Consider the following 57,427-nt stretch of genomic DNA (forward strand, 5'->3'; position numbering starts at 1 on the left):
CCGTGTGAAAGTAGGTCATCGTCAGGCTCTTACAGCCTAAACGCCCCAGCCTCCAAAAGGTTGGGGCGTTTTTATTTGCGCGACCGATTTGTGAATGAATGTCTTCGGGTTGCGAAATAAAAAAGGCCGGCGAGATCACTCGCCGGCCTTTGACGTTCTGAATGCAGTGGCTTACTTGGCCGTCGGCATCACGAATTCAGCGCCCTTGCCGATGCTCTCGGGCCAGCGCTGCATGATGGACTTCTGCTTGGTGTAGAAGCGCACGCCTTCTTCGCCATAAGCGTGCATGTCGCCGAACAGGCTCTTCTTCCAGCCGCCGAAGCCATGCCAAGCCATGGGCACCGGGATCGGCACGTTGATGCCGACCATGCCGACCTGGATGCGGCGCGCGAACTCGCGCGCCACGTTGCCATCGCGCGTGAAGCAGGCCGTGCCGTTGCCGAACTCGTGCTTGTTGATGAGGTCGACGGCAGCCGCGAGGTCGGGCACGCGCACACAGGCCAGCACCGGGCCGAAGATCTCTTCCTTGTAGATCTTCATTTCGGGCGTGACCTTGTCGAACAGCGTGCCGCCCGTGAAGAAGCCCTGTTCGTGGCCGGCCACCTTGAAGTTGCGGCCGTCCACCAGCAGTTCGGCGCCTTCTTGCACGCCGGTGGCGATGTAGCCCTCGATGCGCTCCAGCGCCTGCTTGGTGACGATGGGGCCCATTTCGGCGTCCAGCTCCATGCCGTTCTTGACGACCAGGGCCTTGGCGCGCTCGGCCAGCTTGGGGATCAGCTTGTCGGCCGCATCGCCGACCAGCACCGCCACCGAGATCGCCATGCAACGCTCGCCTGCCGAGCCGTAACCGGCGCCGACCAGCGCGTCCACGGCCTGGTCGATGTCGGCATCGGGCATCACCACCATGTGGTTCTTGGCGCCGCCCAGGGCTTGCACGCGCTTGCCATGGCGGGCGCCGGTCTCGTAGATGTACTGGGCGATCGGGGTGGAGCCGACGAAGCTGATGGCCTTGACGTCCGGATGCTCGAGCAGCGCGTCCACGGCCAGCTTGTCGCCCTGCACCACGTTGAACACGCCGTCGGGCAGGCCGGCTTCCTTCAGGAGCTTGGCGATGAACAACGAGGGCGAGGGATCACGCTCGCTGGGCTTGAGCACGAAGGTGTTGCCCGCCGCAATGGCGACCGGGAACATCCACATCGGCACCATCACCGGGAAATTGAACGGCGTGATGCCGGCGACCACGCCCAGCGGCTGGCGCAGCGTCCAGTTGTCGATGCCGGTGGAGACCTGGTCGGTGAAGTCGCCCTTGAGCAACTGCGGCACGCCGCAGGCGAACTCGATGATGTCGATGCCGCGCGAAACCTCGCCCTGCGCGTCGGTGAACACCTTGCCGTGCTCTGCCGTGATCATGGCGGCCAGCGCGTCCTTGTGCTGGTTGACCAGCTCGAGGAACTTGAGCAACACGCGCGCACGGCGGATCGGCGGCGTGTCGGCCCAGGCCGGGAAGGCCGCCTGGGCTGCAGCCACGGCGGCGTCCACGTCCGGCTTGGCGGCCAGGCGCAGCCGCCGCGCCTCCGTCCCCAGGGCCGGATTGAACACGGCCTGCGTGCGCTCGCCCACGCCCTGGACGGGCTGGCCGGCGATGAAGTGCGCCACTTCGGCGCTGTCGGTGTAGGCGGGGGTGGCGGGCAGGTCGCGCTTCATGGAATGTCTCGCTGAAAAGGAAGAGAGGCCGCAAGTCTAGGAAGCGCCGTGGCCCATGTACAGGCAATCCGGCTGAACTGATTGTTCGTCGTAGTGAACAATAAGCCCCATGTCTTCCGAAAAAACCGACCAGCTCTGGAGCGCGCTGCACGCACTCGCGGTGCTCGGCGAGCACGGCAGCTTCACGGCGGCGGCCGCGCGCCTGTCCATCAGCAAGGCGGCCATGAGCCAGCGCATCGCCGAGCTCGAGCGCGCGGCGGGCGTGCCGCTGGTCCAGCGCACCACGCGCAGCGTGCGGTTGACCGAGGCCGGGCAGCGCCTGGGCGACGGCACGCGCGGCGCCTTTGCGCAGATCCAGCAGAGCTTCGCCGCGGTGCGCGACCTGGCCGAGGCGCCGCAGGGCCTGTTGCGCGTGACCGCGCCCGTGGCCTTCGCACGCCAGCAACTGGTGCCGCGCTTGCCCGAGTTCCTGCGCGCGCACCCGCAGGTGCGGCTGGAGCTGGACCTGTCCGACCGTTTGCGCCCGCTTGCGGTGGAGGGTTTCGACCTGGCCGTTCGCCACAGCGCCGCGCCGCCCGAGACCCATGTGGCCTGGCTGCTGGCGCACACGCGCTCATTGCTCGTGGCCAGCCGGGCCTACTTGCGCAAACGCGGTGCCCCGGCCGACCCGCAGGCGCTGCACATGCACGACTGCCTGCACTATCCGCGCGCTGGACAGCTCGCGGGCTGGACCCTGCTGCGCGGCGACCAACGCGTCGTCGTGCCCGTGGCCGGCGCTTTTTCCGCCAACAACAGCGAGGCGCTGCGCGATGCGGCGCTGGCCGGCCTGGGCATCGCCCTGGTACCGGACTTCAGTGCCCAGGCCGCGCTGCGCAGCGGCCAGCTGCAGCAGGTGCTGCCCGAGTGGAAGGTCGAGGGCCAGTTCAGCGAGACGCTCCATGCGATCCGGCCCTACGCGCCTTACGTGCCGCGCGCGGTCGAGGCCTTCGTCGCTTATTTGCGTCAGGCCTTCGCCGGGGGCTTCGGCGCCTGAGGTCTGTGTTTTCTCTCAGGTGGCGACGGACGGAGAACTGTGTCACCCTAAGCATCAAACACAGAAACCGCAGCTGCACTGCGGCCTGAACCGCAACACTCCGCTCCGTCTTCTTGACATCGGACGCCCATGCCGGCGGCGCTGCAGCCTCCAGAGCCACCTTCCGCTGACGCGGCGGGCCGGCCTGCCATCACCGCGCTGGACTGGGGTGCTGCGGCCGTTCCCGCCCTGTACAAATGCCTGCGCCCCGGGCGCGATGCCGCTGCGGCGCTGCGCAACGAAGCGCGCATCCTTGGCCTGCTCGAAGGCATCCAAGACGTGCCGCGGTTGTTGGAGGTGGACGATGCAGGCGCGTGGCTGGTCCACACGCGCCTGACCGGCACGCCGCTGGCGCAGGCGGTCGCCGAGCACCGTGGCGATCTCGGCTGGGTCTTGCGCCTTCTGCTGGGCCTGCTGGCGACACTGGAGCAGGTGCACGCGCGCGGCGTGGTGCATGGCCATCTCGGTCCGGCCAAGCTGTTGCTGCTGCAGGACGGCAACGTGGGCCTGCTCGACTTCAGCCGCGCCGTGGTGCAGCAGCACATCGATGCCGGCCTGCCGCCCCGCGGCGATGCCCTGCCGCGCCCCTTTGGCGCGCCGGAGCAGACCGGCCGCATGGCGCGCAGCGTCGACTACCGGGCCGACTACTACGCGCTGGGGGCCGTCGGCTACTGGCTGCTGAGCGGCCAGCCGCCCTTCGTCGAGACCGCGCCGCTGGCCCTGCTGCATGCCGTGCTCACGCGGCCGCCGCCGCCCGTGCACCAGATCGCACCGTGGGTGCCGCCGTCCGTGTCGGCGCTCCTGGACAAGCTGCTGGCCAAGAACCCCGAGGCGCGCTTCCAGTCGGCGCACGGCCTGCGCCAGGACCTGCAGCGCTGCCTGGCCGGTCAGCGCGACTTCACGCCCGGCGCGGACGACCGCCGCGTCCAGCCCACCCGGCCTGCACGCCTGTACGGACGCGAGCAGGCCCTGGCGCAGTTGCGCGCCGCGCTGGCCGACGAGGCCGGCGACGGCCGCGTGGTCTTCGTGCACGGCTACGCGGGTGCCGGCAAATCGACGCTGGTGCGGGCCCTGCAGCCCGACGTCGGCGCGCGGCGCGGCGTGCTGGCTGCCGGCCGGTTCACGCCGGGACGCCACCGCCCGCCCTACGGCGGCCTGGCCGAGGCGCTGGCCGAAGTGGCGGAACATTGGCGCGCCGAGCCCCCGCAGTGGCTGGACCGCATGCGACTGCGCCTGCTCGGGCGCCTGCAGCGCCATGCGGCCCTGCTCGCGCGCACGGTGCCGGCCTTCGCCACGCTGCTGTGGCCCGACAGCCCGCCGCCGGCCGACCCGCCCAGCGACGTGCCCTTGCGCGTGCGCATGGTGCAGGCGCTGGGCGCGCTGTGCGCCACCTTGCACGATGCAGGCACCCCCTGCGTGCTGTTTGTCGACGACCTGCAATGGGCCGATGCCGACGCGCTGGCGGCGCTGGAAGCCATCGCCTGCGAGCACAGCCGCGGTCCCTTGTTGCTGGTATGCGCCTGGCGCGACCACGGCCTGGACCCAGCGCACCCGCTGCCGCCCATGCTGGCGCGCCTGGCCCAGACCGACACCGCCTGCGTGGATCTCGCACTGGGCGGCCTGGCCACTGACGATCTGGCCGCTCTGCTGGCCGACGTGCTCGATGCGGCACCGCAGGCCTTGGCGCCACTGGCCGCCGTGCTGCAGGCCCGGACCGGTGGCAACCCCTTCTTCGTGCTCGACTACCTGCGGCGTCTGTTCGACACCGGCGCGCTGCGCCGCGTGCAGGGCGATTGGCAATGGGACACGCGGGCCGTGCAGGCCCTGCCCAGCTCCGACAACCTCGTCGCGGGCCTGATCGAAGAACTGCACCGCATGCCCGCGGCGGCCCAGGCGCTGGCGGGCGGCTGTGCCTGCCTCGACGGAGCCATCGACACCGCGGTGCTCGCGGCCGCATCCGGCATGCCGCACGCCGCGCTGGAGCAGCAGTTGCTGCCACTGCTGCGCCAGGCCATTGTGTGCAGTCCATCGGGCGCCCGCGGCGATCTGCGTTTCTGCCACGACCGCATGCAAGAAGCTGCGCGGGCCCTGTTGGCACCGGCCGAGCGCGCGCAGTGGCACCTGGCCCTCGCGCGCGCGCTCGCCGGCAGCGATGCAGACGCGGCCGCCCGCCACTACCTCGAGGTGCTGGACGGCCCGCTCGCCGCGGCGCCGCCCGACGAATGGGCGCTGGCCGCCAGCCTGATGTTCCACGCCGGCCGCGGGGCGCTGGGCCAGGGCGCCCATGCGCAGGCGCAGGCCTTGCTGCAGGGCGCGCAGCAGCTCGACACGAGGCTGCCAGCCGACCCGCAGCGCACGCGCGACATCGCCATCGCGCTGCACGCGGCGCTGTTCGCCCAGGCCCGCTACGAGGCGATGGACCCCTTGTTCGACGCCATCGTGCAGCACCTGCAGGCCGAACCGATGGCCGTGCACGCGGCCGTGCTGCTGCACACGCGCGCGCTGTACCTGCGCGGCCGCAATGCCGAATCCATCGCGCTGGCCTTGCACGCGGCCGGCCTGCTGGGGCTGCCGGCACCGGCCGCGCACGCGCGGGCCGCCGCACTCGAGGCCGAGCTCGCCGCGCTGCACGCGCGCATGCAGGCCGAAGGCGATGCGCTGTTCGAAGGCTTGCTGCCGATGGACGACGTGCCGCTGGAGGCCGCCGCCGCGCTGCTGATCGCGGCCCAGCTCAACCCCGTCGACGACGGCCACCAGACCGGGGCCTGGTGCTGCCTGCGGCTGATCCGGCTGGGCTGGGAGCATGGCGCTTTCCTCGGACTGCCCGAAGCCCTGACGGGCGCCTTCACGCCGCTGGCCACCCTGCGCGGCGACTATGCGCTGGGCTGCCGGCTGGGCCGCATCGGCCTGCGGCTGGCGCCCGGCATGTCCGACGAGCGCAGTGCCAGCCGCACGCTGTACCGCTGGGCCAACGTGGTCGCCACCTTCTGCGATCCCCTGCCGGCGCGCTTCGCCCACTACCGGCGCATCGAACAGCTGGCCGAGGCCGTGGGCGACCACGGCACGCGCACTGAGAACCTGGTCTGGGAGCTGTCGGCCACCTTCGACACCGCGCCCGCGCTCGCGCAGATGGACGCGCCGCTGGAGCGCGCCTGGCGGCTGGCGCGCCGGCTGGACGACCGCATGACGTTGGGCAGCTTCGGGCTCTTCGCCTGGCTGCTGGCCCGCGTGCGCGGCGAGACCGATGCGGCGCAGCCCGACGCGCCGGTGCGCGCGCAGATCGCGTCGAGCCCCTATGCGCGCCTGCACGACAGGGTCTACCGCGCAGTGGCCGCGGCGCTGGACGGCGCCTGGGACCAGGTGCTGCAGGAGACGGTGCTCGACGCGCCGCGGCGCATGCTGCCCAACACCTATTTCTACGTGCTCCACCACTGGCTGGGCGGCCTGGCGCTGGGCCGGGCCATGGCCTGTGGCCTCACCGTCCCGGCCGATGCGCCGGCCGAGCTGCAGGCGCGCGCCTGCTGGTTCGACGCGCGCGCCGCCGAGGCGCCCGACAACTTCGCCCACATGGCGCAGCTGCTGCGCGCCGTCCAGGCCTGGGCGCTCGGCGATGTCGCGCAGGCGGTGCGCGGCTTCGAAGCCGCCATCGACGGCGCCGCCCACCGCCCCTGGCACCAGGCCGTGGCCTGCGAACTCGCGGCCGCCTGCAGCCAGGCCCAGGGCCTGGCGCGCGCGGCCGGGCTGTACCAGGCGCTGGCGCGCGAGACCTACGCACGCTGGGGCGCGGCAGCACCGGTGCTGCGGCTGCAGGACGCGCGGGCACCACTGGCCGCGCCGGCGCCGGCGCGCGCGGACGAGGATGGCGGCCTGCAGCGGCTCGACGCCCAGGCCCTGGTGGCGGCCAGCCAGGCGCTGATCGCCGAGCGCGAGCCCGCCACCCTGCTGCGCGTGCTGCTGCGGCTGCTGCGGCAGTACGCCGCGGCCGAGTACGGCGCGCTGACCTGGCGTGAGGACGGGCGCTGGCTGCAGCTGGCCGCCTTCGGCCCGCTGTCCGAAACCGTGGCCGACGCGGGCTGCGCCGCCGATGCCATGGCCTTCGAGCTGCGCATGCCGGCCGCCGTGCAGCGCTACCTCGTGCGCAGCGGCCAGCCGCTGCTGCTGCCCGAGGTGCGCCAGCACCCGCGCCTGGCGCACGATGCCGAGCTGGCCGCGCACGGGGCCCAGGCCATCGCGGCGCTGCCCGTCGTGCTGCGTGGCGAGGTGGCCGGCCTGCTGTACCTGGAGAACCGCGCCGCCGCGGCCACGCTGCGCGAGGACCAGCTGGAGACGCTCGGCCTGCTCTGCGCGCAGTTCGCCGCCGCCTACGACAACGCGCGCTTCTACAGCCGGCTGGAGGCCATGGTCGCCGCGCGCACCGACGAGCTGCGCCAGAGCCAGGCCACGCTGGGCGCGATCCTGCACAACGCGCCCATGCCCATCTTCGTGAAGGACCGCGAGGGCCGCTGCGTCATGCACAACCCCTGCTACGTCACCATGCTGGGGCGGCCCGGCGAGTCGCTGGCAGGCCAGTACTTCAACGACTTCCTGCCCTCCAGCCGCGGCGATCCCAAGGTGCTGGAAAGCGACCGCCGCATCTTCGCCGGCGGCAGCCTGCCGGCCTATGAGATGCATGTTCCCACGCCGGACGGGTCGCGCTATTTCGAGATCCACAAGTTCGGCCTGCCCGACGCCAGCGGCGCCGTGCACGCCGTGTGCGGCATGTCCATCGAAGTCACCGTGCGCAAGGCGGCCGAGGAGCAGCTGCGCCAGGCCAAGGTGGCGGCCGACGCGGCCAACGCGGCCAAGAGCGCCTTCCTGGCCAACATGAGCCACGAGATCCGCACGCCCATGAACGCGGTGATCGGCCTGTCGCACCTGGCGCTCAAGACCGACCTGGATGCGCGCCAGCGCGACTACCTGCACAAGATCCACCGCTCCGGCCAGCACCTGCTGGGCATCCTCAACGACATCCTGGACTTCTCCAAGGTCGAGGCCGGCAAGATGGACATCGAGCAAGGCCCGTTCGAGCTCGACGAGCTGCTGGCCGGCGCCATCAACCTGGTCGCCGACAAGGCCCAGGCCCGGGGCCTGGAACTGGTCTGCGAGCTGCCGGCCGAGCTGCCGCTGAGCCTCACGGGCGATGCGCTGCGGCTGTCGCAGGTGCTCGTCAACTACGCCAACAACGCCGTCAAGTTCACCGAGCGCGGCGAGATCGCGATGTTCGTGCAGGTGCAGGAGCGGCAGGCAGACGCGCTGCTGCTGCGCTTTTCGGTGCGCGACACCGGCATCGGCCTCACGCCCGAGCAGATCGGCCGACTGTTCCAGAGCTTCGAGCAGGCCGACAGCTCCACCACGCGCCAGTACGGCGGCACCGGCCTGGGCCTGGCCATCTGCAAGCGCCTGGCCGAGCTGATGGGCGGCAGCGTCGGCGTGGAGAGCCACAGCGGCCAGGGCTCGACCTTCTGGTTCACGGCCCGCGTCGGCCTGCGCGCACAGCGGCCCGTGGCGCCACCGCACCTGGACCTGCGCGGGCGCCGCGTGCTCGTGGCCGACGACAACGCCTGCGCGGCGCAGCAGCTGCTGCGGCTGCTGCAGCACGAGGGCTTCGCGGCCGAGGCGGTCGACGGCGGCCAGGCCGCCGTGCAGGCCGTGGCCGCCGCGCATGCCGCGGGCCGGCCTTACGACGCCGTGCTGCTGGATGCGCAGATGCCCGGCGTGGATGGCCTGCAGGCTGCCGCGGGCATCGCGGCGCTCGGGCTGCCGGCCATGCCGCGCCTGGCCCTCGCCAGCGCCCAGGGCGGCGATGCCACGGCCGCGGTGCAGCGCGCCGGCATCGGTGTGGTGCTGGGCAAGCCGGTCGCTGCCGCAGCGCTGCGCGCGGCGATGTTGCGCCTGTTCGGCCATGCCGCGCCCGGCGAGGCGGCCGGCGCGGCCCAGGCCGACACCGCCATGGCGGCGCTGGCGCCGGTGCGCGGCGCCCGCATCCTGCTCGTGGAAGACAACGCGCTGAACCAGCAGGTCGCCACCGAGCTGTTGCAGCAGGCCGGCTTCGCGGTGGACGTGGCCGGCGACGGTGCGGTCGGCGTGGCCATGGCCGAGCGCGCGCAGGAGGCCGGCCAGCCTTACGACCTGGTGCTGATGGACATGCAGATGCCCGTCATGGACGGCGTGGCGGCCAGCCGTGCGCTGCGCAGCCGCGACGCGCACGACGCGACACCCATCCTCGCCATGACGGCCAACGCCATGCAGGTGGACCGCGAGCGCTGCGCCGCGGCCGGCATGAACGACTTCGTCGCCAAGCCCATCGAGCCCGAGCAGCTCTGGCAGGCCCTGGCGCGCTGGATCCGGCCGCGGCCCGGACTGCCGGTGGCGCGCGCCGCGCCGGTGCCGGTGCCGGCATCGCCCGGGTCCGGCCTGCCACCGGCCCTGGCCGCCATTGCCGGCCTGGACACGGCCGCGGGCTTGCGCCGCGTCATGGGCCGCGCGCCGCTGTATCTGGAGCTGCTGGGCAAGTTCGCGCGTACGCAGGACCGCGTGCCGGCGCAGATCCGCGCGGCGCTGCAAGCCGGCGACGCCGAACTGGCCCGGCGCCTGGCCCACACGCTGCGCGGACTGGCCGGCAACCTGGGCGCAGAGGCGCTGCAGGCGCTGGCCGCCGAGCTGGAAGGCGCCATCGCCGAAGGTGGCGGCCTGCCGGCGCTGGCGGCTGGACTCGACGCGCTCGCGCGCCTGCTCAACCCACTGGTCGCGGCGCTGCGGACCGCCTTGCCCCAACCCGCGGCCGTCGCTGCGCCCGCAGCGCAGGCCCATGGACGCGACCGGGCGGCCGCCGTGGCCATCGCCACGCAGCTGCAGGTCTTGCTGGAGCAGGGCGACGGCGAGGCCGCGTCGTACTTCGGCGCACACCGCGGCACGCTGGAGGCGGCCATCGGGGCAGCCTGCGCGCCGATCGCGGCAGCGATCGAGGCCTACGACTTCGACGCGGCGGCGCAGGCGCTGGCCGCAGCGCTGCCGCGCTGAGCCTTCAGTCCAGCCAGGTGCGCAGGGCCCGGGTGACCTGAGCGGGCTGCTCCAGCGTGCTCAGGTGGCCGCAATCGGCGAACACTTCGAGCCGCGCACCGGGCACCAGGGCCGCCATCTCCTCGTGCAATGCGGGCGGTGTCAGCAGGTCCTGGGCGCCGCAGGCGATCAAGATCGGGCAGGCCACCTGCGCCAGCGCGGCGCGCGCATCTGGGCGGCCGATGATGGCCTCCTGCTGCCGCGCGAAGGCGTCCACGCCCACGTTCCAGGCCATGCTGCGCACCTGGGCGCGCAGCGCTGCATGCTGCGCCGCCTGCGGCCACACCAGGCGCGGCAGCAGCGCGTCGGCCACCGCGCCCATGCCCTCGGCGCGGCTGCGCACCACCAGTTCGCGGCGCGCGGCGCTGGCGGCGGGCGCATCGGCCAGCGCATTGGTGTCCAGCAAGGCCAGGCGCGTCACGCGCTGCGGTGCCTGGCGCTGCATGGCCATGGCGATGTAGCCGCCCATGGACAGGCCGGCCAGCGCGAAGTGCGCGAACGGGCAGTCCGCCAGGATGGCGCGGGCCAGTGCCTCGATGCTGTCGTGCTGCGTGGGCGCGGGCACCCAGGCGTCGGCGATGCCTGCCAGGCCCGCGATCTGCGGCGCCCAAAGTTGGGCGTCGCAGAGCAGGCCGGGCACGAGGACCAGGGGGAGGGGCGTGGTGGTGGCGTTCATCGCAGCAGTATCGCGCGCTGCACCACCAGGCGCCTCACCCCAGCGTCGGCCGCTGGCGGTGTTGCGTGGCGCTCTCGTAGGCATACGCGTAGGCGAGCAGTTCCGCTTCGCTCCAGAGCTGGCCGACGAACAGCAGGCCGAACGGCGCGCCCGAAGCGTAGTAGCCGGCCGGCACCGTCACGGCAGGCATGCCCGCGATGTTGATCTCGCCGACGGTCGTCTCCTGGATGGTGCCGGTCCGGATGCGGGGCAGTTCCTCCCGCATCTGCGGGAACACCAAGCCGTCGAGCCGGTGCGCGGCGAACACCGTGTCGACGATGCGCAGGTAGGCCGCCTTCAGCGCGATGAAATCCGACAGGTCCGGCGGTGTGGTCGGCGCCGCAAGGCAGGCCTTGAACTGCGGCAGGTTGTGCAGGTAGCTCAACACGCCACCAGGGCCGAAGGCCGACTGCGCGGCCGTGGCCTCGGCGAAGTCCGCGAAGCTCCTGAGCGCCGCGTCCGGGCCCAGGCGCTCCAGGTACTTGTGCAGGTCGTAAGGCACGGACTCCATACCGCGCGCGTCGAAGTTGGGCAGCGGCGTGGTGGGCTGGCGCAGCGCCGCGAAGCCGGTGCCCTGGAACGGGTCTTCCACGAGGATGGCGCCCAGGGACCGCAGTTCGCGCGCTGCGCGGTCGTAGAGTTCCTGCGCCTCGGTGGACAGCGGTTGTGCCCGCCAGCCCGGCCCGTACAGGCCCAGCCGCACGCCCTGCAGCGCGTCCTTGTGCAGCTTGGCGGTGTAGCCCTTCGGCGGGGTCCTGCCCACGCCGGCCAGCGTTTTCGGGTCTTCGGCCGAGTAGCCCGCCAGCACGTCCAGGCACAGCGCGGCATCGCGCACGCAACGTGCAATGGGCCCGACCACGTCGCGGTTGGCCGACAGCGGCATCACGCCCGCGTTGGGTACCAGGCCGATGGTCGGCTTGATGCCCACCAGGTCCTGCGCCGAAGCGGGGTTCTGGATCGAGCCGCCGGTCTCCTCGGCCAGGCCCAGCACCGCCATGCTGGCCCCCACGGCCGCCGCCGTGCCGGCGCTGCTGCCGCCCGGCACGCGGTCGGGCAGCACCACGTTCCGCGTCGGGCCGGCCCAGCTGTCGTCGGCGTGGGTGCCCGTATGGCTCAGCACCGGCACGTTGGTCTTGCCCAGGATCACGGCACCGGCGGCCCGCATGCGCGCGACCACGGGCGCGTCCGTCGCAGGCATCAGGTCCACGCCGCCGCTCTTGCTGTGCAGCAGCGACCAGCCGGCCGTGGTCGGAAAGCCCACCATGTCCATCGGATCCTTCACGACCACGGGCACGCCGGCGAGCGGGCCGAGGGCTTCACCGGCTGCGCGGCGCCGGTCGATGGCGCGGGCGTCGTCCAGCGCCTTGTCGTTCACGAAGACGATGGCGTTGTAGCGTGGGTTGTGGGTCTCGATCTGGCGCAGGCAGGCCTGCGCCAGGCGCTCGGCGGTGAAGGCGCCGGTGCGCAAACCGTCCTGCACCTGTTCCACGGTCAAGGTGGTGAGGTCGATGGCGGTGGCTTGCGATGCGGTCGTGCTCATGGGAACTCCTGGTTGAAGACAATCTCGCCCTTCGCGCGTGCGGCGCCAGGGCGTGGGGTGGGAAATGGCAAGGAAGCTGCGGTTCAGAAGGCCATGTGCCGGTCGACCACCGCATCGGTCAGCGCCGCGATGGGGCCGCTCTCGACGATGGTTCCCTTCTCGAACATCGCGAAGTGGCTGGCCACGCGGCGGGCGAAGTCGATGTTCTGTTCGACCAGCACCATGGTCAGGCCGAACTCGCGGTTCAGCCGCGTGATGGCGGCCTCGATCTCCTCGACCACCGAGGGCTGGATGCCCTCGTTCGGCTCGTCGAGCAGCATCACCTTGGGCTGGGCCGTCAGCGCGCGGGCCAGCGCCAGCTGCTGCTGTTGCCCACCCGACAGCACGCCGCCGGGCCGCTGCAAGTTGGCCGCGAGGTAGGGGAACAGCTCCAGCGCCAGCGGCGGGATCGCGCGCGGGCCGCGGCCCGCGAAGGCGCCCATCAGGATGTTCTGCTGCACGCTGAAGTCCGCGATGATCTCGCGCCCCTGCGGCACGTAGGCGATGCCGGCGCGCGCACGCTGGTGCGTGGGCAGGCCGTCGATGCGCCGGCCCTCCAGCTCAATCGCGCCGGTGGACTGCACCATGCTGCCCATCAGCGTGCGCAGCAGCGTGGTCTTGCCCATGCCGTTGCGTCCGAGGATGGCGGTGACCTGGCCGGCCGGGATGTGCAGGCTCACGTCCTGCAGCGCGTGGCTGCGGCCGTAGTAGCTGTCGACGTGGGTGAGCTTCAGCATGGTGCGGCGATTCCGTGGGAGCCGAGGTACGCCTGGCGCACCTTGGGGTCGCGTTCGATCTCGGCGACGCTGCCTTCGGCCAGCACCTTGCCCAGGTGCAGCACCGTGATGCGCTCGGCGATGTCGCGCACGAAGGCCATGTCGTGTTCCACCACAAGGATGGTCTGGCGCCCGCGCAGGGCCATGAGGATCTGCGCGGTCTTGCGGGTTTCGGCCTGCGTCATGCCGGCCGTTGGCTCGTCGAGCAGGATCACCTGGGGCTTCTGCGCGGTCAGCAGGCCCAGCTCCAGCCATTGCGTCTGGCCGTGGCTGAGGTCGGCGGCCTGGCGGTGCTGCAGGTCTTGCAGGCCCACCAGCGCGAGGATCTCGTCCACGCCGCTTTGCTCCGCACGGCCGAAGCCCCAGCGCAGGTTGCGCAGGATGGAGGGCTCGCGCGTGGCTGCGACGCAGAGGTTCTGCCGCACCGTGAGTTCGCGGAACACGCTGGGGATCTGGAACTTGCGGCCGATGCCCGCACGCGCCACGCGGTACTCCGGCCAATTCGTGATGTCCTTGCCGCGCAGCAGCACCTGGCCCTGCGTGCTGCGCGTCTTGCCCGAGATGAGGTCCATCAGCGTGGTCTTGCCGGCGCCGTTGGCGCCCAGCAGCACGCGCAGCTCGCCCTCGGTGACCTGCAGCGAGACACCGTCCACGGCCCGGAAGCCGCCGAAGCGCACGCCCAGGTTCTTGAGCTCCAAGGCGATCGCCGTCATTGCGCCGCCTCCGTCGCATGGCCACGCCGCTCGAGCAGCCCGTGCACCCAGCCGCCGATGCCCTTGGGCAGGTACAGCACCACGAGCACGAAGGCCAGGCCCACGATCACGCGCCAGGCCTCGACCAGCGCCTGCGTCTCGCTGGCCGTCGATTCCAGCATGTTGATGAGGATGGCGCCCACGCAGGCCCCCAGCAGCGAGCCCCGCCCGCCCACCGCGGCCCACACCACCATGGCGATCGAGAAGGCCAGGTCCATGAAGGTGGGCGAGGCGAACTCGGCCACCAGCACGTAGAGCATGCCGGCCAGGGCCGCGATGCCGGCCGACAGCGCGAAGAAGAAGGTCTGGTAGTGCGCCACGTCGAAGCCCAGGTAGCGCGCGCGCTGCGGGTCGCCCGCCGTGGCGCGCAGGATCAGCCCCGCGCGCGTGGCCAGCAGCAGCCGTGCACCGACCAGCACCAGCGCCAGCGCCGCCGCGATCAGGTAGTAGGTCGCCACGCCGTAGGGGTCGAACGCGAAGCCTCCGACCGTCAGCCAGGCCAGGTCCGACAGGCCGTTGAAGCCGTTCGTGAGCGGCTGCGCATCGACCAGCAGCAGGCGCACCAGCAGCACCAGCGCGAGCGTGATGATGGAGACGAACACGCCCGCGATGCGCTTGCGGAACACCACCAGGCCCAGCAGGAAGGCCACCAGCACCGGCAGCAGCACGCCCATCAGCACGCCGAAGGCCTGGTGGCGGAACGGCGACCACAGGAAGGCCGCGGGGTTGATGCAGCACAGGTCGATCACCGCACCCGGCTCCGCGTTGGACAGCATGAAGTCGGGCACCGGCCCGTTGCCTCCGTGCTGCAGGCTCGCCGGGCTGGCCATCTTCAGCGACATGGCCAGCATGTAGGCGCCGATGCCGAAGAACAGGCCCTGGCCCAGGTTCAAGATGCCGGCATAGCCCCAGCACATGGCGATGGCCACGCCCAGCATGCCGTAGACCAGGTACTTGGCGAGGCGGTTGAGCCAGAAGCCGTCGAGCACCAGCGGCGCCAGCGCCACGAGCGCGAGGAAGAGGGCGTAGGCGGCGACGGTCGCGCGCCGGTCCAGAGTGGAATGCATGGCTCAGCGCCCCTTGAACGAAAAGAGGCCTTGCGGGCGCACGACGATGAGCAGGATCACGAGGCCGAACATCACGGCGCGCGCCACGATGTCGTTGGCCATCGCAGCGACCACGCCGTTGATCTCGCCCAGCCCGATCGCGGTGACCACGGCACCGAGCAGGCTGCCGACACCGCCCGCCACGACCACGAGGAAGCTGTCGACGACCAGCGCCGTGCCCATGTCCGGCGAGACGGTCTTGAAGCCCGCCACCAGCACGCCCGTGATGCCGGCCAGGCCGGCACCGAAGGCGAAGGTCCAGGCGTTCACGCGCTGCACATCGATGCCGCAGGCCGCGGCCATGCGCGGGTTGCGGATGATGGCGCGCACCTGCATGCCCATGCTGGTGCGGTACAGCAGGAACCAGGTGGCCAGCGTCAGCACCACGGTGGCGGCGACGATGAAGGCGCGGTAGGCGTTGACGGACACATCGCCGATCTGCAGCGCGCCCTGCAGCTCGGCCGGCACCGGCATGTTCTGCAGGCCCGGGCCCAGGCCCTGGATGTGGATGCCGAAGAACGACAGCCCGCCCTCCAGCCGCACGGCCTGCTGCACGAGGATGGCCACGCCCCAGGTCGCCAGCAGCGTGTCGCCCAGGCGGCCGTAGAGGCGGCGCACCACGCAGCGTTCGATCAACAGGCCCAGCAGCGCCGTGACCACGAAGGCGATGGGGATGGCCGCGTACAGGCCCCAGCCGAGCCAGATCTGCGTCATCACGGCGGCATAGGCGCCGACCATGACCATCTCGCCGTGGGCCATGTTCACCACGCCCATGGCACCGTAGATGATGACCAGGCCGAGCGAGGCCAGCAGGAGGATCGCGCCCACGCTGAGGCCGATCAGGAGTACATCCGTCATGTAGGGATTCCTTGGAGGGCGCGGCCCACCCCGGCGTGTCGCGCCGTCGGGGGCGGGCCGCAGGGGCTGCTCAGACCTTGACCTGCGCTGCGCCCTTGCGCGTGCACATCAGGTTGGCGTCGGTCTCGCCGTAGGCGAAGTAGGGCAGCGGGCGGATCGGCTGGGCGCCGGCGTCCACCACCTTGGCCTGGCCGTCGGCCTGCCACTGGCCGATGCGCGGCGTCATCCAGACGTGCAGGCTCTCGGGGTCGATGCGCACCTTGCCGCCCGGGGCGTCGTAGCTCTGGCCGCCGATGTTGGCGCGGATGGCATCGGCCGTCGCCGACTTGCCGGCCTCCACCGCCTGCTTCCAGAGGAACACCTGGAAGTAGGCCGCCTCCAGCGAGTGGTAGGTCACGGCCTTGGGGTCGTTCACGAACTTGCGGTAGCGCTCGATGAAGGACTTGTTGGCCGGCGTGTCGATGGACATGAAGTAGGGCACCGAGATGTAGCTGCCGGCCGCGTACTCGGCCCCCATGGCGGCGACCTCGATCTCGCTGGTCACCGTGGCGCAGATCGGCACCGCGGCCTGCGACATGCCCTGGTTCTTGTACTCGCGGTAGAAGGCCACGAGCGAGTCGCCGACCACGTTGGACAGCACCACGTCCGCGCCCGATTCCTTGATCTTGCGGACCATGCTGGCCCATTCGGAGTGGCCCAGTTCCAGGTACTCGTCGGCCACCCAGGTGGCGCCGGCGGCTTCGATCAGCTTCTTGCTGACCTTGGACATCTCGCGTGGGTAGACGTAGTTGGAGCCGACGATGAAGAACTTCTTCTTGCCCAGCTTCTGCACGATCCACGGGATGTAGTTGCCCAGCTGCTGGTTGGCCACGGCGCCGCTGTAGACCACGTCCTTGGAGCACTCGAAGCCTTCATAGTGCGTCTGGTAGAACAGCATGGCGTTGCGGCGCTCGAACACCGGCAGCACGGCCTTGCGGCTCGCGGAGGTGTGGCAGCCGAAGACGGTCTCGATGCGGTCGCGCGTGACCAGCTTGGAGGCCTTCTCGTTGAAGGTCTTGGGGTCGGAGGCGCCGTCCTCCAGCACCACCTCGACCTGCCGGCCCAGCACGCCGCCTGCGGCGTTGATCTCCGACACTGCCAGGCGCACGGCGTTGGCCAGCATCTTCTCGACGATGGACAGGCCACCGGTCTGCGAGTAGAGCGCGCCGACCTTGAGGCTGTCGGCGGCGAGGGCCGAGCGCATCCATGCGGGGGAGGCGACGGCGGCGGCCGAGGCGGCGGAAGAGACGAGAAGGCGGCGACGAGTGGAAGTCAGCATGGCGGAACCCTTAAGACGTTCGGCAGCGCGGCATGCGCTGCCCGTGGTGGAAAAACCCGTTTCAAGCGAAACCAGCCGACGGCACTGTCGAGCGCAGGCAAAAAAAAACCCACGCCGCAGCGTGGGCTGCGATGTGGGCTTCATTGCCAGGGTCCAGACAACACACATGGTTGCCGGGATGAACCGCACCAGGCCTGACGGATCAAGGGGGGTGCGGCCGCCGCATCTGCGAATTTCGCCGATGCAACGTTCGGAATCTTATATGCATCAGCCCGCGCTGTGCAACAAAGTTTCCATGTTGATGATGGAGCTGGCGATCTGCTCCATCGACAGCCGCTTGGCCATGGCCTGCGCGCGGATGGCCTGATAGGCATCGCCCTCGCTGATGCCCTTGGACGCCATCAGGATGGTCTTGGCGCGGCTCATGGCCTGGTCGCTCGCGATCTTGCGGCGCAGCTTGCGGTTCTCCTTGAGCAGGGTCTGCCGCTCGGCCCAGATGCTGCGTGCCGCCACCAGGCTGGCCAGCAGGCCGAAGGGCTTGATGGGCTTTTGCACGACGGCGAAGGCGCCGCTCTCCAGCACCAGCTGCAGCGTGGTCGGGTCCTCGTAGTTGACGATCGCAATCACGGTCGGCTCGGGCTTGGCCAGCGACTTCAGCAGCACTTCCGTGGCATGCCGCCCTTCGCCCTCGATGAGCAGGAACAGCACGTCGGCGTTCGCGGCCAGCGCCTCGGGCACCGGCCAGACCATGCTGACCATGCAACCCACGCGGCGCAGGTGGCTGACCAGCGCATCGCCTTCCTCGTCCGGTGGATGGACCACGACGACCTTCAACTCCGGCAGTTGGCGCAGCAACGAGATGGGCATGCGTGACTCCCGATCACTCCAGGCGGCCCGCGAGCGGGTCGAACCGGCTCTCGTACATGTAGGGGTCCGGCTTGACGCGGACCTCCGGGTCGTCGACGACGCGGAACTGGCCGCTGTCGTCGACCCGGGCCACGCGTGGCCACAGGTAGGTGTGGTGGTTCTCCTTGTCGATGCGCACGCGGCCCTGCGGCGCATCGAACTCGTGCTCGTGCAGGTGCGGCAGCATCGCGTCGAGCCGGTCGTCGCCAGCGCGCTCCAGCGTCTGCGCGTACAGCTTGACCTGGAAGTAGGCCGCCTCGGCGTTGGCGGTGATCGGCAGATCGGCCCCGAAGCGCTTGCGCCAGGCGGCGACGAACCTGAGGTTGGCCGGCGTCTGCAGCGTCGAGAAGTAGGGCGCGGCCGTGATGCTGCCGCGCGCCGCTTCCACCGACATCTGCGCGATCTCGGCCTCCTGCGTGGACTGGCTCGCGATCGGGTGCGTACGCTGGTCGTAGCCGGCCTCGCGGTAGGCGGTGTAGAAGCGCGCGATGCCGTCGCCCACCACGGTGGAGTAGATCGCGTCCGGCCGCGCAGCCTGGATGCGGCGCAGCACCTTGGCCATGTCGATGTCGGCCACGCGCAGCGGCACGTACATCTCGTCCAGGACCTCGCCGCCGGCCTGGCGGAACAGGTCCGCGATGATGCGGTTGGACTCGTAGGGGTAGACGTAGTCCGAGCCGATCAGGAACAGCCGCTTGCCGAAGTGGCGTGTCAGGTAGCGCACCAGCTGCACCGAGTTCTGGTTGGGCGCCGCGCCGGTGTAGACGCAATTGGGCGAGTACTCGAAGCCTTCGTACAGCGTGGGATAGAACAGCAGCGCACGGTGCGCCTCGACCACCGGAAGCAGCGCCTTGCGCGTGCTCGACATGTGCCCGCCGAAGACCACGCGCACGCCGTCCTGGTCGCACAGTTGCTTGGCCAGTTCGCCGTAGCGCTTGGGGCGCGATTCGGGGTCGTGCAGCACCGGTTCGATCGGGCGGCCGAGCACACCGCCTTCGGCGTTGATCTCTTCGATGGCCAGCAGGGTGGCGGCCTGCTGCGTGCGCTCCACCGCAGCGGTCACCCCGGTGGTGGAGAACAGGACGCCGACGCGCCAGGTTCGTTCTGTGGGTGTGCTCACGTGCTGCTCTCCAAATGAAAAAAGCTCCCAACGGCCACGCGGTGGGCCGTTGGGAGCTTCACTGCTCCGAAGTCATGGGGGACGGGCGCTGCGGCACCGCGGTCCGGCGCCACTGTAACAGCGTCACGGGGAAAACCCGAAGCCCTCCGTCGGACCATCGGCGGCGCCCCACACCTGCTCCAACGCCCGCCATGCCGCCTGCACCACCGCATCGCCCTGCCGTGGGGCCAGGCACACGAACTGCAGCTCGCAGGGAATGCGCACCCGGTCGGCCACGGCCAGGCCGTGCGTCTGGCTCTCGCGGATGGCGATCGCGTCGCGCACCAGCGACAGGCCCACGCCCGACTTGATGAGGTCCAGCATCGAGGCCTCTTGGTCCACCAGTGCCGCGCGCCGTGGCGCCAGGCCGCGCGGGCCGAACACGCCCTGCAGCAGCCGGTGGTGGGCCGATTCGGGCGGTGTTTCCAGCCAGGGCAGGGTGGCGAGCGCCTCCCAGTCGCGCCCGGCCACCTGCGGCCCCCAGCCGGCGGGCGCCACCACGCGGTAGTCGAAGCGCGTGAGCGTGCGCCCGGCCAACTGCAGCGCCTGGGTCGCGGCCAGGCTGGGGCTCAGGTAGAAGCACACGTCGAGCTGCCCCTGCTGCAGCTGCGCCAGCACGCTGCCGCTGATGCCGTGGCGCAACTCGGTCGCGATCTGCGGCGCCGAGCGCACCAGCGCTCCCAGCCAGTCGCCCAGCCGCAGGAAGGACGGGTCGAGGATGGTGCCGATGCGCAGCAGGCCGCGCGCGCTGCCGTGCAGCCGTTCCACGCCGCGCGCGAAGTCCTCGGCCGCGGCCAACGTGCGCTCGGCCAGCTGCAGCAGCGCCGCGCCATCGGCCGACAGCGCCATGCCGTGGGCGGCGCGCTGGAACAGCTCCAGCCCGCTGGCCTCGGACAGCTTCTTGAGCTGCAGGCTCAGCGCCGGCTGCGTGCGGTGCAGCTGGGCGGCGGCACGCGAGACGCTGCCTTCGCGCGCAACGGCGACGAAGGCGCGCAGCAGGTGCAGGTCGAGCAGGGCAGGGTTCATATTTGTGCCGCTTATACCAGTAGGGGTCAGAACTCATTGGCGGCGCTCGTGTGCGCAAGCGACACTCGCGCCCCCAGGGAGACACCAGCATGAGCGGCAGCAATACCTTCGACCACATCGTCATCGGCGCGGGCACGGCCGGCAGCCTGATGGCCAACCGCCTGAGCCAGGACCCGTTGCGCCGCGTGCTGCTGATCGAGGCCGGCGGCCGCGACGACTACCACTGGATCCACATCCCGGTGGGTTACCTCTACTGCATCGGCAACCCGCGCACCGACTGGCTCTACCAGACCGAGCCCGATGCGGGCCTCAACGGCCGCACGCTGCGCTACCCGCGCGGCAAGACGCTGGGCGGCTGCTCGTCCATCAACGGCATGATCTACATGCGCGGCCAGGCGCGCGACTACGCGGGCTGGGCCGAGGCCACGGGCGACGCCACCTGGCGCTGGGACAACGTGCTGCCGGCCTTCAAGCAGCACGAGGACCACTACCTGGGTGCGGATGACATGCACGGCGCCGGCGGCGAGTGGCGCGTGGAAAAGCAGCGCCTGCGCTGGGACATCCTGGACGCCTTCGCGCAGGCCGCGCAGCAGGCCGGCGTGCCGCACAGCACGGACTTCAACCGCGGCGACAACGAGGGCGTGGGCTACTTCCAGGTCAACCAGAAGAGCGGCTGGCGCTGGAACACGGCCAAGGCCTTCCTGCGCCCGACCTGCTACGGCCGCCCCAACTTCGAGCTGTGGACCGGCGGCCAGGTCGCGCGCCTGCTGCTCGAGCGCCAGGCCGACGGCGGCCTGCGCTGCACCGGTGCCGAGGTCTGGACCGGCGGCGAACTGGTGACGGTGCGTGCCACGCGCGAGGTGCTGCTGTGCGCTGGCGCGATCGGCTCGCCGCAGTTGCTGCAGCTGTCGGGCATCGGCCCCGGTGCGCTGCTGCAGCAGCACGGCATCGCGGTGCAGGCCGACCTGCCCGGCGTGGGCGAGAACCTGCAGGACCACCTGCAGATCCGCGCCGTCTACAAGATCTCCGGTGCCCCGACCCTCAACGTGCTGGCCTCCTCTCTCGCAGGCAAGGCCCGCATCGGCCTGCAGTACCTGCTTTCGCGCAGCGGGCCCATGAGCATGGCGCCCTCGCAACTGGGCGCGTTCACGCGCAGCGATCCGGGCCGCCCGCATGCCAACATCCAGTACCACGTGCAGCCGCTCTCGCTGGACGCCTTCGGCGAGCCGCTGCACAGCTTCCCGGCCTTCACCGCGAGCGTGTGCAACCTCAACCCCACGAGCCGCGGCAGCGTGCGCATCCGGAGCCCGCGCTTCGGCGACGCACCGGCCATCGCGCCCAACTACCTGAGCACCGACGCCGACCGGCAGGTCGCCGCGGATTCGCTGCGCGTGACGCGCCGCATCGCGGCCCAGCCCGCCTTGGCACCGTTCAAGCCCGAGGAATACAAGCCCGGCCCGCAGTACCAGAGCGACGAAGACCTCGCGCGCCTGGCCGGCGACATCGCCACCACCATCTTCCACCCCGTGGGCACCACGGCCATGGGCCGCGACGGTGACAGCAAGGCCGTGCTCGACAGCCGCATGCGGGTGCGCGATGGGCGGGGTGGCCGCATCGCGGGGCTGCGCGTGGTCGATGCCGGCGCCATGCCCACCATCACCAGCGGCAACACCAACAGCCCCACGCTCATGATGGCCGAGAAGGCCGCGGCCTGGGTGCTGGAAGAAGCGCGCGGCTGAGCTACGCCGCTCAGCGCTGCGTCAGCAGCGCGGCGAACATCGCCGTGCCGATCACGCCATGCACCTGCGTGGTCGGGTGCATCGCGTCCCAGAACAGGAAGGGCGGCATGAAGGCCGGCTGCGTCACGTCCACGCAGGTGGCCGGGTTGGTGAACAGGCAGGTGGCCGCGCCCTTGCCCGGGGCCAGGAACTCGGCGGCCGGCACGTCGTCGATGATGAGGCCGGTGGAGAGCATGGTCGCGCCGAGCTTGTACACGTCCACGGTCACGATGCGCGCGCCGCGCAGTTCGCGTGCGAGGTTGGCCAGTGCGGTCTTGAGCTGCGCGTTGTGCTGCTGGCTCAGCGCCGTGAACTGCGGGCCGGCGTTCTGCGCCACGGCGAAGGGCGTGATGCCCATGTCGGCCAGGTTGGGCACGATGAAGTCGCGCGCGCCGGCCACGTACAGGCCGCGGATCGCGGTGGTCACGTTGGCCACCACCGTGTAGGGGTCGCTCGTGAGCATCTGCAGATAGTCGTTGGAGCCGCTCCAGACCATGTACAGCGCGTTGTCGGGCGCCTTGCGCCCATTCAGCGCGGTCGTGAACTGGCCGACCTGGCCCAGCAGGCCGGGCACCGTGAAGCCCATGGGCGTGGGCGTGGACACGCCCGAGGCCGAGCCGCCGAAGGCGAAGCTCAGGGCCGGCTTGGTGCTCAGCGTGGGATCGGTCACCGAAGGCGAGAGCTCGGCGTTGTTCTTGCGCGCCATCAGGCGCCACAGGTACTCGGCCGCCACGGGGCCGTTGCTGAAGCGGCCCTGCCAGTAGGTGGCGTAAGGCGTGGCCGAGGGTGGGATCGCGGGCGTCATGCCCATGCTGCCGCTGACGATGTAGTCGTTGCCGGTATCCGACAGGCTGTCGCCGAACACGTAGAAGCCAGGGTAGCTGACCTTGCCGGCCCAGGCGGCTGGCAACAGCGTCAGACACAGGGCAAGGCAGAGCAGGCGCCACAGCGTGCGCAGTCGGTTCGCGAACATGGTTTCCTCCCAGGGGATCGGGTATCGAGGAGGGCATCTTACGTAACGAGATGCCAGATTCGGTATGGAAACTCAACGAATGTGTAACGGCGGTTGCCTGGATTGGAAGACGGATCCCATGCCGATCCGTTCGGAGACATATCGTTTCTCAATTTTTGTGCATTGAAATGCGATACCTGTGAGGTATCCTCCGCAGGATGTCCGCCCGCCCCGACACCTTGTTCATCCAATCGCTCGCCAAGGGCATGAAGGTCCTGGAGTGCTTTGCCGAACACCCCGCGCCGCTGAGCCTCAACGAGATCGCCGAGTACTGCGAGATGGACCGCAGCGCGGCCCAGCGCATGACCTACACGCTGGTCACGTTGGGCTACCTGGAGCGCGGCGTGAGCGGTCGCGGCTTCATGCCGGGCAAGAAGATCCTCGAGCGCACCTTCGACTACCTGCGCAGCGTGCCCTTGCTGGAGCGCGCCACGCCGCTGATCGTGGACGTGCAGCGCGAATCGGGCGAGCGTGTGGAGCTGAGCCTGTTCGATGACCTGACCATCATCTTCGCGCTGCGCCGCCAGACCAAGCGCCAGACCTACACCACCACGCTGATCGGCCGCCGGCTGGCCACCGTACACACCGCCAGCGGCCGCGCCATCATGTCGCACCTGCCTGCGGACGAGGTCGACAGCATCCTCGCGCGCAGCCAGTCCAAGCCGCTGACCACGCGCACCATCACCGATGCCGACCGCATCCGCGCGCTGGTGGCGCAGGCCGCGGCCGATGGTTATGCGGTGGCCTCCGAAGAGAGCATGCTGGGCGAGATCAACCTGGCCAGCGCCGTGCTGGACCACGAGGGCCGGCCCATCGCCGCGATCGACATCTCGGGCTCGCTGGCCGACTGGGACGCCGAGGCCTTCGCCAAGCGCTTTGCGCCCATGCTGATGGGCGCGACCAAGGCGCTGAGCGGCAAGGCCGGGCTGTCCTGAGCGCGCGCGGCTCCAGCAGCGCAGAAACCGTCGACGGCCCGAAACCTCCGCCTCGGGCCCGGTGGCGGAAATGACCGCGCATTTGTCATTTACGCCAGCCCGTCCCCTTCCCACAATGGCAGCTTTCTCGCAAGGGCCGGCTCGCCATGAACCCCATCCCATTCGACCTGCTGATTCGCGGCGGCACGGTGATCGACGGCACCAGGCGCCCGCGCTTCGCGGCCGACGTCGGTGTGCGGCAAGGGCGCATCGCCGCCGTCGGTGACCTGTCGGCCGCAGCGGCCGACACCGTGATCGACGCCGCCGGCCGCATCGTCGCGCCGGGCTTCATCGATTCGCACACGCACGACGACCAGGCCGTGCTCTCGCAGCCGGCCATGCCCTTCAAGGTCTCGCAGGGCGTGACGACGGTGGTCACGGGCAACTGCGGCGTGAGCGCCGCGCCGCTGCGCGACGGCATGGACCTGCCGATGCCGCTGAACCTCATCGACGCGCCGGCGCAGGGCCGCTTCACCAGCTTCGCCGCGTACCTGGCCGCGCTGCGCGCCACGCCGTCCGCGGTGAACGTGGCCGCACTGGTGGGGCATTCGACGCTGCGCGGCGTGGCCATGGACAGCCTCGACCGGCCGGCCAGCGCCGCCGAGATCGCCACCATGCGTGCCCATGTGGAAGAGGCCATGGCGGCCGGCGCCATCGGCCTGTCCACCGGCACCTTCTACGCCACCGCCGCGCACGCGAGCACCGACGAGATCATCGCCGTGGGCCGCCCGCTGAGCGGGCGCAGCGCGGTCTACGTGACGCACCTGCGCGACGAGGCCGACCGGATCGTGGAAGCGCTGGGGGAGTCCTTCGCCATCGGCCGCGCGCTGGGCGTTCCCGTGGTGCTGTCGCACCACAAGGCCATGCACACGCCCAACTTCGGCAAGACCCAGCGCACGCTGCCGCTGATCCGCGAGGCCATGCGGCACCAGTGCGTGGCGCTCGACTGCTACCCCTACACGGCCGGCTCCACCATGATCCGCACCGACCGCGGCATGCTGGACAACCGCGTGCTGATCGCGAGCTCCGAGCCGCACCCCGAATGTGCCGGCCGCGACCTGGCCGACATCGCCGCCGAATGGGACGTGCCCAAGGAGGAAGCCGCGCGCCGCCTGCAGCCCGGCAGCGCCATCTACTTCATGATGGACGAGGACGACGTGCAGCGCGTGCTGGCCTTCGACGAGACCATGATCGGCTCCGACGGCATCCCGCTGGGCGACAAGCCGCACCCGCGCCTGTGGGGCACCTTCCCGCGCGTGCTGGGCCACTACAGCCGCGACATCGGCCTGTTCCCGCTCGAGACCGCGGTGTGGAAGATGACCGGCCTGACCGCGCGCAACTTCGGCCTGCAGGGCCGCGGCACGCTGCAGGAGGGCCAGCATGCCGACATCGTGGTCTTCGATGCGGCCACCGTCCGCGACGCCGCCAGCTACGAGGCGCCGACGCGGGCCGCCGAGGGCATCGATGCCGTGGTCGTCAACGGCACCATCGCCTGGCAGCACGGTGCGCACACGGGTGCGCGCAGCGGCCAGGTCATCACGCGGCAGGACCCGCGCGCCGCGTGAGCGCCACGCCGCTCAGGCCGTCGCCGACAGCTGGGCCAGGTGCGCATGGATCTGCGCCACCGCGGCCGCGCCTTCGCCGATGGCGCCGCCCACGCGCTTGACCGAGCCCGATCGCACGTCGCCCACCGCGAACACGCCCGGCACGCTGGTCTCCAGCGTGCCCTTGGCCTGCGCATCGTCTCCGGTCTGCACGAAGCCGTGGCGGTCCACGGCCACGCCGCAGCCCTGCAGCCAGTCGGCCTCGGGTTCGGCACCGACGAACAGGAACAGGTTGCGGGCCGGGCAATCGTGCTGGCCGCCGGTGCGCGCGTCGCGCCAGGTCGCGCCTTCCAGCCCGGTGGCGGGCTCGCCGTGCAGGCTGACCAGCTCGGTGTGCGGGCGCAGCACGATGTTGGGCGATGCCTCGATGCGGTCGATCAGGTAGCGCGACATGCTCGCCGCCAGCGAGGGCCCGCGCACCAGGATGTTGACGAGCGCCGCGTGCTGCGAGAGGAACACCGCGGCCTGCCCGGCCGAGTTGCCGCCGCCGACCAGCGCCACCTCCTGCTTGGTGCACATGCGCGCCTCGATGGCCGAGGCCCAGTACCAGACGCCGCGGCCCTCGAACTCCGACAGCCGCGGCACCTGCGGGCGGCGGTAGCGCGCGCCGCTGGCCACCACCACGGTGCGCGCGCGCAGTTGCCGGCCGTCGGCCAGCCCCACGCGCAGACCCTCGCCGGTGTGTGTGCCGCTGCAGTCCAGCGACACGGCCTTGGCCGGGATCATCATCTCGGCGCCGAACTTCTGCGCCTGCACGTAGGCGCGCCCGGCCAGTGCGCCGCCCGAGATGCCGGTGGGAAAGCCCAGGTAGTTCTCGATGCGCGCGCTGGCGCCGGCTTGCCCGCCATAGCTGCGGCAGTCCAGCACGATCACGCGCAGCCCTTCGGAGGCCGCGTAGACGGCCGTCGCCAGCCCCGCCGGGCCGGCGCCCACCACGACCACGTCGAACAGGTCGGCGTGCTCAGCGGTGTCGACCATGCCGATGCAGCGGGCCAGCGCGTCTTCGCTCGGGTTGACCAGCACGGCGCCGTTGGGGCAGGCCACCAGCAGGCTGGCCTCGCCGTACTGCTCCAGCAGGGTCGCTGCGTCGGCGTCGGTGGACGCATCCACCACGTGGTAGGGCTGGCCGTTGCGGCGCAGGAAGTTCTGCAGACGCACCACGTCGGCCGAATCGGGCGGGCCCATCAGCACCGGGCCGCTGGCCCCTGCGTCGATGAGCGCCACGCGCCGCAGGATCAGTGCCCGCACGATGCGCTCGCCCAGGTCGGCCTCGGCCACGATCAGGGCGCGCAACTGCTCGGGTGGCACCAGCAGCGCCTGCACGTCCTCTTCGGCATGGCCGTCGACCAGCGCAGGCTGGCCCGACAGCGTGCCGACCTCCGCCAGGAACTGGCCCGGCCCCTGCACCGCCACCGGCGTCACGCGGCCCAGGCCGTCGCGCTGCGTGATCGCCACCGCACCCGACAACACGAGGTACAGGCCGGGTCCCGGCTCGCCTGCGCGGAACAGGCAGCTGCCGCGGGGGTAGTGCCGCAGTTCGCCGAAGCGGCGCACGCGCGCGGCATCGGCGGCGTCCAGCACCGGGAACATCTGGTGCCGACGCGTTTCCACTTCGATCGTCTCTGGGGTGGCCATGGTCTCTCCGGCGCCGGGGGGGCGGCTGGTGGGGGGTGGATCGCCGCTTCATTCTGCAGGATCGCCGCACGCCGGCCATCGCCCCTCGGGGCATGGTGCAGATGCGTGGGCAGCAGCGCCGCCGCGCGCTATGCAGCCTGGCCGCGGCAATGCAGCTCGCGGAACAGCAGCGGTGTCATGCCGAAGCGCCGGTCGAACGCCTTGGACAGCTGCGCGCCGGTGTTGTAGCCGGTGCGCGCCGCGATCTCCTTGAGCGACATGCCGGCCGCCAGCAGGTTGCGCGTCTGGTCCAGCCGCAGCGTCTCGACGAAGCGCGCGGGCGTCTCGCCCGTGCTGGCGGTGAACTTGCGCAGGAAGGTGCGCTCGGACATCGCCACCTTCTCGGCCAGCAGCGGCACGTCGAGGCGCAGCGCGAGGTTCTCGCGCATCCAGTGGATGAGCTCGGCGAAGGGCGCATCGGCGTGCGACTGCGCGGTCAGCACCGGGCTGAACTGCGACTGGTAGCCGGGCCGGCGCGCGTACAGCACCAGGCGCTTGGCGATGACGTGCGCCACCGCGTTGCCCAGGTCCGCGGCCACCATCTCCAGGCTCATGTCGATGCCGGTGGTCACGCCGGCGGAAGTCCACAGCCGGCCGTCGTTGACGAACAGCGCCTGCGTGTCGACGGCGACGTCGGGGCAGCGCTCGGCCAGCGTCCCGCAGGCCGACCAGTGCGTGGCCACGCGCTTGCCATCGAGCAGGCCGAAGTGCGCCAGTGCGAAGGTGCCGGTGCAGATGGAGCCGTAGCGCCGCGCGCCCTTGCTGGCCCTGACGGCCCACTTGCGCACCGCCTCGTCGGCCACCAGCGTCTGCAGGCCCGCGTCGTCGCCGCCGGCGATCAGCAAGGTGTCGATGGAGGCAGGCGCAAGCTCCTTCACCGGCCGGGTGACCAGGGCCACCGCGCTGCTGGTCTGCACGGTGCCACCTTCGGCCGAGAGGATATGGACCTTGTAGTGGGCCTTGCCCAGCGCGTCGTTGCCGGCCTCGAACACCATCGCCGGCCCCGTCACGTCCAGCACCTGGCAGCGCGGGAAGGCCAGGATGGCGACGTTCAGCGGCTTGGACATCTGGCGGATATTAGCCTGCGTTTGTCATTTACGCCAAGGTGGGCGACTCCAACAATGGCCCATCGATCGGACCCCTGCCACAGCTCCATGACAAACCCTCTGCACATCGGATTCCTAGTCTTTCCCAAGGTCACCCAACTGGATCTCACCGGCCCCGCGCAGGTGCTCAGCCGCGTGCCCGGCGCCACCGTGCACCTGGCGTGGAAGGCGCTCGAGCCCCTGGTGACGGACGTGGGCTTCAGCCTCCACCCCACCACCACCTTCGCCGACAGTCCGCGCTTGGACGTGCTCTGCGTGCCCGGCGGCGCCGGCGTGGTCGAGCAGCTCAACGACGCCGAGACCATGGCCTTCCTGCGCGACCAGGGGGCGAGCGCACGCTACGTCACCTCCGTCTGCAACGGCTCGTTGCTGCTCGGTGCGGCCGGGCTGCTGCAGGGCTACCGATCGGCCTGCCACTGGATGTGGCGGCACTACCTGACACAGTTCGGCGCCGAGCCGGTGGTGGCGCGCGTGGTGCGCGACCGCAACCGACTGTCCGGCGGGGGCGTCACCTCTGGCATCGATTTCGCTTTCACGCTGGCCACCGAACTGGCGGGGGAGGAGGCCGCACGCATGATCCAGCTCGGCCTGGAATACGACCCGCAGCCGCCGCTGGACAGCGGCTCGCCCGAGAAGGCCGGAGCCGAGCGCGTCGCACGTGCGCGTGCCGTGCCGGCCGCCTGGCTGCGCGATGTCGTCGAACCGCAGATCGCGCAGGCGGCCCGCCGCCTCGCTCCCGTTGCCTGACCTGCCCGACTCCACCCTTTGATGAAGGAAGCCCCATGAAGCCGATCGCCAGCGCCTGCATCCTTGCGGCAGCATTCCTCGCCGCGCTGCCCGCCTTCGCACAGATCTCGGACGGGGTCGTCAGACTGGGGGTCATCAACGACCAGTCCGGCCCCTATGCCGCGCTGACCGGTCCGGGCTCCGCGCTCGCGGTGCGCATGGCGGTGGAGGACATGAAGGCGCAGCTGGGCGACACCCGCGTCGAAGTGCTGGTGGCCGACCACCAGAACAAGCCCGACGTGGGCCTGACCATCGTCAAGCGCTGGTTCGACGTGGACAAGGTCGACGCCGTGCTCGACATCGCCAACTCCGCCGTGGCGCTGGGCGTGCAGTCCGTCATCAAGGAGAAGAACAAGATCGCGCTGTACGGCATCGTCGGCACCACCGAACTGACCGGCAAGCAATGCGCCAGGACCGGCTTTTCCTGGGTGCACGACTCGTACGCGCTGGTCTCCGGCCCGGCGCGCACGCTGACCAAGAGCGGCCTGGACACCTGGTACTTCGTCGCCGCCGATTTCGCGTTCGGCAAGAACATGGTGCAGGAGGCCAAGAACTTCATCGGTGCCAGTGGCGGCAAGGCGGTGGGCGAGATCTTCCACCCCATGGGCACCTCGGACCACAGCGCCTTCCTGCTGCAGGCGCAGGCGTCCAACGCCAAGGTCGTGGCCTTCGCCAATGCGGGCGCGCAACTCGTGAACGCGATGAAGCAGTGGAAGGAGTTCGGCATGCAGGACGGCAAGCAGCGTCCCGTCTCGCTGCTGCTGTCGATTACCGACGTGCACGCCGCCGGCATCGACGTGATGCAGGGCCTGTCCGGCACCTCCGCCTGGTACTGGGACCGCAACGACGACACGCGTGCCTTCGCGCGCCGTTTCTTCGAGCGGCACAAGGCCATGCCCACGGAGTCGCAGGCGGGCATGTACTCGGCCACCACGCACTACCTGAAGGCCGTGCTCGCCACCCGGACCGACGCCACGGACGCCGTGGCCGAGAAGATGCGCAGCACGCCCGTGAACGACATGTACGCGCGCAACGCATCGCTGCGCGACGACGGCAAGCTGGCGCACGACTTCCTGCTGGTCACGGTCAAGTCCAGGGCCGAGTCCAAGGCCGCCTGGGACTACTACAAGGTCTCCGCCGTGATCCCGGCGGACGAGGCCTACATCCCGCTGGCCCAGAGCGACTGCCCGCTGCTCGCCAGCGCCGCTGCGAAGGCGAAGTGATGGAGCCGGCCATCGATGGCGGGGCCGCCATCCTCAGCGCCCGCGGGCTCACGCGCAGCTTCGCGGGCTTCACGGCGGTCAGGAACGTGGACCTCACGGTGCGGCGCAACACGGTGCACTCGGTCATCGGCCCGAACGGCGCGGGCAAGAGCACGCTGTTCAACCTGCTGACGCGCTTCCTGGAGCCCGACGCCGGCCGCATCGTCTACCGCGGCGAGGATGTCACGCGCATGGCGCCGCAGCGGCTGGCGCGCCGGGGCGTGGTGCGCTCGTTCCAGATCTCGGCGGTGTTCCCGCACCTGACCGTGGCGCAGAACGTCGGCGTGCCGCTGCAGCGCCTGTCCGGCCTGCAGACGGTGTTCTGGCGCTCCACCGCCTGCCTCTCGGTGCTCGACGACCGGGTGCATGCGCTGCTGCGCCAGTTCGGCCTCAGCGCGTGGGCCGACACGGCCGCGGGCGATCTGCCCTACGGCCGCAAGCGTGCGCTGGAACTGGCCACCACGTTCGCACTGGAACCCGATCTCGTGCTGCTGGACGAGCCCATGGCCGGCCTGGGCACCGAAGACGTGCACCGCGTGAGCGAGCTCATCGCCGCCCAGGCCGGCACCAGGACCATCCTGATGGTGGAGCACAACCTCAAGGTGGTCGAGCGGCTGTCGGACACCGTCACCGTGCTGTGCCGCGGCGAGGTGCTGGCCGAGGGGAGCTATGCCGCCGTGGCCGCTGACCCGCGGGTGCTCGAGGCCTACATCGGACATTGACCATGCCAGCATCCACCACCGTTCTCGACGTCCAGGGCCTCAGCGCAGGCTACGCCGGCAACCAGGTGCTCGACGGCGTCCACTTCCACCTGCAGCGCGGCGAAGTCGTCACGCTGCTGGGCCGCAACGGCGCCGGCAAGTCGACCACGCTCAAGTGCCTGATGGGCTTCATCGCCGAGAAGACCGGCTCCATCACCTTCGAAGGTGTGCCCATCGCGCGCTGCCTGCCCGAGCAGATCGCCCGGCTGGGCATGGCCTACTGCCCCGAGGAACGCGGGATCTTCTCGCAGCTCAGCGTGCGCGAGAACCTGCTGCTGCCGCCCGTTCTGCGCGCCGGCGGCCTCTCGCTCGACGAGGTCTACACGCTGTTTCCCAACCTGCGCGAGCGCAGTGCCAGCCAGGGCACCAAGCTGTCGGGTGGCGAGCAGCAGATGCTGGCCATCGGCCGCATCCTGCGCACCGGCGCCAAGTGCCTGCTGCTGGACGAACCCAGCGAGGGCCTGGCGCCCGTGATCGTCAAGCTCATCGCGCGCACGGTGCTGGAGCTCAAGCGCCGTGGCTTCACCATCTTGCTGGTGGAGCAGAACCTGCGCTTCGCCGCCGAACTGGCGGACCGCCACGTCGTCATGGAAACCGGCCGCGTGGTCGACATGCTGACCCGCGACGACATGCAGCAAGGCGCCGGCCGCGTCGAAGCCTACCTGGGGATGGGACATGTTTGAATCGCTCGCACTGCTCTCGCCCGCGCTGTTCGGCCAGCTGCTGCTGGGCCTGATCAACGGCTCCTTCTACGCCATGATGAGCCTGGGCCTGGCCATCATCTTCGGCCTGCTCAACGTGGTGAACTTCGCGCACGGCGCGCAGTACATGATGGGCGCGTTCACCGCGTGGATGCTGCTGCAGTGGGGCGGCATCCCGTATGGCTGGGCGCTGCTGCTGGCGCCGCTGGCGGTGGGCCTGTCGGGCATCGTGCTCGAGCGGCTGCTGGTGCGCCGGCTCTACCACCTGGACCATGTCTACGGCCTGTTGCTCACGTTCGGCATCACGCTCATCGTCGAAGGCCTGTACCGCAAGGCCTTCGGCTCCGCCGGCCTGCCCTATGCCAACCCCATGCCCGGCGGGCTGCGCACCGCACTGGGCTACCTGCCCTACTACCGGCTGTGGGCACTGTTCGCCTCGCTGCTCGTGTGCCTGGCCACCTGGTTCCTGATCGAGAAGACGCGGCTGGGCGCGACGCTGCGCGCCGCCATCGAGCGGCCCGACCTGGTGCGCAGCTTCGGCCTGAACGTGCCGCGCATGGTCACGCTGGTCTATGGCTTCGGCGTGGGCCTGGCGGGGCTGGCCGGCGTGTTCGCCGCGCCCATCTACAACGTGAGTCCGACCATGGGCTCGAACCTGATCGTCATCATCTTCGCGGTGGTGGTGATCGGCGGCATGGGCTCCATCAAGGGCGCCATCGTCACGGGCTATCTGCTGGGCCTGACCGAAGGCCTGGTGCGCTACTACCACCCGCCGCTGTCGGACACGGTGGTCTTCATCGTCATGGCGGTGGTGCTGCTGGTCAAGCCGGCGGGGCTGTTCGGCAGGGGCGTCATCGCGCAGCACGCCAGCGCCGCGCTGGACAGCCGACCCGGCCGCCTGCCCCGGCTGCGTGCGCCGCTAGGCTGGCTGTTGCTGGCCGTGGCGCTGGCGGCGCTGGTCGCGGCGCCTTTCCTCATGTACCCGGTGTTCCTGGTCAAGGTGCTGTGCTTCGCCGTGGCCGCCAGCGCGGTGAACCTGCTGCTGGGCTACATGGGCGTGCTGTCGTTCGGCCACGCCATGTTCTTCGGCTTCGCGGCCTACGTGGCCGGGCACCTGGCCAAGGCCTGGGGACTGGCGCCGGAGTGGGCCATCCTGGGGGCCACGCTGGTGTCGGCTGCGCTGGGGGCCGTGGTCGGCCTCATCGCCATCCGGCTGCAGGGCATCTACTTCGCGATGTGCACGCTGGCGCTGGCGCAGATGGTCTATTTCTTCTGCCTGCAGGCGCCGTTCACCGGCGGGGAGGACGGCATCCAGGACATCCCGCGCGGTGTGGCCTTCGGGGTGTGGGATCTGAGGGGCGACGTGTCGGTCTACTTCTTCGTGCTGCTGGTCTGCGGCGCCGCGCTGCTGATGGTGGCGCGGCTGGTGCATTCGCCCTACGGGCGCATCGTGGCGGCCGTGCGCGACAGCGAGCCGCGGGCCATCTCGCTGGGCTACGACGCCAACCGCACCAAGCTGGCCGTGTTCGTGTTCTCCGCCGCCATCACCGGACTGGCCGGTGCCACCAAGGCCATCGCCGTGCAGATCGCCACGCTGACCGACGTGGGTTGGCACATGTCGGGCGAGCTGCTGCTGATGACGCTGGTGGGCGGCCTGGGCACCATCGTCGGCCCCATCCTTGGCGCGCTCGCGTTGATCAGCATGCAGACCTACATGTCGGAGCTGCAGGACTGGGTGACGGTCGCGCAGGGGCTGGTGTTCTGCGTGGTGGTGCTGGCCTTGCGCGGCGGCATCGCCGGCGGCCTGGCGGGGCTGTGGCGCCGGCCCGCGCGGCCGCGGGCCGGGGCCGGGGCGGAGCAGCCCGGCGTGCAGGCGGTCGCGCCATGAACGGAACCACCGCAGCGGAAGCGGCCGTGGAATTCGACCATCTGGTCGTGGGCGCGGGCATCGCGGGCGCCTCCGTGGCCTGGCAGCTCGCAGCGCATGGGCGGGTCGGCCTGCTGGAGCGTGAATCGCAGCCCGGCTACCACGCCACCGGCCGCTCCGCCGCGATGTTCATGGAAACCTATGGCACCCCCATGGTGCGCGCGCTCACGCGGGCCAGCCGGGCCTTCTATTCCGCGCCGCCCCCCGGCTTCGCCGAGCACCCGCTGCTCACGCCGCGCGGCTGCATGCATGTGGCCAAACCCGGGCAGGAGCGCGAACTGGCCGAGGCCTTCGCGGTGTTGCGCGCGGCGTCTCCGGGCGTCGAACGCCTGTCCGCACGCGCGGTGCTGGCGCGCTGCCCGGTGCTGCGCGAGCACATGGTGTGCGGCGCCGTGCACGAGCCGGACGCGATGGACATGGACGTGCATGCGCTGCACCAGGGCTATCTGCGCGGCCTGCGCGCCCGCGGTGGCCTGATCCTGCACGACGCCGAGTTGGCCCAGGCCACGCGCGAGGGGGGCCGCTGGGCGGTGCGCCTGGCGGACGGCCGCCGCCTGACGGCCGCCACCCTCGTCAACGCCGCAGGCGCCTGGGCCGACGTGGTCGCGCAACGCAGCGGCGTGGCGCCCATCGGCCTGCAGCCCAGGCGCCGCACCGCCTTCACCTTCGAGGCGCCGGCCGGTGCCGCCATCGCCGGCTGGCCCACCGTGATCGCCGTGGACGAGAGCTACTACTTCAAGCCCGACGCCGGCCAACTGCTGGGCTCGCCCGCCAACGCCGACCCGGTCGCGCCGCAGGACGTGCAGCCCGAGGAGATCGACGTGGCCATCGGCATCCACTGCATCGAGGAGATGACCACGCTGCAGATCCGCCGCCCGCGGCACGCCTGGGCCGGCCTGCGGTCCTTCGTGCCGGACGGCGACCTGGTGGTCGGCGCGGATGCCCAGGTGCCGGGCTTCTTCTGGCTGGCTGCCCAGGGTGGCTACGGCATCCAGACCGCGGCCGCGGTGTCTGCGCTCGCGGCGGCCCAACTCACCGGCGCGCCGATGCCCGACGACCTCGCCCGCTGCGGCGTGCGTGCCGAACCCTTGTCTCCCACGCGCCTGCGCGGCGCCGAAAGCCAGCCATGAACACAGCCCCCCCCTTGCAGATCGGCATCCTCGTCTTCGAGGGCATGACCTCGCTCGACGCGCTCGGCCCCTTCGAGGTGCTGGCGCGCACGCCCCACAGCGTCTGCCACCTGGTCTGGAAGGATCGCCAACCCCTCAAGTGCGACACCGGCCTGGTCGTCACGCCCACGCTGTCGTTCGCCGACGCACCCCGGTTCGACGTGGTCGTGGTGCCCGGCGGTCCCGGCCAGAACGAGCTGATGGCCGACCAAGAGCTCGCAGACTTCCTGCGCCGGCAGGCGCAGGGCGCGCAATGGGTCACCTCCGTCTGCACCGGCTCGCTGCTGCTGGCGGCGGCCGGCCTGCTGGACGGCTACAAGGCCACCTGCCATTGGCTGTCGCTGGACTTCCTGCGCCTGTTCCCGGTGCAGGTGGTGCCCGAGCGTGTTGTGATCGACCGCAACCGCGTGACCGGCGCCGGCGTCACGTCGGGCCTGGACTTCGCGTTCGTGCTGCTCGATCTGCTGCGCGGCGAGGACGTGGCCAGGCGCCTGCAGCTGATGCTGGAATACGACCCGGCGCCGCCGTTCGGCAGTGGGCATCCCAGCGTGGCCCATGCAGGCACGGTCGCGGCGGTGAAAGAGATGGCGCAGGGGATGCTGGCGCGGCGCGCGGCCGTCTGCGTGGAGGCGGCGCGGCGGCTGGCGTAGGGCCGCATCGTCGCGGCGGCCCCCGGGGCCATCTGATCCGCAGTTTTTTCGGCGAACTGCATCTGGTCTCGAACCGGATGCTCGGGCAAAGTCATGGACCAGACACAAGCAGTGCGCCACCGCCGCCGCGCAAGCCAGGCGCACGGCCTGCCGCAAGTCCAACGCGACTGTCTTCACAGCCATGCACGAAGCCCACCACCTCCACCCCCCGCATCGCACCGTTGCGCAACCGCAGTCGCATGCCGGAATGCGCGAGGCCCTTGCGGCGCGCGGACTCTTCGGGATCGGCGTTCCCCCACACATGGGTGGAGGCGGCGGACAGCTGTCCGATGCCATCCACGCGGTTGCCGATGCTGCGCGGTCCTGCACCGCGCAGGCGCTGGTGCTCGCCTCGCAGCGCCTGTTGGTCCAGGCCCTGGTGCGCAGCCAGAACATCGGCGCCGCCGAGTACCAGCTTCCTCGCCTGCTGGACGGCGACATCGGCGGCAACTGCGCCGCTTCCTGGCCGCAAGCCGGCGAGGTGGCCCCCGCGCGTGCCCGCGACACGGGCCGCGGTTGGTTGATGTCGGGCGACTTCCCAGCCCTGCCCAATCTGCAGCGCGACTGGTTCGTGGTTTCCGTACCTGTCCTGTTCGAGGGCGCTGCCCGCTTCTCCCTCGTCCTGCTCCGGGCCGAGGAGAGCGGAATCGCCCAACGCCACGCGGCGGTGCAGGACCATCCGGCCGAGGCCGGCGTAGCACTCCAGTTGCAGAACGTGTTCCTTCGAGAAGACGAGATCATCGCGGAGGACGGGCCCGCGGCGGTGGCCCACCTTGTTCCATTCGCATCGGGCATGCAGGCGGCCATCCTCGCGGGCCAGTGCCACAGCGCGGTCGCGCGCAGCCCGCATCTCGTCGGCGTGCAGGCCGTCATCGAGGACCTCCTCGCCAGTGCCATCCAGGCCGCCATGCGCGGAAGCCACGACGCTGCCCCGCTGGCCGAACTGCGACGGATGTGGGCGGCGCTGTCATCTGCGACGGGCGCGGTGCCGTGCCAAGCCCCGCTCCCGCAATAAGCTGGAAGTCATCGAACCATGGATTGGGTCCCCATCGTTTTCATCGTGTTCAAGGTTCTCGTGTTCGGAACGTGCATGTTCCGCGCCATCAAGTGGCACCACGACGAAGGAAAAAAGAAGAAGCGCAGGGAAAGCGGCGGACCTTGAACGTTAGCGCGGCGCAGGCGTCAGAGCAGGCGCAGCGCAGCGTTCCACACGCGCTGGCAATACGCCTGCGCGGTCGGCCGCTCGAACTGCCGGGCTGTGCGTTCGCAGACTTCGGGCGAGGGGGTGACCAGCTCTTCCCCGGCAGCCGTCGCCTTCACCTGCGCCTGGCAGGCACGTTCGAGGAAGTAGATGTTCACGAAGGCCTCGGCGATCGTGCTGCCGGCGGCCAGCAGCCCGTGGTTGCGCAGCACCATGGCCTTGTGCGGGCCCATGTCGGCGACCAGGCGCGCGCGCTCCTCCAGGTCCAGCGCAATGCCCTCGTAGGCGTGGTAGCCGAGCCGGTTGTAAAAGCGCAGCGCGTGCTGCGTGATCGGCAGCAGCCCGCTCTTGCGGCAGGCAATCGCCATGCCGTCGGCCGTGTGCGTGTGCACCACGCAGGCCAGGTCGTGGCGCGCCATGTGGATGGCCGAGTGGATCGTGAAACCGGCCGCGTTCACGCGGTTGGTGGTCTCCGGGTCGCCGGGGTCCACGGGGCGGCCGTCCATGTCGATCTTGACCAGGTCCTCGGGCCGCATCTCGTGGAACAGCACGCCGTAGCGGTTGATCAGGAAATGGTTCTCGGGGCCCGGCACGCGCGCGCTGATGTGCGTGTCGATGATGTCGGTCATGCGGAAGTGCGCGACCAGGCGGTACAGCGCGGCCAGGTCGCGGCGCATGTCGGCTTCGGTCGGCACGGGCGTGGCCGCGGTGTCGCCGGGCTGGGCGAGGGGGATGTCGGCAAGGTTCATGGTGTGCTCTCTTGGAGGAAGGCGTCCCGCATGTCGGGCTGGGCGCGCAGCAGCTGAGCCATGGCCAGGCTCTGGGCGTCGCCCTGGCGTTCCAGCGCGGCGACCACGCCGCGCCGGTCGGCGACGGACTTGTCCTGGTTCAGCTTCATCTTGCCTTCGAGCCGGGTGATGGGAATCTCGACGGCGCCGATCACGCGCAGCCGCGTGCCCGTGTGCGCCATCGGGATGCGCTCGAAGTCCCAGCGGCCGGCCAGTGGCGTGTCGTACTGTGCCACGGTGCGGCGCAACGTGGCCATCAGCGCGTCCTCGTCCTCGTGCAGCACGGGTGTGCCGCGCGCGTGGACCAGCGTGTAGTTCCAGGTCGGGAAGGTCAGCTGGTTCTCGTACCAGCTCGGCGAGATGAAGGCGTGCGGGCCCTGGAAGATGACCAGCACCTCGGCGCCCGCGCGCAAGTCTTCGTAGACCGGGTTGTGGCGGGCCAGGTGCGTGGTCAGCGTGCCATGCTCGCCGCGGGCGGTGTCGAGCAGAAAGGGCAGCGGTGTGGACTGGATGCCGCGCGGGCCCTGCGTGACCAGCGTGGCGAAGCTCCAGGCGCGCATGCAGGCGTGCAGTGCGGCGGTGTCGTTCTCGGCGTAGGCCGGCTGGTGGTACATGCTCAGGCCCTGGAATGCAGGCGCAGCCAGCGCGCGGTGTCCTCGAAGGCCTCGACCGCGAGGTCGGAGATCGACACGGCTTCCAGGAAGCTGTGCGCCGCGCCGGCGTAGACCTTCATGTCCACCTGGTTGCCGGCCGCGCGCAGCATGCGCTCCAGTTCGATCATGTCGTCGTGGACGGGATCGCATTCGGCCACCACGAGCCAGGCGGGCGGCAGGCCGTGCAACTCGGCGCGCAGGATGTCCAGGCGCGGGTCGGTCAGGTCGGCGCCGCTGGCGCAGTGCATGGCACGGAACCACATCATGCTCATGAGCGACAGGCCGTAGTCGCCGCCGCCGTACTGGATCACGGAGTTGCGGTACAGGTTGCTGCTCATGCTGCCGTAGTTCAGCACGATGCCGCGCAGGATGGCCTCGCCCGCGTCGCGCAGTTCCAGGCTGGCGCCCATGGAGAAGTTGGCGCCGGCCGAGTCGCCGCCCACGAACAGCTGGGCCGCGTCCACGCCCAGCAGCGCGCCGTTGGCCGACACCCAGCGCAGCACGTCGGCACATTCCTGCATGGGGCGCGGGAACCTGGCGTCGGGGGCGCGCGTGTAGTGCACGCCGACGACGACGATGCCGGCGCGCTGCGCGTACTCGCGCATCACCCGGTCGTGCGTGTCGATGCTGCCCAGCACGAAGCCGCCGCCGTGCAGGTAGACGAACACGCCCGGCAGCGCGCGCTGCGCGGGGTAGTAGGCGCGCACGCGTACCGCGCCGTGGCGCGTGGGCACGTCGTGCTCGGCGGTACGGGCCATGGCAGGACCGCCCGCGACCCAGCGCTTGCGCACGGCCTCGGCGATGGCGCGGGCCTCGTCGATGCTGACGGTCTCGCGCCGGCCGAACTGGCTGGCGTCGGCATCCATGGCGCGCACGAATTTCTCGACCTGCGGGTCGAGCCGCGTGCGCGGCGGGATCGGGACGGTGATGGCGGGATCTTCGGGACGCATGGAATCTCCGGTGGTGTCGGTTGGATTGAAAAAGGACATCGAGTCAGGCGGGGAGGGCGAAGGCGCCGAGGTCGGTGGTGGTGGGCAGGCCCAGCAGCCGTTCGGCCAGCGCCTCGCCCAGGCCGGCCGAGTGCTTGAAGCCGTGGCCCGAGCAGGCCGAGGCGAACAGCACGGCGGGCAGGCCGGGCGGGGCGTCGACGATGGCGTCGTGGTGCATCCTCAGTAGCCCCGGCCGGGATCGACCTGGTTCACGAGCGGCTCGCCCGCCACCAGGCGGCGCACGTTCTGCGCGACCTGCTGCGCCACCACGGTCGACGAGGCCATGGTCGCCATGTGCGGCGTGACCACCACGCCCGGTGCCGCCCAGAGCGGGTCGTCGGCCGGCAGCGGCTCGTGCGCGAACACGTCGAGCACGGCGCCGCGCAGCTGGCCGCTGTCGAGCGCGGCCAGCAGATCCGCCACGACCAGGTGCTCGCCGCGCCCGCAGTTCACGACGGCCGCGCCGCGCGGCAGCGCCGCGAAGGTGTCGCGGTTCAGGATGCCACGCGTGGACGCGGTCAGCGGCAGCACGCAGACCAGCACGTCGGTGGCGGCCAGGAAGGCCGGCAGCGCCTCAGGGCCCTGGTACAGCGTCAGGCCGTCCAGCGCATGCGCGCTGCGCGACCAGCCGTTGACGGCATAGCCCAGGCCCAGCAGCGCACGCGCGATCGGCGTGCCGAGTTGCCCCAGGCCCATGAGGCCCACGCGGCAGTCGCTGGCGGGCTGCAGGGGCGGGCGCTGCCAGATGCGCGCGCGCTGGTTGGCCTGGGCCAGGTCGAGCCGGCGGTGGAAGTGCAGCACGGACCACAGCACGTACTGCACCATGCCTTCGGCAAGCCGCGGATCGACCACGCGGCAGACCGGCAGGCCGCGCAGGTCCTGGCCGGCCACCACGTTGTCCACACCGGCCGCGATGCTGTGCACGAGGCGCAGCCGCGGCATCTGGGCGTAGACGCCCGCGGGCGCGTTCCAGCACATGGCGACCTCGGCTTCGCGGAAGGCCGGGTCGGGCCAGACCACGACCTCGAGTTCGGGCGTGGCTTCGCGCAGCAATGGGCCGAAGTAGTCGAGCCTGGCGCTCTGGCTGATCAGGGCCACCCGCGTCATGCCAGCGCCTCCTCGGCGCCGATCCGGCGGCCCGGGATGGCGGCCAGCAGCTCGCGCGTGTAGGCCGCCTGCGGCTCTTCGAAGACCTGGCGTGCGCTGCCGAGTTCGACCACCTTGCCGCGCTGCATCACGGCAATGCGGTGGCACAGCCGCGCGGCCACGCGCAGGTCGTGCGTGATGAAGACCATGGACAGGCCCAGGCGCTCGCGGATCTCCTCCAGCAGGTCCAGGATCTGTGATTGCACCGACACGTCGAGCGCGGAGACGGCCTCGTCGGCGATCAGCACCTCGGGCTCCATCATGAGCGCGCGCGCGATCGACAGGCGCTGGCGCTGGCCGCCCGAGAACTCGTGCGGGAAGCGTTGCAGCGCGCTGGCGTCCAGTTGCACCAGGGCCAGCATGCGCAGCATGCGGGCCTCGACCTCCGCGCGCGTGGCGCCGAAGTTCATGGGTCCTTCGGCCAGCGAATCGCCGATCTTCATGCGCGGGTTGAAGGAGCGGAACGGGTCCTGGAACACCATCTGCACGCGTTTGCAATGGGACCGCCATTGGGCGCGCGGCAGGCCGGTCACGTCCGCGCCGTCAAGCAGGATGCGCCCGCCCGTGGGCTGGGCCATGTGGGCCAGGCAGCGGCCCAGCGTGGTCTTGCCCGAGCCCGATTCGCCCACGATGCCCAGCGTCTCGCCGCGCGCGAGCGCCAGCGACACGCCGTCCAGCGCGTTCACCACGCGCCGGTGCGCCGAGAACAGGCTCTTGGTCTCGTAGCGCAGCGCGAGGTCCTTCACTTCCAGCACGTGGTCGGTGGAGGCCGCGCGCGGCGCCGCACCGAAGCTGCCGCGCGGCACGGCGGCCAGCAGCTTGCGCGTGTAGGGCTGCTGCGGGTTCTGCAACACCTCGGCGGCCGGCCCGCTTTCGACGATGCGGCCGGCCTGCATCACGACCACGCGGTCGGCGATCTCGGCCACCACGTCGAAGTCGTGCGTGATGAACAGCACGCCGTTGCCGTGCTTGTCGCGCAGCTCGTGCAGCAGGCGCAGCACCTGGGCCTGCGAGGTCACGTCCAGCGCCGTCGTGGGTTCGTCCGCGATGATCAGCGCGGGCTCCATGGCCAGCGCCATCGCGATCATCACGCGCTGGCGCTGCCCGCCCGAGAGCTGGTGCGGGTAGGCGTTGCGCAGCGTCTCGGGGGAGGGCAGGCGCACGTCGGTCAGCAGCGCCAGCACGCGCGCTGCCACGTCGGCGCGGGCCATGCCCGGCTGGTGGAACTCGAACACCTCTGCCACCTGGTCGCCCACACGCATGAGCGGGTTCAGCGCGGTCATGGGCTCCTGGAAAATCATGGCCATGCGGTCGCCGCGCAGCTTGCGCAGATCGCTGCGCGAGGCGTTCGTGATGTCCTGGCCTTCGAGCAGGATCTGGCCGCGCTCCAACGTCAGCACACCCTTGGGCAACAAGCCCATGACGGCACCGGCCGTGACCGACTTGCCCGAGCCGGACTCGCCGACGATGCAGACGATCTCGCGCGGCGCGACCGTGAGGCTGATGTCCTGCGCAGCGTAGACACGGTCGCCGCTGCCGGGCAGGCGCACGTGCAGGTTGCGCACTTCGAGGATGGGGGCGCCCATGTCAGCTCCTCCCTTTGCGGGCGAGGCGGGGGTCCAGGCGGTCGCGCAGCGCGTCGCCGAACATGTTGATGGCCAGGATCAGCAGCGCCAGGAAGCTGCCCGGGAACAGGATGATCCAGGGCGCGCGCTGGAAGTAGGGTCGGCCCTCTGCGATGATGCTGCCCAGGCTGGGCACCTCGGGCGGAAAGCCCAGGCCCAGGAAGCCCAGCACGGCCTCGGTCAGGATGGCGGCGGCGCAGACGAAGGTGGCCTGCACCACGAGCGGGTTGATGGTGCTGGGCAGGATGTGGCGCACCAGCACGCTGGGCACCGAGGAGCCCATGCCGAAGGCAGCTTCCACATAGGGCTCCTCGCGCACGGACAGCACCACGCTGCGCACCAGGCGCGCGATGCGCGGCACCTCGGGGATGGCGATGGCCAGCACCATGGTGGAGATCTGCGCGCCGCCCAGTGCCACCATGGCGATGGCCAGCAGCAGGCCGGGGATGGCCATCACGCCGTCCATGAGCCGCATGACGATGCTGTCGAGCCGGCGGAAGTAGCCGGCCACGATGCCCAGCAGCAGGCCGACAGCGACCGAGCTGGCGGCCACGAGCAGCGCCAGCGTGATCGACAGCCGCCCGCCGTACAGGATGCGCGCGAACAAGTCGCGGCCCAGCGAGTCGGTGCCGAGCCAGTAGTCGGCGGACATGCCTTGCAGCCGCTTGCGCGGCGTCAGTGCGGCCGGGTCGTGCGCGGCCAGCAGCGGTGCGAACACCGAGACCGCGACCAGCAGCAACAGCAGCGCCAGCGAAAGCAGCATCACGCGGTCGGTGCGCAGCACGCGCAGCGCGGCGCGCCAGCGCGAGGGCGCGGCGGTGGAGGGGGTGGGGAGTGTGGCGGACATGCGCACGATGGGTTCAGTACCGGATGCGGGGGTCGAGCAGCACGTAGACCAGGTCGATCGCCAGGTTCACGAACACGTAGATGAAGGAGAAGAACAGGATGGTTCCCTGCACCACGGGGTAGTCGCGCGCCAGCACGGCGTCCACGATCAGGCTGCCCACGCCGGGGATGTTGAAGATGGTCTCGGTCACGACCACGCCGGAGATCAGTGTGGTGATGGCCACGCCGACCACGGTGACGATGGGCGCGGCCGCGTTGCGCAGCGCATGGCGGAACAGCACGGTGCGCTCGGGTGCACCCTTGGCGCGCGCGGTGCGCACGAAGTCCTCGCCCAGCACGTCCAGCATGCTGGCGCGCGTGATGCGCGTGATCAGCGCCACGAACACCGTGGCCAGCGTGAGGCTGGGCAGCGCGAGCCGGTGCACGAAGCCGCCCAGGCCATCGGCCAGCGGCGCGTAGCCCTGCACCGGGAACCAGTTCAGCGTGACCGAGAACACCAGGATCAGCACATAGCCGACCACGAAGGCCGGCACCGAGAAGCACAGCACGGTCAGCGCCATGGTGGCGCGGTCGAAGGCCCGCCGGTGCCACCAGGCCGACAGCACGCCCAGCGGGATGGCCAGCAGCACCGTGAGCGTGAGCGCGCTGAGCGCGAGCGCGCCCGTGGGCCCCAGCCGCGCGGCGATCAGCGTGGACACCGGCTGTTTGGACACGATGGAGGTGCCCAGGTCGCCGCGCGCCAGTGCGCCCATGGCCAAGGTGTACTGCGTGAGCAGCGGCTGGTCCAGGCCCAGATTGGCGCGGATCTGTGCGATGGTCTCCTCGCTGGCCATGTCGCCGGCGATCACGCGGGCCGGATCGCCGGGCGCCATGCGCAGCAGGCCGAAGACGACGGTGGCCACGATCAGCACCACGGGCACGGCCGCGAGCAGCCGCTTGAGGACGAGGTTCAGCACGTCACTTGCCCGACCAGAACAGCGGCAGCTGCGCGTCCACGAGCTTGCCGATCTTGGGCGTGTAGGCCTTGTACTCGATGACCTCGCCCAGCGGCACGTAGAACACCTGTTCGTAGGCGCGCTTCTGGATCTCCCTGGCCAGCTGGGCGCGCTTGGCCTCCTCGGGTTCGCTGGCGAACTGCTGGCGCAGCTTCTGCATGACCTCGTCCTGGCTCCAGCCCGGGTAGCCGGCGTCCAGGTTGGCGTTGACCACGGGGTTCATGAGGTCCAGCAGCACGATGCTGCTCTGGAAGATGCTCCAGCCGCCCTTGTCGATCGGGTCCTTCTTGGTGCGGCGCGCCAGCAGTGTCGTGAAGTCCATGGCCTGCATGTCCACGTTCATGCCGATGCTGCGCAGCGCCTGCGCCGTGACGGGCGCGATGTTGACCAGGCTGCGCACGTCGGTGGAGTGCAGCACCACGACCTTCTCGCCCTTGTAGCCGCTCTCCTTGAGCAGCTGTTTGGCCTTCGCCAGATCTGGCTCGCGCACCTGGGGCGCGCCCTCGTCGGTCTTGTAGGGCGAGGCGCAGGTCAGCACCGCGCCGCAGACGCGGTAGCGCTTGGGGTCGCCGACGGCGGCGTCCAGGTAGTCCACCTGGTAGAGCGCGGCCAGCGCGGCGCGGCGCACCTTGACGTTGTCGAAGGGCGGCTGCGTCCAGTTCATGCGCAGCGTGTACATGTTGGCCTCGCGCGCCTTGGGCTCGGTCTTGACGTTCTTGATGCCTTCCAATTGCGGCATCAGGTCGGGCGCCACGTTCTCGATGAAGTCGATCTCGCCGTTGCGCAGCGCGTTGACGGCGGTCTGCGCGTCGGCGATGTTGACGACCTCCAGCCGGTCAATCGCCACCTGCTTGCCGCCCGCGAAGTTGCTGGCCGGCTCGGGGCGCGGCTTGTAGTCGGCGAACTTCAGGTAGGTGGCTTTCACGCCGGGCTGGAAGTCGGCCTGCACGAAGCGGTAGGGGCCCGAGCCGACCATCTCGGTGATGGCCTCGTTGGGCGAGGTGCTGGCCAGCCGCTTGGGCATGATGAAGGGCACGGGCGAGCCGGGCTTGGCCAGCGCGTCCAGCACCAGGCCGAAGGGCTTCTTGAGCTGCAGCGTGAAGCTGTTGGCGTCCACCGCCGCGAGCTTCTCGGTCGCCGCCATGAGCTGCTGGCCCAGCACGTCGCGCGCGGCCCAGCGCTGCAGCGAGGCCACCACGTCCTCGGCCGTCACCGGCGTGCCGTCGTGGAACTTGAGGCCCGGGCGCAGCGTGAAGCTGTAAGCCAGCTTGTCGGCCGAGAACTTCCAGTCGCCAACCATCTGCGGCTGGGGCTTGCCGTCGATGTCGAGCGCAAACAGCGTGTCGAACACCAGGTAGCCGTGGTTGCGCGTGACATAGGCGTTGGTGAACACCGGGTCGAGCACGCGCAGCGGGGCGTGCATGACCACCTTGACGTTGTTCTGGGCCAGCGCGGCCGCGGGCAGCGCCATGGCCGTGCACAGCGCGAGGGCGGCGAGGAGCAGGTTCTTCTTCATGCGTGTCCTTGAGGTTGCGGAGGTGAAAGGGACGGAGACGGTCAGGCCGCGGCGGGAGGACGGCGCTGTGCCCAGGGCTCGGCGCGTTCGAGCTGGGCCGACAGCGCCAGCACCTGGTCCTCGCGGCCGAAATGGCCGATCAGCTGGGTGCCCACGGGCACGCCCTCGGCGGTCCAGTTCATGGGCAGCGTGGCGGCCGGCTGGCCCGAGGCATTGACCACCGCCAGGAAGGTCGCGTAGCGCGAGACCTTGGTGCGAAAGTCCCAGAAGCCGCCTGTCAGCGCGAGTTCGCCGAGCGGTCGGGGCAGTTGGGCGAGCGTGGTCGTGATGACCAGGTCGCAGCCGGCCATGGCGGTTTCGAAGGCGCGGCCGATGGCGTGGAAGCGCTGGATCGCGTCCACGTACTGCATGGCAGACAGGCCCTTGCCGACCGCATAGCCGTCGTGGATGACCTCTTCGAGGTCCTCGGGTGCGAGCGGCCGGCCGCGCAGGCGCACGCGGTTGTCCACGGCCACCACGATGTTGGAGGCCAGCACCGTGCCGTGGGCGCGCACGAACGCAGCGTAGTCGATGTCGGGCAGTGGCACCTCGACGATGGTGTGGCCCAGGTCGCGGCACAGCGCCACCGTGCGTTCGATGGCGGCCAGGCATTCGGGCGCGATGGGGATGCCGTTCCAGGCCGTCCGCCAGACGCCGATGCGCAGTGGCTGCGGGTCGCGTGCGGTCAGCTCCAGGTAACTGCCGGGCTGCGGTGGTGCGGCGTAGGGCGCGCCGGGCTCGTAGCCGCTGATGGCGTCCATCGCGGCGGCGGTGTCGCGTACCGTGCGCGTGATGACGCCGTCCACCGCCATGCCGCCCCAGCCCTCGCCACGGGCCGGACCCAGCGGCACGCGGCCGCGCGAGGGCTTCAGGCCGTAGACGCCGCAGCAGGCGGAGGGCAGGCGGATGGAGCCGCCGCCATCGCTGCCATGCGCCACCGGCACGATGCCTGCCGCCACGGCCGCCGCCGCGCCGCCGCTGGAGCCACCGACCGAGCGGCCCGGCGCCCAGGGGTTGTGCGTGGGGCCGCCGTTGCGCACGGCTTCGGTGGAGGGGCCCATGCACAGCTCCGACACGGTGGAGCGCGCGAAGGCCAGCAGCCCGGCCTGTTCGAAGCGCTGCGTGAGCGTGGCATCGAAGCCGTAGTCGGTGTCGTCGAGCAGACGCGAGCCGATGCTGGACGGAAAGCGCGTGGACGCCAGACCCGAGTCCTTGAGCAGGAAAGGAATGCCGCCGAACGGACCGCGCAGCGTCCAGTCGCGCGCCAGGGCGCGGCTTTCGGCGTAGCGCGGGTAGGTCAGCGCGTTGAGGGCGCGGTGGCGCTCGGCGGCAGCGATGGCGGCCTCCAGCAGCGCGGCCGGTGTGGTCTGGCGTTGGGCCAACAGCTGCGCCATGGCCACGCCGTCCAGTGCGGCGTAGTCCGATGCGGTCAGTGCGCTCATGCCGTCCACTCCAAAAAGTATTGATTAGCGATTTGCAAATATTGCATTTAAATATGGTTCCACGTTTGGGCGCGCCTTGCAATGCGCGCGGGATGCGTGGAAACCCTGGGGTACCTTGCCTTGAATTGGTGCATGATGGCCTAAAAGTATCGTTTCACAATACGTATAAATTGCGATACGATTCTTTTAGGCAAGCTTCGTGCTCACTTCGGCGTGAAGCGATCGTGGTGGCGCGCTGCAGGCGCGCCTGTTTCCTGGAGCCCTGTCGTGAACCCATCTCCCCGCCAGCCCGGCGTCGCCTTCCTGCATGCGCCCGGCCCCACGCGGCTGCCGCCCTCTGTCGCCCAGGCCCTGGGCACCCAGCCCATGGAGCTCGGCGACCCCGCGCTCGACGGCTTGATCGCCGATTGCGAGCAGGGCCTCGCGCGCCTGTTCGGCGCCGGCCCCGGCACCGAGCTGTTCCTCTACGCGGCCAATGGGCACGGCGCCTGGGAGGCCGCGATCACCAACCTGGTGGCACCAGGGCAGTGCGTGCTGGTGGCCGGCAGCGGCCCCTTCGCCGAGGCCTGGGCCGTGCACGCCGAGGGCCTGGGGGTGCAGGTGCAGCGCACGCCGTGGCGCGAAGGCCACGCGGCCGACCCGCGCGCGGTCGAAGAACTGCTGCGTGCCGACCGCGCGCAGGCCGTGGTCGCGGTGTTCGTGGTGCACACCGACACCGGCAGCGGCGTGACCAACGACATCGCCGCCTTCCGCGCGGCCATCGATGCGGCCGGCCATCCGGCCCTGCTGGTGGCCGACGTGGTGGCCTCGCTGGCGGCCACGCCCTTCGACATGGGCGCGCTGGGCGTGGACGTGGCCATCGGTGCGGCGCAGAAGGCGCTGATGGTGCCGCCGGGCCTGTCCTTCGTGGCGGCCGGTGTGCGCGCCCTGCAGGTGGCGCAGCGCAACCCGGCGCCGCGCTTCTACTGGGACTGGCAGCGCCGGCGCAGCCCGCTCAACTACCGCAAGTTCTGTGGCACGGCGCCGCAGAACCTGCTGATGGGCCTGCAGGCCGCGCTGGCGCTGGTCGAGGCCGAAGGCCTGCCGAACGTGTTCGCGCGCCACCGGCTGCTGGCGCAGGCCGTGCAGGCGGCCGTGGCCGGCTGGGCCGAGGGCGGCGCGCTGGAATTCTTCGTGCGCGATGCGGCCGTACGCTCGGTGTCGGTCACCACCATCGCGGTGCGGCCTGGCATCGACCCCGAGGCGCTGCGTCGGCTCGCGCGCGAGCGCTTCCAGGTCGGCCTGGCCGGCGGCCTGGGCAGCTTGGCAGGCCGCATCTTTCGCATCGGCCACCTGGGCGACCTCAACGCACCCATGGTGCTGGGCTGCCTGGCCGGTGTGGAGGCTGCGCTGCGCGCCAGTGGCATCGACCACGGCCCCGGCGTGGCGCGCGCAGTGACCCTGCTCGGCGCAGCGGCGTGAGCCGCCACTGGCCATGCAACCCCTATCGCCGCGATCGAAAACCGGTATCGCCGTCGCCACAGGACGGCGCCAGAATGGCCAGCCTTCCCGCCACAACAACGGAGTTGCGATGAGCCAAGACCAGACCCCCGCCAAATGCCCCTTCAGCCAGTCCGCCGGTGCCGGCCGCACCAACCTCGACTGGTGGCCCAAGCAGTTGCGCGTGGATCTGCTGCACCAGCACTCGTCCAAGTCCGACCCCATGGGGCCGGACTTCGACTACGCCGCCGAGTTCAAGACGCTGGACCTCGCGGCCGTCAAGAAGGATCTCGCCGCGCTGATGACCGACTCGCAGCCCTGGTGGCCGGCCGACTTCGGCCACTACGGACCCCTGTTCATCCGCATGGCCTGGCACAGCGCCGGCACCTACCGCATCGGCGATGGCCGCGGCGGCGCCGGCCGGGGCCAGCAGCGCTTCGCGCCGCTCAACAGCTGGCCCGACAACGTGAGCCTGGACAAGGCCCGCCGCCTGCTGTGGCCGATCAAGCAGAAGTACGGCCGCAAGATCTCCTGGGCCGATCTCATGATCCTGACCGGCAATGTGGCGCTGGAGACCATGGGCTTGAAGACCTTCGGCTTCGCCGGCGGCCGGCGCGACGTGTGGGAGCCCGACCAGGACGTCTACTGGGGCCGTGAGGACAAATGGCTGGGCGGCGACGTGCGCTACAGCCAGGGTTCGCCCGGCGTCGAGAAGGACCGCGGCGTGCTGGTCAAGGACGACGACAGCCAGGTGCCGCACACGCGCGACCTGGAGAACCCGCTGGCCGCCGTGCAGATGGGCCTGATCTACGTGAACCCCGAGGGCCCGGACGGCAAGCCCGACCCGGTGGCTGCCGCGCGTGACATCCGCGACACCTTCGGCCGCATGGCCATGGACGACGAAGAGACGGTGGCGCTCATCGCCGGCGGCCATACCTTCGGCAAAACGCATGGCGCCGCGGCGGCCTCGCACGTGGCCGAGGAGCCCGAGGCCGCCGGCATCGAAGCCCAGGGCCTGGGCTGGAAGAACAGCCACGGCAGCGGCGTGGGCGCAGACACCATCACCAGCGGCCTGGAAGTCACCTGGACGACCACCCCCACGCGCTGGGGCAACAACTTCTTCGAGAACCTGTTCGGCTTCGAGTGGGAACTGACCAAGAGCCCGGCCGGTGCCCACCAGTGGGTGGCCAAGGATGCGGGCGAGATCATCCCGCATGCCTTCGACCCGGCGAAGAAGCTGCGGCCCACCATGCTCACCACCGACCTGGCGCTGCGCTTCGACCCGGCCTACGAGAAGATCTCGCGCCGCTTCCTGGCCCATCCGGAGCAGTTCGCCGACGCCTTCGCGCGCGCCTGGTTCAAGCTCACGCACCGCGACATGGGGCCGCGCGTGCGCTACCTGGGCCCCGAAGTCCCGGCCGAAGAGCTGGTCTGGCAAGACCCGGTGCCCGCCGTGGACCACCCGCTGGTGGACGCGCAGGACATCGAGGGCCTCAAGTCCAAGGTGCTGGCCTCGGGGCTCACGGTGGCCGAGCTGGTCTCGACGGCCTGGGCCTCGGCCTCCACCTTCCGCGGCTCGGACATGCGCGGTGGCGCCAACGGCGCGCGCATCCGTCTGGCGCCGCAGAAGGACTGGGCCGTGAACCAGCCTGCGCAGCTGGCCCGGGTCCTGGCCCGGCTGGAGGAGGTGCGCAGCGCCTTCCAGGCCGGCGGCAAGAAGATCTCGCTGGCCGACCTGATCGTGCTGGCCGGGGCCGCCGGCGTCGAGAAGGCCGCGCGCGATGCCGGCCACGCCGTGCAGGTGCCGTTCACGCCCGGCCGCACCGACGCCTCGCAGGCCCAGACCGACGAGGCCAGCTTCGCGCCGCTGGAGCCGGTGGCCGATGGCTTTCGCAACTACGTGAAGGCCCGTTACGACGTGCCGGCCGAGGTGTTCCTCGTGGACCGGGCCCAGCTGCTCACGCTGACCGGGCCCGAGATGGCGGTGCTGGTCGGCGGCCTGCGCGTGCTCGGCGCCAACGCGGACGGCAGCACGCACGGCGTGTTCACCGACCGCCCGGGCCAGCTCACCAACGACTTCTTCGTGCACCTGCTGGACATGGCCACGGAATGGAAGCCGGCCGGCGCCGACCCGCAGCCGCTGTACGAAGGGCGCGACCGCAAGAGCGGCGCGTTGCGCTGGACAGGCACGCGGGCCGATCTGGTGTTCGGTTCGAACGCGGTGCTGCGCGCCGTGGCCGAGGTCTACGCCAGCGCGGACGCGCAGCCCAAGTTCGTCGCGGACTTCGTGCGCGCCTGGACCAAGGTGATGGAACTGGACCGCTTCGACCTGGCCTGAAGCGGCGCGGCGGCGCCTGCGTGCCGGCGCGTGGCCCGCCTTCAGGGCGTGCCGCCGTGGCGCCGCAGGCGCATGGCCTGCGCGCGGATCGCATCGCGCTCGGCGGCGGGCAGGCGCGCAAGGTTGCGCACCTGCATCTTCATGCGCTGGTTCTGCGCCAGCAGCTCCTCGTGCCGCAGCAGGAAGTCCCAGTACAGCGTGGTGAATGGGCAGGCCTGCGCGCCTGTGCGCTGGCCGGGGTCGAAGCGGCAGCCCTTGCAGTAGCCGCTCATGCGCTGCAGGTACTTGCCGCTGGCCGCGTAGGGCTTGCTGCCCATCACCCCGCCGTCGGCGTACTGGCTCATGCCCAATGTGTTGGGCAGCTCCACCCATTCCACCGCGTCCACGTACACCGCGAGATACCAGGCATGCACCTGCTGCGGCGCCACGCCCAGCAGCAGCGCGTAGAGCCCGGTCACCATCAGGCGCTGGATGTGGTGGGCGTAGCCTGTGGCCAGCGTCTGCGTGATCGCGTCGGACAGGCAGGCCATGGGCACGCGCCCATGCCAGTAGAAATCGGGCAGATCCTCCCGGGCGTTTAGGCCGTTGCGCTCGGCATAGCGCGGCATCTGCGTCCAGTACACGCCGCGCACGTACTCGCGCCAGCCCAGGATCTGGCGGATGAAGCCTTCCACGCTGGCCAGCGGCGCCCGGCCTTCGCGCCAGGCCGTCTCGGCCGCCTGCACGGCCTCACGCGGGTGCAGCAGCTTGAGGTTCAGCGCCGCGGAGATGTGGGCATGGAAGAGCCAGGGCTCGCCGGGCCACATGGCGTCCTGCCAGGTGCCGAAGAACGGCAGCCGCTCGTCGATGAAGCGCGCCAGCGCCACCAGCGCATCGGCGCGCGTCACCGGCCAGTCGAAGCGCTCCAGCGAACCGGGATGGTCGCCGAAGCGCGTGCGCACGAGTGCGAGCACCTCGCGCGTCGTCTGGTCCGGCGCGAAGCCCACGCGCTGCGGCACGCCCTGCGGCCCCTGTGCGCCGAAGCTCTCGCGGTTCTCGCTGTCGAAGTTCCAGCGGCCGCCGGCCGGCTCCTTGCCCTCCATCAGCACGCCGTGGCGCGCGCGCAGTTCGCGGTACCAGAACTCCATGCGCAGACCGCGGCGGCCCTTGGCATGCGCGGCGAACTCGCGCACGGTGGCGTAGAAGTGCCGGTCCTCGCGCACGTCCAGCACCAGGCGGTGCGCGGCGGCCACCGCGCGCAGCGCCTGCAGCACGCGCCAGTCGCCCGGTGCGGTCATGACGAGCTCGGCGGGCTGCAGGCGTTCGATCGCGGCGCCGAGTTCGGCGGCGAGGGTGCAGCGGTTGCCCTGGTCGTCCAGCCGGGTGTAGTGCAGCGGGCGACCGGCCTCGCGCAGCTCCTGCGCGAAGTGGCGCATCGCCGAGAGGAACACCGCAATGCGCGGCTGCGCGCTCCAGACGTGCGTGCTTTCCTCGGCCACCTCGGCCATCCAGACGGCGTCCTGCGCGGGGTCGAAGCCGTCGAAGGCCGCGGCCTGCAGGTCCAGCTGGTCGCCCAGCACCAAGATGAGGTGCCGCACCGGGTGCGCCCCCGCGCTGCGCTCAGCCATCGCTGCCACGGTGCTTGCCGCGCCTGCAGGCGCCGGAACAGTACTTCACCTCGTCCCAGTTCCGGGCCCAGGCGCGGCGCCAGGCCATGGGCCGCCCGCAGGCCGCGCAGGGCTTGCTGGGCAGGGACTGCTTGTTGCCCTTGAAGTGGCGCGCGGGCCCGTTCACGGTGTGTCTCCGGTTGCCGGCGTGCGCCGGGCTGCTCTGGGCGGGCCTGTCATGTTGCCGGCAGCGGCACCGTGTCGGACAGGTGTCCCATACCGTTGCTGGTCATCCGGCCACCTTGGTCGGTCATCATGAAATTGCTGCCACAGTGAAGGTGCCGCCCTGCACATTGGCGGCGGCTGGTTGATCGGCACGGCGGCATCGAGCACCTTGCAGGGCACCACGGCGCTGTGGCGCACCGGCCGACGCGTCGTCCGCACAGGGGCGTTTTACGGGAACACGCTCGGGCCGGATCATTCCCTGGCCGCCGCAAGGGAATGGACCGCGCAGTGCTGGCGCGGTCGGCGAAACGTGGCGCAGCGGCGCGCGCCGGGACGCGGCGGCGCTCAGGCGGTTTCGGCAGCGTCGAAATCCAGCTCCACCTTGGCCCCGTTCGGGTCGTGGCAAAAAAGCTGCCACAGCGCGCCGGCCTGGCGCCGCAGCTCGTACTTCCAGCCGGCTGCGTCGAAGCGCGCCTTGACCGCCTGCAGGCCCTGGGCCGTGAACGCCATGTGGTCGATCACGCCCGCGCGCTGCGCCGGCACCGGGCGGTCGAAGTAGACGTGCAGGATGGCGTGCTTCGCGTCCTCGCCGTACAGCCAGGCGCCCGGAAAGCCCAGGTCGGGCCGGAAGCCTTCCTTCAGGCCCAGCAGGCCCGTGTAGAAATCCATCGTGGCCCGCGGATCGGCCGCGATCACGGTGAAATGGTTCATGCCGAGGATCATGGGGACTCTCCGTCAGGGGATGAGGACCAGCGCGCCGCTGCGCTCGCGCGACTCCAGGCGCGTGTGCGCCTGGGCTGCACTTTCCAGCGTGAAGCGCTCGATGGCGGGGGGCGCGATGCTGCCGTCCGCCAGCGCGGCCCAGAGCCGGCTGGCGCGGCGCGCCAGCGCCTGGGGCTGCGCCACGTAGGCGAACACCAGGGGGCGCGAGAAGGTGGCGGACTTGGCGAGCAGCGCGTCCGGGTCCGGCGGCGCCACCGGCCCGCTGGCCTGGCCCAGGCTGATCCAGTGGCCGCAGGGCGCCAGTGCGGCGAGGTTCTCCGCCTGCGCCTGGCGGCCCAGGCCGTCGACGATCACGTCGGCACCGCCCAGGGCCTGCACGGCGTCGGCGAAGCGGTAGTCCGGCGTGACGATCACCTCGGCGCAGCCATGCGCGCGCGCGGTGCGGGCCTTGGCCTCGCTGGAGACGGTGCCGATCACCTGGGCGCCCAGGCGGCTGGCCCACTGGCACAGCATCTGGCCCAGCGCGCCCGCGGCGGCGTGGACCAGCCAGCGCGCGCCGGGCTTCACCGGCGCCACGTCGTGCAGCAGCGCGTCGGCGGTCAGGCCTTTGAGCAGCAGGGCCGCAGCCACCTCGTCGTTCACCGCGGGCGGCAGCCGCACCAGCCAGGCGGCGGGCACGCTGCGGATGCCGGCATAGGCGCCGGGCTGCGGGCCGAGGTAGGCCACGCGTTCGTCGGGCAGGAAGCCGTGCACGCCCGCGCCGCAGTCCAGCACGCTGCCGGCGGCTTCCATGCCCGGCGTGCCGCCCGGTGCCAGCATGCCGGGCAGCTGGCCACGGCGCAGGTACACGTCGATGTAGTTCAGGCCGACGGCGCGCTGGCGGATGCGCACCTCGCCCGGGGCCGGCGGCGGCGCTTGGGCGTCCTCGACGCGCAGCTGTTCGGTGCCGCCGTAGCCCTGCAGCACCACGCGGCGCGTGGGCAGCGCGGTGGCCACGGGCATGGGCGCCTGGCCCGGCGCACGCAGGTCGGCACCGCGCTGCAGGTGCCGGCGCAGGTTGGCGAAGCCGGCTTCGTAGACGCCCTGGGCCACCATCTCGCGCAGCTCGCGTTCGCGGCCCGGCGGTGTGGCGAAGCTCGATTCCCAGTGCCAGAAGGTGCGGTTGCCGTCGGTCACGGGCTTGAGCGTGACGGTGGCAACGTAGCGCAGCAGCGGCACGGTCGCCTCGACGATGCAGTAGGTGCTCTTGTAGAGCCGGTCGTCCAGCGTCAGCAACTGCTCACGGATGCGGTGGCCGTCCTTCAGCGAGAAGCTGCGCACGCAGCCGACCTGGTCGCTGCGTTCGCCGCCCTCGATGCGGCTGTGCGCCACCACGTCGTGCCACTGGTCGTGGCTGTTGAAGTCGCGCAGCACGGCCCAGACGCGCTCGATCGGCGCGTCGATGACCGTGGAGCGGACGACCTTCTGGAGCATCAGCGGTACAGGCGTTTCAGGGCGTCGAAGCCGCCTTGAAAAACACCGTCGGCGATGGTGCGCGTCAACTCCTGCTCGCGCCCTGCGTCGCAGTCGAACTCCGCGCTCCACTCGGCGAAGCAGCGGTTGCCGTCGGTCACGGGCGTGAGCTTGAGCGTGGCCACGTAGTTGTCCACGCCCATGGCGCTTTCCAGGATCTCGTAGGTCTGCGTGTAGTCGAAGTCGGAGAGGGCGAGCAGCCGCTCGCGGATGGTCTCGCCCGCGCGCGTGTGGAAATGGCGGATGCAGCCCACGCGGTCGCTCGGCTCGCCGTTCTCGATGCGGCTGTCCGCGATGCCGGGATGCCACTGGGGCAAGGCATTGAAGTCTCGGATGCGCGCCCAGACGTTGTCGGCGCTGGCCTCGATCACGCTGGAGACGTACAGGCGCATCATCGCGCGTCAGCCTTTTGCTGCTGGGCCGGCGGCAGCGCCGCATTGGCGCCCGAGCTGGCGCCGGCCAGCCGCTGGATGTCGCCGGCGTCCAGCCCGATCTCGCGCAACAGCTGGTCCACCAGCGGCGCCTGGGCCCGAAAGCGCAGCGCCGAGTTCACGACGCCATCGGCAAAGCCGCCGCCACCACCGTCGCCGCCGCCGGAACCGCCGCCGCCGCCCAGCCCGTCCACGTGCAGGATCTTGATGCCCTCGATGCGCTCCATGGGCCGCACCGATTCGCGGATGATGGCCTCGGCCTTTTCCACGAGGCGCATGCGCAGCGCCGAGGTGCGGGCCTCGGGCGACAGCACGTTCTGCGCCTCGTTCATCCAGCGCTGGGCTTCGGCCTCGATCTCGGCGCGCACGCGCACCGCCAGGGCCTTGATGCGCTCGGCGTCGGCATCGGCCTCGGCCTGGGCGCGGATGGCGGCGCCGCGGTCGGCGCTGGCGGCCTTCTCGGCCTGGGCGGCCGTGGTCAGCTGCAGCGCCTCGCGTTCGGCGGCCTGGGCCGCGGCGATGAGCTCGATGGCCTTCCTGCGTTCGGCCATTTCGATCTCGCGCGCGGTGAACACCTTCTCCTCGGCCGCCACGGCCTGGGCACGCGCCTGCTCCGCCTGGGCCTGCGCCGTGGACAGTGCCTCGCTCTCGCGCGCGATGGCGATCGCGCGCTGCTGCTCGGCGAGTTCCAGCGCCTGGCGCCGCTCGATCTCGGCGGCCTGGATGCTGCGCTCCTTGGCGATGCGCGCCTGCTCCAGGCTCTGCTCGCTGCGGATGCGCGCGGCGTCGATGGCCTGCTTGGCCGTGATTTGCGCGCCCTCGGCGTCCTGCTCGCGCTGGGCCCGCTCGCTGGTCAGCTCGGCGCGCTGGCGTGCGCGTGCCACCTCCACTTCGCGCTGCTGGTGCAGCCGCGCGTGCTCGGCCTCGCGGTCGATGTCCAGGCTCAGCTTCTCGGCCTCCAGGTTCTTGTTGCGGATGGCGACCAGCGTGTCCTGCTCCACGTCGTTGCGCTGCTTCTTGCGCCGCTCGATCTGCTCGGTCAGGCGCGTCAGGCCCTCGGCGTCGAAGGCGTTGCTGGGGTTGAAGTACTCCATGGCCGTCTGGTCCAGCTGCGTGAGCGAGGCGGCTTCGAGCTCCAGGCCGTTCAGCGTGAGGTCGCCGGCCACGGTCTCGCGCACGCGCTTGACGTACGCGCCGCGCTGCTCGTGCAGCTCCTCCATGGTCTTCTCGGCCGCGGCCGTGCGCAATGCGTCGACGAACTTGCCCTCGACCAGCTCCTTGAGCTGCTCGGGCTCCATGGTGCGCAGGCCCAGGGTCTGGGCCGCGGCCGCCACGGCCTCGGGCTTGGCGGCCACGCGCACGTAGAACTCGGCGATCACGTCCACGCGCATGCGGTCCTTTGTGATGAGGGCCTTGTCTCGGCCGCGGCTGACCTCCAGGCGCAGCGTGTTCATGTTGACGGGGATCACGTCGTGCACGATGGGCAGCACGAAGGCGCCGCCGTCCAGCACCACCTTCTGCCCGCCCATGCCGGTGCGCACGAAAGCGCGCTCCTTGCTGCTGCGCAGGTAGAGCCAGTGGAACAGCCAGACCACGAGCGCGACGACGATCGCGACCACGAGCAGGCCGAGGAGAAAACTGCCGAATTGCGCGCCTGTCATGTGGTGATCTCCGTGAAGCGTCGGGTGGTTTCGGTCAATGCGATCTCGGTGGGCAGCCGCTCCATGGAGCTGGCGCCGTAGAAGCCGTGCAGTTCGGGGCACTGGGCGAGGATCCAGCGCGCGTCCTCGGGCGTGGCGATCGGGCCGCCATGGCACAGCACGAGCTGCTCGGGGTTCACGGCCTTGGCGGCGGCGGCCCAGGCCTTGATGGGGGCCACGCAGTCCGACAGCTGCAGCGCCGTCTCCGCGCCGATGCTGCCGCCCGTGGTCAGGCCCAGGTGGCAGACCACGATGTCGGCGCCGGCCTCGGCCATGGCCCGCGCATCGGCCTCGCAGAACACGTAGGGCGTGGTCAGGAGGTCCATGGCGCGCGCGCGGCGCACCATCTCCACCTCCAGCCCGTAGCCCATGCCGGTCTCCTCCAGGTTGGCGCGGAAGCTGCCATCGATCAGGCCCACGGTGGGAAAGTTCTGGATGCCCGAGAAGCCCAGATCGACCAGCCGGCGCAGGAACTGCTCGGGGATCATGAACGGGTCGGTGCCGTTCACGCCGGCCAGCACCGGCGTATGCTTCACCACAGGCAGCACCTCGCGTGCCATTTCGCAGACGATCTCGTTGGCGTTGCCGTAGGCCAGCAGGCCTGCGAGCGAGCCGCGCCCGGCCATGCGGTAGCGGCCCGAGTTGTAGATCACGATGAGGTCGATGCCGCCGGCCTCCTCG

General features: G+C 70.8%; 47 protein-coding genes (1 of these 47 cut by a window edge). 16 read left to right on the forward strand and 31 right to left on the reverse strand.

The window, feature by feature from the left end; genetic code table 11:
* Positions 1 to 171: 171 nt before the first annotated feature.
* The gene (locus IE209_RS28375) at positions 172 to 1,704 is read right to left on the reverse strand and encodes a CoA-acylating methylmalonate-semialdehyde dehydrogenase (protein WP_189690243.1); all 1,533 of its coding nucleotides are present in this window, start codon (positions 1,702 to 1,704) and stop codon (positions 172 to 174) included.
* A gap of 109 nt (positions 1,705 to 1,813) precedes the next feature.
* Between IE209_RS28375 and IE209_RS28380 the strand changes: the two genes are divergently transcribed.
* Positions 1,814 to 2,737, forward strand: a complete 924-nt coding sequence (locus IE209_RS28380; RefSeq protein WP_189690244.1) for a LysR family transcriptional regulator — start codon at positions 1,814 to 1,816, stop codon at positions 2,735 to 2,737.
* A 129-nt stretch (positions 2,738 to 2,866) separates the two neighbouring features.
* Entirely contained in the window at positions 2,867 to 9,835 is a 6,969-nt protein-coding gene (locus IE209_RS28385) for a response regulator (RefSeq protein WP_189690245.1), read from the forward strand.
* Positions 9,836 to 9,839: 4 nt separating this feature from the next.
* Here the strand turns inward: IE209_RS28385 and IE209_RS28390 are convergent, their stop codons facing one another.
* The 10 genes from IE209_RS28390 to IE209_RS28435 form a co-directional block, all read right to left on the reverse strand.
* Entirely contained in the window at positions 9,840 to 10,550 is a 711-nt protein-coding gene (locus IE209_RS28390; RefSeq protein ID WP_189690246.1) for an alpha/beta fold hydrolase, read from the reverse strand.
* 34 nt (positions 10,551 to 10,584) lie between these two features.
* A complete protein-coding gene (locus IE209_RS28395; RefSeq protein WP_189690247.1) occupies positions 10,585 to 12,129 on the reverse strand; it encodes an amidase in 1,545 nt (514 codons plus the stop codon).
* Positions 12,130 to 12,212: 83 nt separating this feature from the next.
* Complete coding sequence (urtE, locus tag IE209_RS28400; protein WP_189690248.1) at positions 12,213 to 12,905, reverse strand: urea ABC transporter ATP-binding subunit UrtE; 693 nt, start codon at positions 12,903 to 12,905, stop codon at positions 12,213 to 12,215.
* Entirely contained in the window at positions 12,899 to 13,657 is a 759-nt protein-coding gene (gene urtD / locus IE209_RS28405) for an urea ABC transporter ATP-binding protein UrtD (RefSeq protein ID WP_189690249.1), read from the reverse strand. Before urtD ends, urtE begins: the two co-directional genes overlap by 7 nt.
* Complete coding sequence (gene urtC / locus IE209_RS28410) at positions 13,654 to 14,763, reverse strand: urea ABC transporter permease subunit UrtC (RefSeq protein ID WP_189690250.1); 1,110 nt, start codon at positions 14,761 to 14,763, stop codon at positions 13,654 to 13,656. Before urtC ends, urtD begins: the two co-directional genes overlap by 4 nt.
* Positions 14,764 to 14,766: 3 nt before the next feature.
* A complete protein-coding gene (gene urtB / locus IE209_RS28415; protein WP_189690251.1) occupies positions 14,767 to 15,660 on the reverse strand; it encodes an urea ABC transporter permease subunit UrtB in 894 nt (297 codons plus the stop codon).
* Between the two features lie 70 nt (positions 15,661 to 15,730).
* The gene (locus IE209_RS28420) at positions 15,731 to 16,978 is read right to left on the reverse strand and encodes a transporter substrate-binding domain-containing protein (protein WP_229883099.1); all 1,248 of its coding nucleotides are present in this window, start codon (positions 16,976 to 16,978) and stop codon (positions 15,731 to 15,733) included.
* A 267-nt stretch (positions 16,979 to 17,245) separates the two neighbouring features.
* Positions 17,246 to 17,845 carry an ANTAR domain-containing response regulator gene (locus IE209_RS28425; protein WP_189690252.1) on the reverse strand — a complete coding sequence of 200 codons (600 nt, stop codon included), beginning with the start codon at positions 17,843 to 17,845 and terminating at the stop codon, positions 17,246 to 17,248.
* Positions 17,846 to 17,858: 13 nt separating this feature from the next.
* Complete coding sequence (locus IE209_RS28430; RefSeq protein ID WP_189690253.1) at positions 17,859 to 19,004, reverse strand: transporter substrate-binding domain-containing protein; 1,146 nt, start codon at positions 19,002 to 19,004, stop codon at positions 17,859 to 17,861.
* A 123-nt stretch (positions 19,005 to 19,127) separates the two neighbouring features.
* Positions 19,128 to 20,069, reverse strand: a complete 942-nt coding sequence (locus tag IE209_RS28435) for a LysR family transcriptional regulator (protein WP_189690254.1) — start codon at positions 20,067 to 20,069, stop codon at positions 19,128 to 19,130.
* Between the two features lie 89 nt (positions 20,070 to 20,158).
* Here IE209_RS28435 and IE209_RS28440 point away from each other — a divergent pair, with 89 nt between their 5' ends.
* On the forward strand, positions 20,159 to 21,808 hold the full coding sequence (locus IE209_RS28440) for a GMC family oxidoreductase (RefSeq protein WP_189690255.1): 1,650 nt from the start codon (positions 20,159 to 20,161) through the stop codon (positions 21,806 to 21,808).
* A 10-nt stretch (positions 21,809 to 21,818) separates the two neighbouring features.
* On the opposite strand, the gene IE209_RS28445 is transcribed toward IE209_RS28440, so the two are convergent.
* Positions 21,819 to 22,820: an SGNH/GDSL hydrolase family protein gene (locus IE209_RS28445; protein WP_189690256.1), complete on the reverse strand. Its 1,002-nt coding sequence runs from the start codon at positions 22,818 to 22,820 to the stop codon at positions 21,819 to 21,821.
* Positions 22,821 to 23,017: 197 nt separating this feature from the next.
* On the opposite strand from IE209_RS28445, the gene IE209_RS28450 reads away from it, so the two are divergent.
* Both IE209_RS28450 and IE209_RS28455 read left to right on the forward strand, forming a co-directional pair.
* On the forward strand, positions 23,018 to 23,794 hold the full coding sequence (locus IE209_RS28450; protein ID WP_189690257.1) for an IclR family transcriptional regulator: 777 nt from the start codon (positions 23,018 to 23,020) through the stop codon (positions 23,792 to 23,794).
* Between the two features lie 146 nt (positions 23,795 to 23,940).
* Positions 23,941 to 25,398, forward strand: coding sequence for an N-acyl-D-amino-acid deacylase family protein (locus IE209_RS28455; RefSeq protein WP_189690258.1), 1,458 nt, complete (start codon positions 23,941 to 23,943; stop codon positions 25,396 to 25,398).
* Positions 25,399 to 25,410: 12 nt separating this feature from the next.
* Here the strand turns inward: IE209_RS28455 and IE209_RS28460 are convergent, their stop codons facing one another.
* Complete coding sequence (locus IE209_RS28460) at positions 25,411 to 27,072, reverse strand: FAD-dependent oxidoreductase (protein WP_189690259.1); 1,662 nt, start codon at positions 27,070 to 27,072, stop codon at positions 25,411 to 25,413.
* Between the two features lie 128 nt (positions 27,073 to 27,200).
* Positions 27,201 to 28,178 (reverse strand): GlxA family transcriptional regulator, encoded by a 978-nt coding sequence (locus tag IE209_RS28465; protein WP_189690260.1) that lies wholly within the window; start codon positions 28,176 to 28,178, stop codon positions 27,201 to 27,203.
* Positions 28,179 to 28,265: 87 nt separating this feature from the next.
* Here IE209_RS28465 and IE209_RS28470 point away from each other — a divergent pair, with 87 nt between their 5' ends.
* The 9 genes from IE209_RS28470 (at position 28,266) to IE209_RS34255 (ending at position 36,674) form a co-directional block, all read left to right on the forward strand.
* Complete coding sequence (locus IE209_RS28470; protein ID WP_189690261.1) at positions 28,266 to 28,964, forward strand: DJ-1/PfpI family protein; 699 nt, start codon at positions 28,266 to 28,268, stop codon at positions 28,962 to 28,964.
* Between the two features lie 35 nt (positions 28,965 to 28,999).
* Positions 29,000 to 30,226, forward strand: a complete 1,227-nt coding sequence (locus IE209_RS28475; protein ID WP_189690262.1) for an ABC transporter substrate-binding protein — start codon at positions 29,000 to 29,002, stop codon at positions 30,224 to 30,226.
* Positions 30,226 to 30,987 carry an ABC transporter ATP-binding protein gene (locus IE209_RS28480; RefSeq protein WP_189690263.1) on the forward strand — a complete coding sequence of 254 codons (762 nt, stop codon included), beginning with the start codon at positions 30,226 to 30,228 and terminating at the stop codon, positions 30,985 to 30,987. The genes IE209_RS28475 and IE209_RS28480 overlap by 1 nt, the downstream gene beginning before the upstream one ends.
* A gap of 2 nt (positions 30,988 to 30,989) precedes the next feature.
* On the forward strand, positions 30,990 to 31,709 hold the full coding sequence (locus IE209_RS28485; protein WP_189690264.1) for an ABC transporter ATP-binding protein: 720 nt from the start codon (positions 30,990 to 30,992) through the stop codon (positions 31,707 to 31,709).
* Positions 31,702 to 33,615 (forward strand): ABC transporter permease, encoded by a 1,914-nt coding sequence (locus IE209_RS28490; RefSeq protein WP_189690265.1) that lies wholly within the window; start codon positions 31,702 to 31,704, stop codon positions 33,613 to 33,615. Before IE209_RS28485 ends, IE209_RS28490 begins: the two co-directional genes overlap by 8 nt.
* Positions 33,612 to 34,784: an NAD(P)/FAD-dependent oxidoreductase gene (locus tag IE209_RS28495; RefSeq protein WP_189690266.1), complete on the forward strand. Its 1,173-nt coding sequence runs from the start codon at positions 33,612 to 33,614 to the stop codon at positions 34,782 to 34,784. The genes IE209_RS28490 and IE209_RS28495 overlap by 4 nt, the downstream gene beginning before the upstream one ends.
* Positions 34,781 to 35,473 carry a DJ-1/PfpI family protein gene (locus IE209_RS28500; protein ID WP_189690267.1) on the forward strand — a complete coding sequence of 231 codons (693 nt, stop codon included), beginning with the start codon at positions 34,781 to 34,783 and terminating at the stop codon, positions 35,471 to 35,473. Before IE209_RS28495 ends, IE209_RS28500 begins: the two co-directional genes overlap by 4 nt.
* Positions 35,474 to 35,654: 181 nt before the next feature.
* Positions 35,655 to 36,527: an acyl-CoA dehydrogenase family protein gene (locus IE209_RS28505; protein WP_189690268.1), complete on the forward strand. Its 873-nt coding sequence runs from the start codon at positions 35,655 to 35,657 to the stop codon at positions 36,525 to 36,527.
* Positions 36,528 to 36,545: 18 nt separating this feature from the next.
* Positions 36,546 to 36,674: a hypothetical protein gene (locus tag IE209_RS34255; RefSeq protein ID WP_268245982.1), complete on the forward strand. Its 129-nt coding sequence runs from the start codon at positions 36,546 to 36,548 to the stop codon at positions 36,672 to 36,674.
* Between the two features lie 20 nt (positions 36,675 to 36,694).
* Here the strand turns inward: IE209_RS34255 and IE209_RS28510 are convergent, their stop codons facing one another.
* Genes IE209_RS28510 through IE209_RS28555 form a run of 10 tightly spaced genes read right to left on the reverse strand, consistent with a single transcriptional unit; the run spans position 36,695 to position 46,752 of the window.
* The gene (locus tag IE209_RS28510; protein ID WP_189690269.1) at positions 36,695 to 37,462 is read right to left on the reverse strand and encodes a class II aldolase/adducin family protein; all 768 of its coding nucleotides are present in this window, start codon (positions 37,460 to 37,462) and stop codon (positions 36,695 to 36,697) included.
* Complete coding sequence (locus tag IE209_RS28515) at positions 37,459 to 38,115, reverse strand: FMN-binding negative transcriptional regulator (protein ID WP_189690270.1); 657 nt, start codon at positions 38,113 to 38,115, stop codon at positions 37,459 to 37,461. The genes IE209_RS28510 and IE209_RS28515 overlap by 4 nt, the downstream gene beginning before the upstream one ends.
* 2 nt (positions 38,116 to 38,117) lie before the next feature.
* Positions 38,118 to 39,104 (reverse strand): alpha/beta hydrolase fold domain-containing protein, encoded by a 987-nt coding sequence (locus tag IE209_RS28520; protein WP_189690271.1) that lies wholly within the window; start codon positions 39,102 to 39,104, stop codon positions 38,118 to 38,120.
* Between the two features lie 43 nt (positions 39,105 to 39,147).
* On the reverse strand, positions 39,148 to 39,321 hold the full coding sequence (locus tag IE209_RS28525) for a hypothetical protein (protein WP_229883100.1): 174 nt from the start codon (positions 39,319 to 39,321) through the stop codon (positions 39,148 to 39,150).
* Positions 39,322 to 39,323: 2 nt separating this feature from the next.
* Positions 39,324 to 40,250, reverse strand: a complete 927-nt coding sequence (locus IE209_RS28530; RefSeq protein WP_189690272.1) for a 2-hydroxyacid dehydrogenase — start codon at positions 40,248 to 40,250, stop codon at positions 39,324 to 39,326.
* Positions 40,247 to 41,875, reverse strand: coding sequence for an ABC transporter ATP-binding protein (locus tag IE209_RS28535; protein WP_189690273.1), 1,629 nt, complete (start codon positions 41,873 to 41,875; stop codon positions 40,247 to 40,249). Before IE209_RS28535 ends, IE209_RS28530 begins: the two co-directional genes overlap by 4 nt.
* 1 nt (position 41,876) lies before the next feature.
* Positions 41,877 to 42,761, reverse strand: a complete 885-nt coding sequence (locus IE209_RS28540) for an ABC transporter permease (protein WP_189690274.1) — start codon at positions 42,759 to 42,761, stop codon at positions 41,877 to 41,879.
* A 13-nt stretch (positions 42,762 to 42,774) separates the two neighbouring features.
* Entirely contained in the window at positions 42,775 to 43,716 is a 942-nt protein-coding gene (locus IE209_RS28545; RefSeq protein WP_189690275.1) for an ABC transporter permease, read from the reverse strand.
* 1 nt (position 43,717) lies between these two features.
* Positions 43,718 to 45,271 (reverse strand): ABC transporter substrate-binding protein, encoded by a 1,554-nt coding sequence (locus IE209_RS28550; protein ID WP_189690276.1) that lies wholly within the window; start codon positions 45,269 to 45,271, stop codon positions 43,718 to 43,720.
* A 41-nt stretch (positions 45,272 to 45,312) separates the two neighbouring features.
* A complete protein-coding gene (locus tag IE209_RS28555) occupies positions 45,313 to 46,752 on the reverse strand; it encodes an amidase (RefSeq protein ID WP_189690277.1) in 1,440 nt (479 codons plus the stop codon).
* A gap of 267 nt (positions 46,753 to 47,019) precedes the next feature.
* On the opposite strand from IE209_RS28555, the gene IE209_RS28560 reads away from it, so the two are divergent.
* Positions 47,020 to 48,213: a pyridoxal-phosphate-dependent aminotransferase family protein gene (locus IE209_RS28560; RefSeq protein ID WP_189690278.1), complete on the forward strand. Its 1,194-nt coding sequence runs from the start codon at positions 47,020 to 47,022 to the stop codon at positions 48,211 to 48,213.
* A gap of 109 nt (positions 48,214 to 48,322) precedes the next feature.
* Positions 48,323 to 50,569, forward strand: a complete 2,247-nt coding sequence (gene katG, locus IE209_RS28565) for a catalase/peroxidase HPI (RefSeq protein ID WP_189690279.1) — start codon at positions 48,323 to 48,325, stop codon at positions 50,567 to 50,569.
* 41 nt (positions 50,570 to 50,610) lie between these two features.
* Here the strand turns inward: katG and IE209_RS28570 are convergent, their stop codons facing one another.
* From IE209_RS28570 to IE209_RS28600, 7 genes are all read right to left on the reverse strand, one after another.
* Positions 50,611 to 52,176, reverse strand: coding sequence for a cryptochrome/photolyase family protein (locus IE209_RS28570; RefSeq protein WP_189690280.1), 1,566 nt, complete (start codon positions 52,174 to 52,176; stop codon positions 50,611 to 50,613).
* On the reverse strand, positions 52,169 to 52,342 hold the full coding sequence (locus IE209_RS28575; RefSeq protein WP_189690281.1) for a DUF2256 domain-containing protein: 174 nt from the start codon (positions 52,340 to 52,342) through the stop codon (positions 52,169 to 52,171). Before IE209_RS28575 ends, IE209_RS28570 begins: the two co-directional genes overlap by 8 nt.
* 383 nt (positions 52,343 to 52,725) lie before the next feature.
* Complete coding sequence (locus IE209_RS28580) at positions 52,726 to 53,103, reverse strand: VOC family protein (protein ID WP_189690282.1); 378 nt, start codon at positions 53,101 to 53,103, stop codon at positions 52,726 to 52,728.
* A 12-nt stretch (positions 53,104 to 53,115) separates the two neighbouring features.
* Positions 53,116 to 54,576: an SRPBCC family protein gene (locus IE209_RS28585; RefSeq protein WP_189690283.1), complete on the reverse strand. Its 1,461-nt coding sequence runs from the start codon at positions 54,574 to 54,576 to the stop codon at positions 53,116 to 53,118.
* Positions 54,576 to 55,010, reverse strand: coding sequence for an SRPBCC family protein (locus IE209_RS28590; protein WP_189690284.1), 435 nt, complete (start codon positions 55,008 to 55,010; stop codon positions 54,576 to 54,578). The genes IE209_RS28585 and IE209_RS28590 overlap by 1 nt, the downstream gene beginning before the upstream one ends.
* Positions 55,007 to 56,707, reverse strand: coding sequence for a flotillin family protein (locus IE209_RS28595; RefSeq protein WP_189690285.1), 1,701 nt, complete (start codon positions 56,705 to 56,707; stop codon positions 55,007 to 55,009). The genes IE209_RS28590 and IE209_RS28595 overlap by 4 nt, the downstream gene beginning before the upstream one ends.
* Positions 56,704 to 57,427, reverse strand: partial view of a phosphoenolpyruvate hydrolase family protein gene (locus tag IE209_RS28600; protein ID WP_189690286.1) — the 3' portion only. 107 nt of this gene lie beyond the right edge of the window; only the last 724 of its 831 coding nucleotides appear in the window; the start codon falls outside the window, past its right edge; its stop codon occupies positions 56,704 to 56,706. The genes IE209_RS28595 and IE209_RS28600 overlap by 4 nt, the downstream gene beginning before the upstream one ends.

The sequence above is a fragment of the Pseudorhodoferax aquiterrae genome (assembly GCF_014652235.1).
Taxonomy (GTDB): Bacteria; Pseudomonadota; Gammaproteobacteria; order Burkholderiales; family Burkholderiaceae_C; genus Pseudorhodoferax; species Pseudorhodoferax aquiterrae.

Bases quoted from the DNA above. Each gene is read 5' to 3' on its own strand.
- IE209_RS28375 (WP_189690243.1), bottom strand. From the start codon at position 1,704: ATGAAGCGCGACCTGCCCGCCACCCCCGCCTACACCGACAGCGCCGAA.
- IE209_RS28380 (WP_189690244.1), top strand. From the start codon at position 1,814: ATGTCTTCCGAAAAAACCGACCAGCTCTGGAGCGCGCTGCACGCACTC.
- IE209_RS28385 (WP_189690245.1), top strand. From the start codon at position 2,867: ATGCCGGCGGCGCTGCAGCCTCCAGAGCCACCTTCCGCTGACGCGGCG.
- IE209_RS28390 (WP_189690246.1), bottom strand. From the start codon at position 10,550: ATGAACGCCACCACCACGCCCCTCCCCCTGGTCCTCGTGCCCGGCCTG.
- IE209_RS28395 (WP_189690247.1), bottom strand. From the start codon at position 12,129: ATGAGCACGACCGCATCGCAAGCCACCGCCATCGACCTCACCACCTTG.
- urtE (WP_189690248.1), bottom strand. From the start codon at position 12,905: ATGCTGAAGCTCACCCACGTCGACAGCTACTACGGCCGCAGCCACGCG.
- urtD (WP_189690249.1), bottom strand. From the start codon at position 13,657: ATGACGGCGATCGCCTTGGAGCTCAAGAACCTGGGCGTGCGCTTCGGC.
- urtC (WP_189690250.1), bottom strand. From the start codon at position 14,763: ATGCATTCCACTCTGGACCGGCGCGCGACCGTCGCCGCCTACGCCCTC.
- urtB (WP_189690251.1), bottom strand. From the start codon at position 15,660: ATGACGGATGTACTCCTGATCGGCCTCAGCGTGGGCGCGATCCTCCTG.
- IE209_RS28420 (WP_229883099.1), bottom strand. From the start codon at position 16,978: ATGCTGACTTCCACTCGTCGCCGCCTTCTCGTCTCTTCCGCCGCCTCG.
- IE209_RS28425 (WP_189690252.1), bottom strand. From the start codon at position 17,845: ATGCCCATCTCGTTGCTGCGCCAACTGCCGGAGTTGAAGGTCGTCGTG.
- IE209_RS28435 (WP_189690254.1), bottom strand. From the start codon at position 20,069: ATGAACCCTGCCCTGCTCGACCTGCACCTGCTGCGCGCCTTCGTCGCC.
- IE209_RS28440 (WP_189690255.1), top strand. From the start codon at position 20,159: ATGAGCGGCAGCAATACCTTCGACCACATCGTCATCGGCGCGGGCACG.
- IE209_RS28445 (WP_189690256.1), bottom strand. From the start codon at position 22,820: ATGTTCGCGAACCGACTGCGCACGCTGTGGCGCCTGCTCTGCCTTGCC.
- IE209_RS28450 (WP_189690257.1), top strand. From the start codon at position 23,018: ATGTCCGCCCGCCCCGACACCTTGTTCATCCAATCGCTCGCCAAGGGC.
- IE209_RS28455 (WP_189690258.1), top strand. From the start codon at position 23,941: ATGAACCCCATCCCATTCGACCTGCTGATTCGCGGCGGCACGGTGATC.
- IE209_RS28460 (WP_189690259.1), bottom strand. From the start codon at position 27,072: ATGGCCACCCCAGAGACGATCGAAGTGGAAACGCGTCGGCACCAGATG.
- IE209_RS28465 (WP_189690260.1), bottom strand. From the start codon at position 28,178: ATGTCCAAGCCGCTGAACGTCGCCATCCTGGCCTTCCCGCGCTGCCAG.
- IE209_RS28470 (WP_189690261.1), top strand. From the start codon at position 28,266: ATGACAAACCCTCTGCACATCGGATTCCTAGTCTTTCCCAAGGTCACC.
- IE209_RS28475 (WP_189690262.1), top strand. From the start codon at position 29,000: ATGAAGCCGATCGCCAGCGCCTGCATCCTTGCGGCAGCATTCCTCGCC.
- IE209_RS28480 (WP_189690263.1), top strand. From the start codon at position 30,226: ATGGAGCCGGCCATCGATGGCGGGGCCGCCATCCTCAGCGCCCGCGGG.
- IE209_RS28485 (WP_189690264.1), top strand. From the start codon at position 30,990: ATGCCAGCATCCACCACCGTTCTCGACGTCCAGGGCCTCAGCGCAGGC.
- IE209_RS28490 (WP_189690265.1), top strand. From the start codon at position 31,702: ATGTTTGAATCGCTCGCACTGCTCTCGCCCGCGCTGTTCGGCCAGCTG.
- IE209_RS28495 (WP_189690266.1), top strand. From the start codon at position 33,612: ATGAACGGAACCACCGCAGCGGAAGCGGCCGTGGAATTCGACCATCTG.
- IE209_RS28500 (WP_189690267.1), top strand. From the start codon at position 34,781: ATGAACACAGCCCCCCCCTTGCAGATCGGCATCCTCGTCTTCGAGGGC.
- IE209_RS28505 (WP_189690268.1), top strand. From the start codon at position 35,655: ATGCACGAAGCCCACCACCTCCACCCCCCGCATCGCACCGTTGCGCAA.
- IE209_RS34255 (WP_268245982.1), top strand. From the start codon at position 36,546: ATGGATTGGGTCCCCATCGTTTTCATCGTGTTCAAGGTTCTCGTGTTC.
- IE209_RS28510 (WP_189690269.1), bottom strand. From the start codon at position 37,462: ATGAACCTTGCCGACATCCCCCTCGCCCAGCCCGGCGACACCGCGGCC.
- IE209_RS28515 (WP_189690270.1), bottom strand. From the start codon at position 38,115: ATGTACCACCAGCCGGCCTACGCCGAGAACGACACCGCCGCACTGCAC.
- IE209_RS28520 (WP_189690271.1), bottom strand. From the start codon at position 39,104: ATGCGTCCCGAAGATCCCGCCATCACCGTCCCGATCCCGCCGCGCACG.
- IE209_RS28525 (WP_229883100.1), bottom strand. From the start codon at position 39,321: ATGCACCACGACGCCATCGTCGACGCCCCGCCCGGCCTGCCCGCCGTG.
- IE209_RS28530 (WP_189690272.1), bottom strand. From the start codon at position 40,250: ATGACGCGGGTGGCCCTGATCAGCCAGAGCGCCAGGCTCGACTACTTC.
- IE209_RS28535 (WP_189690273.1), bottom strand. From the start codon at position 41,875: ATGGGCGCCCCCATCCTCGAAGTGCGCAACCTGCACGTGCGCCTGCCC.
- IE209_RS28540 (WP_189690274.1), bottom strand. From the start codon at position 42,761: ATGTCCGCCACACTCCCCACCCCCTCCACCGCCGCGCCCTCGCGCTGG.
- IE209_RS28550 (WP_189690276.1), bottom strand. From the start codon at position 45,271: ATGAAGAAGAACCTGCTCCTCGCCGCCCTCGCGCTGTGCACGGCCATG.
- IE209_RS28555 (WP_189690277.1), bottom strand. From the start codon at position 46,752: ATGAGCGCACTGACCGCATCGGACTACGCCGCACTGGACGGCGTGGCC.
- katG (WP_189690279.1), top strand. From the start codon at position 48,323: ATGAGCCAAGACCAGACCCCCGCCAAATGCCCCTTCAGCCAGTCCGCC.
- IE209_RS28570 (WP_189690280.1), bottom strand. From the start codon at position 52,176: ATGGCTGAGCGCAGCGCGGGGGCGCACCCGGTGCGGCACCTCATCTTG.
- IE209_RS28580 (WP_189690282.1), bottom strand. From the start codon at position 53,103: ATGATCCTCGGCATGAACCATTTCACCGTGATCGCGGCCGATCCGCGG.
- IE209_RS28585 (WP_189690283.1), bottom strand. From the start codon at position 54,576: ATGCTCCAGAAGGTCGTCCGCTCCACGGTCATCGACGCGCCGATCGAG.
- IE209_RS28590 (WP_189690284.1), bottom strand. From the start codon at position 55,010: ATGATGCGCCTGTACGTCTCCAGCGTGATCGAGGCCAGCGCCGACAAC.
- IE209_RS28595 (WP_189690285.1), bottom strand. From the start codon at position 56,707: ATGACAGGCGCGCAATTCGGCAGTTTTCTCCTCGGCCTGCTCGTGGTC.